This window comes from Psychrobacter sp. 78a-MNA-CIBAN-0178, assembly GCF_040309625.1.
In the GTDB taxonomy this organism is placed as follows: domain Bacteria; phylum Pseudomonadota; class Gammaproteobacteria; order Pseudomonadales; family Moraxellaceae; genus Psychrobacter; species Psychrobacter okhotskensis.
The window spans coordinates 1-57,671 of record NZ_JBEOOZ010000014.1 but is presented as its reverse complement, the minus strand read 5'-3'; the positions used below and the strand labels follow the sequence as shown (position 1 = coordinate 57,671).

At 44.5% G+C, this 57,671-nt stretch carries 48 protein-coding genes (1 of these 48 running past the window's edge); 31 read left to right on the top strand and 17 right to left on the bottom strand.

What is annotated here, in order from left to right; genetic code table 11:
* From gspD to AAEY80_RS09350, 5 genes are all read left to right on the top strand, one after another.
* On the top strand, nucleotides 1–998 hold the end of the coding sequence (gene gspD, locus AAEY80_RS09370) for a type II secretion system secretin GspD (RefSeq protein WP_350588234.1). 1,273 nt of this gene lie to the left of the window's left edge; the window shows 998 of its 2,271 coding nt (coding positions 1,274–2,271); its start codon lies beyond the left edge, outside the window; the stop codon is at nucleotides 996–998.
* A gap of 193 nt (nucleotides 999–1,191) precedes the next feature.
* Complete coding sequence (locus AAEY80_RS09365; protein ID WP_201566190.1) at nucleotides 1,192–1,347, top strand: hypothetical protein; 156 nt, start codon at nucleotides 1,192–1,194, stop codon at nucleotides 1,345–1,347.
* A gap of 76 nt (nucleotides 1,348–1,423) precedes the next feature.
* Nucleotides 1,424–2,464 carry a TatD family hydrolase gene (locus tag AAEY80_RS09360; RefSeq protein ID WP_350588233.1) on the top strand — a complete coding sequence of 347 codons (1,041 nt, stop codon included), beginning with the start codon at nucleotides 1,424–1,426 and terminating at the stop codon, nucleotides 2,462–2,464.
* Nucleotides 2,465–2,582: 118 nt separating this feature from the next.
* Nucleotides 2,583–3,452 (top strand): tRNA threonylcarbamoyladenosine dehydratase, encoded by an 870-nt coding sequence (locus AAEY80_RS09355; RefSeq protein ID WP_101212473.1) that lies wholly within the window; start codon nucleotides 2,583–2,585, stop codon nucleotides 3,450–3,452.
* A gap of 21 nt (nucleotides 3,453–3,473) precedes the next feature.
* Nucleotides 3,474–5,291, top strand: coding sequence for an ATP-binding protein (locus AAEY80_RS09350; RefSeq protein WP_350588232.1), 1,818 nt, complete (start codon nucleotides 3,474–3,476; stop codon nucleotides 5,289–5,291).
* 285 nt (nucleotides 5,292–5,576) lie between these two features.
* Here the strand turns inward: AAEY80_RS09350 and efp are convergent, their stop codons facing one another.
* Nucleotides 5,577–6,149, bottom strand: coding sequence for an elongation factor P (gene efp, locus AAEY80_RS09345; RefSeq protein WP_025650782.1), 573 nt, complete (start codon nucleotides 6,147–6,149; stop codon nucleotides 5,577–5,579).
* Nucleotides 6,150–6,314: 165 nt separating this feature from the next.
* On the opposite strand from efp, the gene epmB reads away from it, so the two are divergent.
* The 8 genes from epmB (at nucleotide 6,315) to AAEY80_RS09305 (ending at nucleotide 17,419) form a co-directional block, all read left to right on the top strand.
* A complete protein-coding gene (epmB, locus tag AAEY80_RS09340; protein ID WP_025650781.1) occupies nucleotides 6,315–7,322 on the top strand; it encodes an EF-P beta-lysylation protein EpmB in 1,008 nt (335 codons plus the stop codon).
* 154 nt (nucleotides 7,323–7,476) lie between these two features.
* Nucleotides 7,477–9,294, top strand: a complete 1,818-nt coding sequence (locus AAEY80_RS09335; RefSeq protein WP_350588231.1) for a cyclic-di-GMP receptor FimW-related protein — start codon at nucleotides 7,477–7,479, stop codon at nucleotides 9,292–9,294.
* Nucleotides 9,295–9,648: 354 nt separating this feature from the next.
* Nucleotides 9,649–11,742 (top strand): EAL domain-containing protein, encoded by a 2,094-nt coding sequence (locus AAEY80_RS09330; RefSeq protein WP_025650779.1) that lies wholly within the window; start codon nucleotides 9,649–9,651, stop codon nucleotides 11,740–11,742.
* Nucleotides 11,743–12,119: 377 nt separating this feature from the next.
* Nucleotides 12,120–12,581 (top strand): c-type cytochrome, encoded by a 462-nt coding sequence (locus tag AAEY80_RS09325; RefSeq protein ID WP_173238876.1) that lies wholly within the window; start codon nucleotides 12,120–12,122, stop codon nucleotides 12,579–12,581.
* Nucleotides 12,582–12,627: 46 nt separating this feature from the next.
* On the top strand, nucleotides 12,628–13,656 hold the full coding sequence (locus AAEY80_RS09320) for an AAA family ATPase (RefSeq protein WP_037025906.1): 1,029 nt from the start codon (nucleotides 12,628–12,630) through the stop codon (nucleotides 13,654–13,656).
* Between the two features lie 84 nt (nucleotides 13,657–13,740).
* A complete protein-coding gene (locus tag AAEY80_RS09315) occupies nucleotides 13,741–14,790 on the top strand; it encodes a hypothetical protein (protein ID WP_350588230.1) in 1,050 nt (349 codons plus the stop codon).
* Nucleotides 14,787–17,063, top strand: a complete 2,277-nt coding sequence (locus AAEY80_RS09310) for a transglutaminase TgpA family protein (protein ID WP_350588229.1) — start codon at nucleotides 14,787–14,789, stop codon at nucleotides 17,061–17,063. Before AAEY80_RS09315 ends, AAEY80_RS09310 begins: the two co-directional genes overlap by 4 nt.
* A gap of 68 nt (nucleotides 17,064–17,131) precedes the next feature.
* A complete protein-coding gene (locus AAEY80_RS09305) occupies nucleotides 17,132–17,419 on the top strand; it encodes a DUF4031 domain-containing protein (RefSeq protein WP_025650774.1) in 288 nt (95 codons plus the stop codon).
* Between the two features lie 83 nt (nucleotides 17,420–17,502).
* Here AAEY80_RS09305 and AAEY80_RS09300 read toward each other — a convergent pair whose 3' ends face one another.
* The gene (locus AAEY80_RS09300; protein ID WP_350588228.1) at nucleotides 17,503–18,021 is read right to left on the bottom strand and encodes a DUF302 domain-containing protein; all 519 of its coding nucleotides are present in this window, start codon (nucleotides 18,019–18,021) and stop codon (nucleotides 17,503–17,505) included.
* 186 nt (nucleotides 18,022–18,207) lie between these two features.
* Nucleotides 18,208–19,116 (bottom strand): LysR family transcriptional regulator, encoded by a 909-nt coding sequence (locus AAEY80_RS09295; protein WP_350588227.1) that lies wholly within the window; start codon nucleotides 19,114–19,116, stop codon nucleotides 18,208–18,210.
* A gap of 211 nt (nucleotides 19,117–19,327) precedes the next feature.
* Here AAEY80_RS09295 and AAEY80_RS09290 point away from each other — a divergent pair, with 211 nt between their 5' ends.
* Complete coding sequence (locus tag AAEY80_RS09290; RefSeq protein WP_436880328.1) at nucleotides 19,328–20,437, top strand: S-(hydroxymethyl)glutathione dehydrogenase/class III alcohol dehydrogenase; 1,110 nt, start codon at nucleotides 19,328–19,330, stop codon at nucleotides 20,435–20,437.
* Between the two features lie 177 nt (nucleotides 20,438–20,614).
* Here AAEY80_RS09290 and AAEY80_RS09285 read toward each other — a convergent pair whose 3' ends face one another.
* Nucleotides 20,615–21,310 (bottom strand): haloacid dehalogenase type II, encoded by a 696-nt coding sequence (locus AAEY80_RS09285; protein WP_025650770.1) that lies wholly within the window; start codon nucleotides 21,308–21,310, stop codon nucleotides 20,615–20,617.
* A gap of 70 nt (nucleotides 21,311–21,380) precedes the next feature.
* Nucleotides 21,381–22,034, bottom strand: coding sequence for a DsbA family oxidoreductase (locus AAEY80_RS09280; protein WP_101212498.1), 654 nt, complete (start codon nucleotides 22,032–22,034; stop codon nucleotides 21,381–21,383).
* Between the two features lie 396 nt (nucleotides 22,035–22,430).
* Here AAEY80_RS09280 and nfsB point away from each other — a divergent pair, with 396 nt between their 5' ends.
* The 7 genes from nfsB to AAEY80_RS09245 all read left to right on the top strand — a co-directional run bounded on the left by nfsB (nucleotide 22,431) and on the right by AAEY80_RS09245 (nucleotide 30,460).
* Nucleotides 22,431–23,087 carry an oxygen-insensitive NAD(P)H nitroreductase gene (gene nfsB / locus AAEY80_RS09275; protein ID WP_101212500.1) on the top strand — a complete coding sequence of 219 codons (657 nt, stop codon included), beginning with the start codon at nucleotides 22,431–22,433 and terminating at the stop codon, nucleotides 23,085–23,087.
* A gap of 571 nt (nucleotides 23,088–23,658) precedes the next feature.
* Entirely contained in the window at nucleotides 23,659–24,315 is a 657-nt protein-coding gene (locus AAEY80_RS09270) for a 2Fe-2S iron-sulfur cluster-binding protein (protein WP_025650766.1), read from the top strand.
* A complete protein-coding gene (locus tag AAEY80_RS09265; RefSeq protein ID WP_201571084.1) occupies nucleotides 24,312–25,304 on the top strand; it encodes an FAD binding domain-containing protein in 993 nt (330 codons plus the stop codon). Before AAEY80_RS09270 ends, AAEY80_RS09265 begins: the two co-directional genes overlap by 4 nt.
* 2 nt (nucleotides 25,305–25,306) lie before the next feature.
* On the top strand, nucleotides 25,307–27,730 hold the full coding sequence (locus tag AAEY80_RS09260) for a molybdopterin cofactor-binding domain-containing protein (RefSeq protein WP_350588224.1): 2,424 nt from the start codon (nucleotides 25,307–25,309) through the stop codon (nucleotides 27,728–27,730).
* Nucleotides 27,731–27,854: 124 nt separating this feature from the next.
* Nucleotides 27,855–29,183, top strand: coding sequence for an XdhC family protein (locus AAEY80_RS09255; protein WP_201615891.1), 1,329 nt, complete (start codon nucleotides 27,855–27,857; stop codon nucleotides 29,181–29,183).
* Entirely contained in the window at nucleotides 29,180–29,869 is a 690-nt protein-coding gene (locus AAEY80_RS09250) for an NTP transferase domain-containing protein (protein ID WP_350588223.1), read from the top strand. The genes AAEY80_RS09255 and AAEY80_RS09250 overlap by 4 nt, the downstream gene beginning before the upstream one ends.
* Nucleotides 29,870–29,887: 18 nt before the next feature.
* Nucleotides 29,888–30,460: a GNAT family N-acetyltransferase gene (locus AAEY80_RS09245; RefSeq protein ID WP_101212510.1), complete on the top strand. Its 573-nt coding sequence runs from the start codon at nucleotides 29,888–29,890 to the stop codon at nucleotides 30,458–30,460.
* Between the two features lie 28 nt (nucleotides 30,461–30,488).
* Here AAEY80_RS09245 and AAEY80_RS09240 read toward each other — a convergent pair whose 3' ends face one another.
* The 6 genes from AAEY80_RS09240 to AAEY80_RS09215 form a co-directional block, all read right to left on the bottom strand.
* Nucleotides 30,489–31,160 (bottom strand): class I SAM-dependent methyltransferase, encoded by a 672-nt coding sequence (locus AAEY80_RS09240; RefSeq protein ID WP_101212512.1) that lies wholly within the window; start codon nucleotides 31,158–31,160, stop codon nucleotides 30,489–30,491.
* A gap of 557 nt (nucleotides 31,161–31,717) precedes the next feature.
* A complete protein-coding gene (locus AAEY80_RS09235; RefSeq protein ID WP_025650759.1) occupies nucleotides 31,718–32,332 on the bottom strand; it encodes a hypothetical protein in 615 nt (204 codons plus the stop codon).
* A 40-nt stretch (nucleotides 32,333–32,372) separates the two neighbouring features.
* Nucleotides 32,373–33,002 carry a hypothetical protein gene (locus tag AAEY80_RS09230; protein WP_025650758.1) on the bottom strand — a complete coding sequence of 210 codons (630 nt, stop codon included), beginning with the start codon at nucleotides 33,000–33,002 and terminating at the stop codon, nucleotides 32,373–32,375.
* Nucleotides 33,003–33,286: 284 nt separating this feature from the next.
* A complete protein-coding gene (locus AAEY80_RS09225) occupies nucleotides 33,287–34,042 on the bottom strand; it encodes a phosphate/phosphite/phosphonate ABC transporter substrate-binding protein (protein WP_025650757.1) in 756 nt (251 codons plus the stop codon).
* 3 nt (nucleotides 34,043–34,045) lie between these two features.
* Nucleotides 34,046–34,540: a PAS domain-containing protein gene (locus tag AAEY80_RS09220; RefSeq protein ID WP_025650756.1), complete on the bottom strand. Its 495-nt coding sequence runs from the start codon at nucleotides 34,538–34,540 to the stop codon at nucleotides 34,046–34,048.
* Nucleotides 34,541–34,835: 295 nt separating this feature from the next.
* The gene (locus AAEY80_RS09215) at nucleotides 34,836–35,198 is read right to left on the bottom strand and encodes a roadblock/LC7 domain-containing protein (protein WP_010201036.1); all 363 of its coding nucleotides are present in this window, start codon (nucleotides 35,196–35,198) and stop codon (nucleotides 34,836–34,838) included.
* 665 nt (nucleotides 35,199–35,863) lie between these two features.
* On the opposite strand from AAEY80_RS09215, the gene gdhA reads away from it, so the two are divergent.
* The 5 genes from gdhA (at nucleotide 35,864) to AAEY80_RS09190 (ending at nucleotide 43,148) form a co-directional block, all read left to right on the top strand.
* On the top strand, nucleotides 35,864–37,210 hold the full coding sequence (gdhA, locus tag AAEY80_RS09210; protein ID WP_025650755.1) for an NADP-specific glutamate dehydrogenase: 1,347 nt from the start codon (nucleotides 35,864–35,866) through the stop codon (nucleotides 37,208–37,210).
* Nucleotides 37,211–37,695: 485 nt separating this feature from the next.
* Nucleotides 37,696–39,438 (top strand): glycosyltransferase family 2 protein, encoded by a 1,743-nt coding sequence (locus AAEY80_RS09205; RefSeq protein WP_198015405.1) that lies wholly within the window; start codon nucleotides 37,696–37,698, stop codon nucleotides 39,436–39,438.
* Nucleotides 39,439–39,540: 102 nt separating this feature from the next.
* Complete coding sequence (locus AAEY80_RS09200; protein ID WP_025650753.1) at nucleotides 39,541–40,752, top strand: glycosyltransferase; 1,212 nt, start codon at nucleotides 39,541–39,543, stop codon at nucleotides 40,750–40,752.
* Between the two features lie 113 nt (nucleotides 40,753–40,865).
* Nucleotides 40,866–42,122, top strand: coding sequence for a hypothetical protein (locus AAEY80_RS09195; protein ID WP_025650752.1), 1,257 nt, complete (start codon nucleotides 40,866–40,868; stop codon nucleotides 42,120–42,122).
* 48 nt (nucleotides 42,123–42,170) lie between these two features.
* Nucleotides 42,171–43,148 (top strand): glycosyltransferase family 2 protein, encoded by a 978-nt coding sequence (locus AAEY80_RS09190; protein WP_051395141.1) that lies wholly within the window; start codon nucleotides 42,171–42,173, stop codon nucleotides 43,146–43,148.
* A 177-nt stretch (nucleotides 43,149–43,325) separates the two neighbouring features.
* On the opposite strand, the gene AAEY80_RS09185 is transcribed toward AAEY80_RS09190, so the two are convergent.
* Nucleotides 43,326–44,120: a hypothetical protein gene (locus AAEY80_RS09185; RefSeq protein WP_201583428.1), complete on the bottom strand. Its 795-nt coding sequence runs from the start codon at nucleotides 44,118–44,120 to the stop codon at nucleotides 43,326–43,328.
* A gap of 233 nt (nucleotides 44,121–44,353) precedes the next feature.
* On the opposite strand from AAEY80_RS09185, the gene AAEY80_RS09180 reads away from it, so the two are divergent.
* On the top strand, nucleotides 44,354–44,935 hold the full coding sequence (locus AAEY80_RS09180; RefSeq protein ID WP_025650749.1) for a PepSY domain-containing protein: 582 nt from the start codon (nucleotides 44,354–44,356) through the stop codon (nucleotides 44,933–44,935).
* 163 nt (nucleotides 44,936–45,098) lie between these two features.
* Here AAEY80_RS09180 and hutI read toward each other — a convergent pair whose 3' ends face one another.
* From hutI to hutU, 5 genes are all read right to left on the bottom strand, one after another.
* Entirely contained in the window at nucleotides 45,099–46,427 is a 1,329-nt protein-coding gene (gene hutI, locus AAEY80_RS09175) for an imidazolonepropionase (protein ID WP_201566176.1), read from the bottom strand.
* Between the two features lie 290 nt (nucleotides 46,428–46,717).
* Nucleotides 46,718–47,854, bottom strand: a complete 1,137-nt coding sequence (locus AAEY80_RS09170) for a formimidoylglutamase (protein ID WP_413786708.1) — start codon at nucleotides 47,852–47,854, stop codon at nucleotides 46,718–46,720.
* 48 nt (nucleotides 47,855–47,902) lie between these two features.
* Nucleotides 47,903–49,465, bottom strand: a complete 1,563-nt coding sequence (gene hutH, locus AAEY80_RS09165) for a histidine ammonia-lyase (protein WP_201566175.1) — start codon at nucleotides 49,463–49,465, stop codon at nucleotides 47,903–47,905.
* 140 nt (nucleotides 49,466–49,605) lie between these two features.
* Nucleotides 49,606–50,997, bottom strand: coding sequence for a YjiH family protein (locus tag AAEY80_RS09160; RefSeq protein WP_025650745.1), 1,392 nt, complete (start codon nucleotides 50,995–50,997; stop codon nucleotides 49,606–49,608).
* A 67-nt stretch (nucleotides 50,998–51,064) separates the two neighbouring features.
* Entirely contained in the window at nucleotides 51,065–52,774 is a 1,710-nt protein-coding gene (gene hutU, locus AAEY80_RS09155; RefSeq protein ID WP_350588222.1) for a urocanate hydratase, read from the bottom strand.
* A gap of 304 nt (nucleotides 52,775–53,078) precedes the next feature.
* On the opposite strand from hutU, the gene AAEY80_RS09150 reads away from it, so the two are divergent.
* From AAEY80_RS09150 to AAEY80_RS09135, 4 genes are all read left to right on the top strand, one after another.
* Nucleotides 53,079–53,843: a UTRA domain-containing protein gene (locus AAEY80_RS09150; protein WP_201566173.1), complete on the top strand. Its 765-nt coding sequence runs from the start codon at nucleotides 53,079–53,081 to the stop codon at nucleotides 53,841–53,843.
* A 361-nt stretch (nucleotides 53,844–54,204) separates the two neighbouring features.
* Nucleotides 54,205–55,041 (top strand): amino acid ABC transporter substrate-binding protein, encoded by an 837-nt coding sequence (locus AAEY80_RS09145; protein ID WP_025650742.1) that lies wholly within the window; start codon nucleotides 54,205–54,207, stop codon nucleotides 55,039–55,041.
* Nucleotides 55,041–55,778: an amino acid ABC transporter permease gene (locus AAEY80_RS09140; protein WP_272487621.1), complete on the top strand. Its 738-nt coding sequence runs from the start codon at nucleotides 55,041–55,043 to the stop codon at nucleotides 55,776–55,778. The genes AAEY80_RS09145 and AAEY80_RS09140 overlap by 1 nt, the downstream gene beginning before the upstream one ends.
* A gap of 69 nt (nucleotides 55,779–55,847) precedes the next feature.
* A complete protein-coding gene (locus tag AAEY80_RS09135) occupies nucleotides 55,848–56,591 on the top strand; it encodes an amino acid ABC transporter ATP-binding protein (protein WP_201566172.1) in 744 nt (247 codons plus the stop codon).
* Nucleotides 56,592–57,671: the final 1,080 nt, after the last annotated feature.

Sequence of the window (57,671 nt, the reverse complement as noted above, 5' to 3'; positions counted from 1 at the left end):
CCCAACTGGGGGTGCAGTGGGCACTCGGTAACGCCAACAGTGGCTACGGGGTTGTCAACTTTAATAACGTTGGTGCTAGTGCAGCGTCGCTTGCGGCAGCTGCTTTGTCAGGGGGCGGTGCTGCTAGTATTAGCGCGGCTGCAGGCTCAATTGCTGGTGCGTTGATTGGAATTGGCGATAGCAGTAAGGACAGTCAAGGCAATACCCAGTTTTATGGCGCTATCTTGCAAGCGCTTGATTCGTCTACCAGTGCTAATCTGCTGTCTATGCCATCGATTTTGACACTAGACAATGAAAAAGCCAGTATTTTAGTCGGTCAAAACGTGCCCTTTGTTACCGGCTCTTACACCACCAGTGGCAACTCCTCAACCAATCCATTTCAGACTATCGACCGCCAAGATATTGGTATTAATCTGAACGTCATTCCACACATTGGTGACAATGGCACGGTGCGTTTAGAGGTGTCGCAGGAAGTGTCTTCAGTCGTGCCCGGTAGCACGGGAAATGCCAGTGGTTTGATTACCAATAAGAGCCTTATTAATACCACTATTTTAGCAGACGACCAACAGACCATCGCTCTGGGCGGTTTGATGCGGGATAACACCACCACACGTCAACAAAAAGTGCCGGGCTTGGGCAATGTGCCGGTTATCGGTCGCCTGTTTCGCTCGGACAATGACAACACGCAAAAAAGCAACTTAATCATCTTCCTACAGCCGACTATTCTACGCGATGGCGGTGCAGTGGCGAGTGTGACCGAGCGTAAATATAACCAAATGCGCGTCTTACAGCTGGTCATCGACAAGAATGGAACGATTAAGCAATTGCCATTGAGTGGTACGGAAGGCTGGAATGGGGATGTCAGTGCAGATTACGAGCTGATGCCACTGAATCCGCTCGTACCTAAGCGCGATCAAACGCCAAAAGCTACCTCGCAAGGATTTACTAAAGTAGAGAGTCCTAACAGCGGTATCACGACTTATCCTCTCAAGCATTAAACGCTAACTCACGCATATTATCCTTTCGTACGGTGTCATCAAAAACATGACACCGTACATTAGCTTGCGTATTCATAACACAGATAAACACAGCCACTACGATATCCCAGTATACTAGGAAACTTAAATATACCTTAGTACAAAGTATTCAAAGGCAATTTAGCAAATAAGTAAATAGTAAAGGGGAGTAGTAATGGCACAGCGTATAAACAAAAAAAGATGGCTTATGTTGGGCGCTGTTGCTACCGCTTTATTATTGATACCGCGACGTAGTAGTCAACGAGCAGACAGTAGCCTACAGAACGACACTAAGAATAAGACGAATAACAATTCAAATGCTAAAGATTAACTGCTCTCACTATTTATTTTATAATAAATATTTTCGTTAAAAAATCACTAATAATAATAAAATTTGGAATTTGTTAATGACTGCTCTTGATTCACCGTATATCGCTCCTCATTGTTCGTCTGCTGCTTTGCCACTGATTGACACGCATACACATTTTGACGCGCCAGTATTTGATAGCGATAGAGCGGTACAAGTAGAAAAAGCCTGTGAGCAAGGCGTGCGCCACCTTATGCTGGTGGGTTATTTATATGAGCATTTTGAACGTCTGTATGATATTAAACGCCTGATTAACGAGCAAGTTCAGGTCAATGAGAACAGTCAGGCAATTGCGACGCCAGCAGTTGCAACGGAGGCTGGCAATCAAAACCACTCGTCTCCTGAGGCTCATATCGCTCTAGGTCTACACCCTTTTTATATCACGCAGCATACAGAAGCTCATCTACAGAGTATGGCAAAGATGCTGACTGAGCAGTGCCCATTGGCAATCGGTGAGATTGGTTTGGATACTTTTACCGACGAGATGAAGCAGCCGCATATGCTGGCCAAACAAGAGCAGTTTTTTAAGGCGCAACTGGATATGGCAGTGGCGCATCAGCTACCCGTCATGCTGCATATTCGTAAAGCCCATGCTGAAGCCTTAGCGATATTAAAAGCGCACGATTATGATGCGCACAAGTTGGGCGGTGTCGCTCACAGTTTTAGTGGTGGTGAGCAAGAGGCAAAGGCCTTTGTAAAACTCGGCTTTAAGCTCGGGGTCACTGGACAAGTCACCAATCCGAATGCCAAAAAACTGCGTCGGGCGATTCAAGCAGCAGTTGATACTTATGGTCTTGAATGTTTGGTGATTGAGACGGATTGTCCGGATATGACTCCCATCATGTGCCAGCACTCAGATAGCAATCCGTCAACCAATAATCAGTCAGCGCTTGGACAAAGTCCTGATAATGAATGGGGTGATGCGCCCGCTCATAATAGGAATGTTCCTGCCAATTTGCCATGGGTGCTGCTCAGTCTCAGTGAGTTACTTGATGTGCCACCAGCTCGTCTTGCTGAGCAACTATGGCAAAACAGTTGCGATGCCTTGCGCACGCAATGGTCGTATCCTATGCAGTCATAAAAACTGCTGTTGTTCAAAGTAAAATGATATTGCCAAAAGTAAAATAGTACAGAATAAAATAAGAGCAACATAAGTTATCGTTGATTATATACCCCCTCAAAAGAGCGTTTAATCTGTTATGAGTGAAGCAAAATTATTTGACCAGTCGTTTGTAGAGCCTAATGCCGTTGAGCATTCTGTCGCTCATGACGACAGTGGTAGTGCAAGTGAGCAATACGAGCGACGTTTCCAAGGGACGAAAACTCTCTACGGTGGCTCAGCCGTTGACACCTTTGCGGCAGCGCATGTGTATGTGATTGGTATCGGAGGTGTTGGCTCTTGGGCAGCTGAAGCGCTGGCTCGTACTGCGGTTGGTACTATTACGTTGATTGATTTAGACGTATTGGTGGCTTCTAATGTCAATCGGCAATTGCCAGCGCTGGACAGCACCTTTGGTCAAAGCAAAATTGCAGCGATGGCGCAGCGCATTGCTGAGATTAACCCCAAGGTCACGGTCAATTTAATTGATGATTTTCTCACCACTGATAATGTCACTGCACTGCTGCCGAGCCGTGACGAAGCCAAGGCTGCCATTGCTCAAGGTCATCCTATTGCCGTGCTAGATTGTGTCGATGATATGAATGCCAAACTTGCTATTGCCCTGCATTGCCGTTTTAATAAACTAAAATTGGTTTGCGCAGGCGGTGCGGGTGGTAAGATAGACCCAAGCAAAATTACGGTGAGTGACTTGCGTGATAGCTATCAAGATCCATTACTCGCCAAGCTCCGCAATAAGCTGCGTCATGAAAAAGGCATTAACAGTGCTTTAAAAGAAAAATTTGGAATCAAATGCGTTTATTCCACAGAACCACCACGCGTCGATAAAAGCTGTCAAACGGGCGGTTTACACTGTGGCGGTTACGGTTCAGCGGTCGTAGTGACATCGGTTGTGGCTATGCTGATGGTGAGCGAAGCGTTACAATTATTGATAAAGCAGACAGGCGTCTGATTTTAATGAATGGAGTCCACTTTGACGATACCTAACTCACCTAAGCGCCGCTACCCGGTCGCCGCAGATGAAGTAGAGCGCATTAATAAGCTCAAAAAACATCAGGTGCTCAACAACAATGATGAGCCTGCCTTTGCGCGTCTGACTGAACTTGCCAAGTTGTTTTTTGATATGCCGGTCGTCACCATTACCTTTATGGATGAAGAAACCCAGTATCTAAAATCTGTGCACGGGCTTGGCGGGGTATGTACGACGACGCGCCAAGTGGCTATTTGCAACTATACCGTGCTGTCTGACGAGGTATTTGTGGTTGCGGATTTGACAAAAGATAGCCGCTTTAGTCAAAATCCATTGGTGACAGAATCTCCGTACCTGCGCTTTTATGCCGGGGCGCCCATTATTATGTATGAAGACAATAAGACGTACCGTTTAGGCTCTTTTTGTCTGATGGATATGAAACCCCATGATGATTTTGATAATAAGCAAGCGCAATTATTGGCGCAGTTCGCGATGATGGCAGCCGATGCGCTACAACTACAAGACAAACAACGGGTCGCCAAACATGCCAACGAGATGAAGTCGGACTTTTTGGCCAATATGAGCCATGAAATACGCACACCGATGAATGGTATTATCGGCATGGTAGAGATGCTTAGCGAGACTGATCTTAGTCACGAACAACAAGAGTATGTGGACAATATCAAAGTCTCCAATGAGCATTTGCTAGCGATTATCAACGGTATCTTGGACTTATCGAAAGTTGAGTCTGGTAAAATGACCATTGATACCATTCCGATGAATCTGTCCACCTTATGCAATGAAGTAGTCAGTCTTTTTGCGATCAAAGCTCGCCAGCGCGGCTTGATTTTAGACTACCATTATACTGAGTCGTTATCACCTTATGTGCAAGGCGATCCGGTACGTCTTAAACAAATCATGGTCAACCTTGTCAATAATGCCATCAAGTTCACCCGTGAAGGTGGGCAAGTCAGTATCGATGTCAAGCACGTGCCCAATTGCCATTGTATCGATGACAATGCTGAGAAACATGAAAGCAATGGCGGGTTTGCTGATGGGATTATTGGTGAAGAGAATATTACTAAAGAGAACATTACCAAAGAGAGTATTGCTTACGAAAACATGACTCTATGTATTGAGGTCACCGATACGGGTGTCGGTATTAAGCCTGAATCATTGGACGCGATATTCGATGCCTATGATCAAGCCAATAAATCAACCCATCGTCTTTATGGTGGTACGGGTCTGGGGCTGTCTGTATGTAAGTCTCTGGTGGATTTAATGGGTGGGCGTATCGACGTCGATAGTGTGGTCGGTGAGGGTACAACCTTCACCGTATTGTTGCCGCTCGCTACTATCGATGAGGAACAGTATGAAAATTGGCAAGTTGCCAACGACTTTACCATGACCGCCCCGAGTCAGGAGCGTTCTGGTCACATACTGTTGGTTGAAGACGATAGTGTCAATGCGACAATTGCCAAAAAAGCCTTGAGTAATAGCGGCCATACGGTCACCCACGTCACCGATGGACAGCAAGCGATTGAGGCTTTTGCTTTGTACCCTGAGCGTTATGATCTCATTTTGATGGATCATCATATGCCGATTATGGATGGCGTACAGGCGACCATTAAGTTGCATGAGCTGTATGACCCTCAAGTATTGCCACCCATTATCGCCTTGACTGCCAATGCGATGGATGGCGAGCGCCAAAAATACCTTGATGTGGGCATGCAGGACTATTGCACCAAGCCTTTTAAGCAAGAACAGTTAAATGCCTTGGTGCAATATTGGCTAATGCATAAGCAATCGTCAGCTGATTGAGTGAATAAGACAGACGTAAGGGTTGTGAATTTCCCTCGCTAGACTTGCCATCGGCTACATAGGCTTTTTCTTTCTATATCGACAGTTAAAGCAACTTGACTCATTTATCCTAAATTTTTTACGATATAGTCAAAATATCCTAAAAACGCGACGCTATTGCTCATATCAATTTTTTGTGGCCACCGCCCGTGCCACATTTGAATGTTTAACAGACCCTAATAAAAAAGCTTAACCATTTAATAATGGTTAAGCTTTTTTTATGTATTACTCAAGCAATTTGAACGATTAGCTCACGCGGGTTTGGTAGTCACCAGTACGGGTATCTACACGCACGACTTCACCTTGCTGGACGAATAATGGCACACGTACCACCGCACCCGTCTCTAACGTGGCAGGTTTGCCACCGCCACCTGATGTATCGCCGCGTACGCCGGGATCGGTTTCGGTAATTTGCAACTCAACGAAGTTAGGCGGGGTGATTGATAACGGCACGCCATTGAATAAGGTAATGGTACAAAGCGCATTGCTGTTCTCTTTGAGCCATTTTTGCGCGTCGCCGATGGCTGTTTTGTCCGCTTGTAGCTGCTCAAAGCTTTCTGGATGCATAAAGTGCCAAAACTCACCATCGTTATACAGATAGTTCATTTCAGTATCTATAACATCTGCCGCCTCTAAGCTATCACCTGACTTAAACGTTTGCTCTAGCGTTCTGCCACTGCGTAGATTGCGCAATTTAACGCGGTTAAACGCTTGTCCTTTACCAGGTTTGACGAACTCATTTTCGAGAATGGCACAGGGATTGCCATCGAGCATGACTTTGAGACCGGCTTTAAATTCATTAGTAGAAAAACTTGCCACAAGAAACTCCTAAGGGTTACGAATATATGATCGGTATTTGGGTGTGGAGCTGACTGTGCTAAGCGCTGTCGTCATACCAAGTATTGATGGTTGACGGGTATGCTTTGATAGGGTACTCACTAAGGGCGTATAATGACGCCTTTTAGGCACAGGTACTAGGTTGTCATGATAAACCATTTAATCACACAAAAAAACTGGCAAACGCAATTATCCGAAGGCATTACTAGCATCGATGAATTGCTTAGTATCCTAAAGCTTGAATCGCGACGCGCAGAGGTTTATGTGCCTGAGCATTTCGAGCTACGCGTGCCACGTGCTTTTGTCGCAAAAATGACCGTCGGCGATAGCGATGATCCCTTATTAAAGCAAGTGCTACCCGACCGACAAGAGCAAATCGCAGTGACTGGCTATGTGGCAGATCCTTTAGCGGAAAATGCTCATAACCCAACCAAAGGCTTATTGCATAAATACCAATCCAGAGTGCTGCTGACGATTACGGGTGCTTGTGCGATTCACTGTCGTTACTGCTTTCGCCAGCATTTTGACTACAGTGCCAATATGCCCACTGCCGATGCCAAACAAAGCATCATCGATTATATTACCGCCCATCCCGACATTAATGAGGTGATTTTAAGTGGCGGCGATCCTTTAAACGTGACCAACAGACGACTGTTTGCTTGGCTTGATACTTTAGAGGCCATTCCGCAATTGACCACCATTCGGCTCCATACTCGGTTGCCAATTGTGATTCCAGCGCGTTTAGATGCGCCATTATTAGAGCGGCTAGCACAAAGTCGCTGTCATATCGTCATGGTCATTCACTGTAACCATGCCAATGAAATCGATACGCTCACAGCAGAATATTTGCAGCGGGCGCGGGCGGCTGGCGTGACGCTATTGAATCAAGCTGTGCTTTTAAAAGGTATCAATGACAGCGTGGCTGCTCAAACTGCCTTAAGTCAACGTTTATTCTCTGCTGGGGTATTGCCTTATTATCTACACGTATTGGATAAAGTAGCAGGCGCGGCACATTTCGATAGCGACGAGCGGTCAGCAATAGCGCTTTACTGGTCACTATTGGCAGCATTACCCGGCTATCTAGTACCTAAGCTGGTTAGAGAGTTGCCAGATAGACCGTTTAAGGTGCCGATTGACATTTACAATGAAGTCTAAAAGTTGCATTATGATAAAGTAGCGCTATTAGCAGACAAATAATGACTAATAAGTGCGTAAGCAGCCGTTATTATATCCAGTCGATAGCTAAAGCTTACCTACCTGCTTGCTACTAACTTGTACAGCCGTTACTGTGCAATGACTAAGGATAGTAATGATAACTTTATCAGTTTTTCAACAGCAGTTGGCGTCGATTGCAGCGTTACCTGCAGCATCTGGTAAATCGACCGACGGCCAAGAGCAGCACCTACGCAACTGGGTAGCGCTGATGCCATCGCAAACAGAAGCGCAGCAAACGGAGCAATTGGAAAAAGTACTCATGGAATTGAGGGTGGCTGATGTAGATGATCAGCAACGCTTTACCTTAATAACTATCGTCCTTGAAGCGGCTGATCGGCTGATCGCCGCTTTACGTCAGTATTATATTTATGAAGCAGGAGCGCTAAGTGACGCGCAGTTGGCTCATGTTGCTCAAGTAAAATCCTTATACTATCTCATTGTTTTAACTTATGACGGGGTGATACGCCGCGAAATAGCATTGCTAGATCAGCAAAAACCCCCAGCAAGTAGTGGCTGGCAGCGCCACTTCACGGGCGAAAAGTCTTCTCCCGTTAGGTTAGCTATTGCCATTTATCAAACACTGTTTATATACCAAAAGCTATTGACTGAAGAAGCACTTTGTTATCAAAAGCCACCGTCGTATGTATGGGCTGCAATCAATCGATTGTATTATCTTGCCCATCAGCGCCATGCTACTACTCTTGATCTGAGTATCCATGTCGTCACCAACCGTGCCGACACGATACATCGCTTGTACTGTCAAATATGTCTGCACAGTTTACTCAATGTGCGTGGCATGCGCCGCCCTAATATGCTGCTGGTTCAGCGCTTGCTACCTGAGTGGGCTGAGCCAATCGTTGCGACCATAGAGCCGCAAACTGAGACGCGGGTCTTCGTTAACTTGCATAGTGACAGTCCACCTACTTATTTGACCGCGCATTCTGATATCAATCCTTACGAAAACCAGTACGACTGTCTCTTTATTGAGCTAGCACCAGTGGTCGCCTATCTAAAAGCACGCCGGCAAGCGTTAATGAATGAGGGTAGCGAAGGCGTTGAGTGTTGTTTGCTCGATAGGATGGCCATGGCGCTAACCTATCGTTATATTCAGCCGCAATTGACCGTACCGACCAAGTATAGTCCTAAGCAAAACGCCACAATGGTGACCGGATTTAATGACATTCACTATCATGCTAGCCATGCGCAAGGTCTAATAAGTTTGATTGGCACTAAAGAGCTGCCGGATGCGCAGCGACCTCGCTATGATACCGTGCCAAAAAAACAAACGACCAATGGCTTATTATCCGTTGAGACTTTCGACAGTAAGGACGCCCTGTCGCATTTTCGCACGCTGCGCTTGATTATCAATCCTGAAGATATATCTGCTGTTACCGAAGACAAGGTTGTAACCCCAAGCACCGCCACGATAACGACAATGAGCAAAGTCGGTAGCCAAGCGAGTAGTATGGTAGCAGTGATGGACAGCAATACTACTAATGCTGATATTCATCCTGGCGATACTGCACCGCCACCGTTGCAAATGATGAGTCTCTTTTTATTATGCCGTTCTGAGACGAAGACCGCAGCTGATTGGTCGATGGGAGTGGTGCGTTGGCTCAATCTTAATACGCGAAACCCAGAAGTAGAATGGCAAGTGCTCGGTCACAAGCTCATCTCTTGTGGGCTGCGCCTAGAGGACAGAGACTCACGCAGTCAGCATTTTGTGCCAGCTTTTATGATTGCTGGTGATGAGCAGCTACAGACGACTTGTAGCTTAGTCGTGCCGACCTCTCATTTTCAAACCAGTGATAGAGTGATAATGCGCCTAAATAATAAACAGAAATCCTTACGCTTATTAAATCCTTTACTGGTTACCGATGAGTTTAGCCAATATGAAGTAGTACAATTGTAATCTGCTCAATTAGGGCGTGTCCTAAATACCAGCATGGATATAAGTGTAGATGGTTACATGGCGAAGGTGCAGGTATAACCACTTTATCTGACGGTATGAGTAATAAGTTAAGCTGCAGTCGGTCAAATTATTGTCTATAATGACGCATACCATGACTTAAGTTTGATAGATAAGATATGTCTACTAAGCCAGTCAGCCTAGATCATATCAATAAACCAGTATTGTCAGTACCGCCCGAACCGAACCCGAATAGTGCTTATCTATTTGCCGCGCTATCTAAATATTGATAAAAGGGCGAGGTATCGAAGTTAAGCGATAAAAATAAATACGATCATAAGATTCAAAAGGCCTCCTATGCGTACTCAGTCCGTCTTAAATCTATTAGTTATCGATGACGATCAGCTCTATGCTGAGCGCCTAGTGGATTTGCTAGATTCTTATTATGACAGCGTCAACCTAGGCTTTTTGGATGACAAGGAAGAACTGCTCAAATCGCTACGCCAGCCGTGGGATGTCTTAGTCTTTGGGCAAGCCTATGATATGGGCTTTACCGACGTTGTGGGTATCGTACAAGAGCAAAGCATTGACTTGCCGATGATATGCTTGATGAGTGCGGAGATGGCTGCGACTGCCCATAACGAGGAAGGTTTGCCTGCGGTCATGAATAGCACGATGGTTAAGGCGCTTAGGGCAGACCAAGAGACAGCGGTAGTGATGGCCATCTGTTTACAGCATGGTAATTTGCGGAGTCGTCATCAGCTTAAAGCCTTGCGTCACGTGTTATCTGAGGCAGAGCAGCGCGCTAATATCTTGATTAAAAACTCTAAAAGTGCGGTTGCCTACCTTGATCAAGGGATTCATATCTTTGCCAATGACCCTTATCTTCAGCTATTCGGTTTTGACTCAATGAACGATATCATTGGCGTACCGGTTATTGACTTGATCGCAGGCGGTGATAACATCAAAGCCTTTAAGCAGTTTTTGCGGCAGTTTGATAAAGGGAGCCGTGACGAAGTCGAGTTCAAGTTTGAGAGTCTGCGTACGGATGGCAGTACCTTTGAGGCAAAATTACAGCTGGCAGCAGCTACCTTGGATAGTGAGCCGGTTACCCAGATTATTATTCAACAAAATAACAGTAATAGTGCTGAGGTTGCTAAGCGCTTGGCAGAAGCTGAGCGTAAGGACAGCTTGACAGGCATCAATAACCGTCGTGGTTTTGAAGAGCAGTTGGCGATATTACACCAGCAAGCGTTGGCTGGTACTCTGACTGCTGGGCTGTTGTATGTTCAGCTCGATAACATTGGTAAGATCAGAAGTAGCTTGGGTTTGCAAGGTGTCGATACGACAGTCAGACAGGTCGCTTATGCTTTAGATGAGCTGGTGCCAGAAGGCTATGTGAGCCGCTTTAGTGACACAGCATTTACGATACTAGTAGAAAACCAGACCACCGACGATCTCGAAAAGCTTGCGGAGCATATTGGCCTACGGATTAGTGGCATGCTTATTGAAGTCGATAAGCGCACGACCAGCACGACGGCGAGTATTGGTATTGTCAAAATCGAAAGAAATACTGCTGAGCCTAAAATAGTACTCGAGCGAGCGATGGATGCCATCGCCCAGATTATGACCGAGACCTCCAATAACGGTGGTACTTATCATCTATATGATCCAAGCGAACATGCCAATAGTGATGACCATGCGCTGGCGGAGTCTTTAGTCGATGCCATTGCCAATAATCGCTTTGAGCTATCATTCCAAGCGATATATGACATCAATCATGATCGTAGTGACTTTTTTGAAGTCTATCTGCGTTTGCCATTGGCAGATGCTGACAATACAGTATTGACCCCTGATCAATTTATGGCGGTTGCAAAGACGCATCAACTGTTAGAAAAAATAGATCGCTGGGTGCTGATCAATGCCTGCAAAAAAATAAACGATGTACGTAAAACCCATCCTGAGGCGCGACTACTGGTACAATTGACCAGTGCTTCGCTGGTGGATAAAAAGCTGCCCAATGTCGCCAGTCAGCTGATTAATGCGGTTGGCGGTGCGGCAGGAGTGTTAACGCTACAGTTCAACGAAAAAGATATTGCCGATCATTTAACAGTCGCCAAATCTCAGTTTGAGGCCCTTAATAAAGTGAGCTGTCAGCTTGGCGTCAATAACTTCGGCTCATCTACTAAGTCTATTGAGATTGCCAGCTTTGTGCAGCCAGATGTGGTGCGTTTGGCCCGCAGTTATGTACAAGATATCGACTCTGCAGATAATTTAGAAGCCGTTAAATCACTAATCGTACGTACCAATACGGTTAATATTGATGTGTTGATGCCTTACATTGAAGAGGCGGCAACCATGTCTGTCGCTTGGAGTGTGGGTGCGCGTTACCTGCAAGGGTATTATTTGGAAGAGCCAAGCAGTACAATGAAAGTTGCTAGTGGCACATAAGAGAACCTAGGGCGTGTCCTCAATTCAAGCGCTTGTATCTAACTGGGCTAAAAATGACTAAATTTTGCCAAATATCGTCAAATAGCTGAATAATATCCCGATATTATTTGCGCTATTTTTCTCATTTGACGGCAATTTATCTCATTTTTACGACCATTTTTAAAATGAGGACACGCCCTAATCTCATGTGTGATTATAAAGTTATAATCCTAGACGTTTCTTAAGCGTGATTTATTGGTTTAGCTGCCGATAAATTGCGCTCTATTTTTAAACAGCTATCTATGTGTGCCGCCTGATGTTGCTTTCTACATGGTTTTTCAATGCACTATGCCTGTTGTCTCACATAGCTGGCGCTCCTCAACTAAAGATTGCCAAAAATGTCTATCATCAATACATCAATATTGAGCGGTATTTTTTCCGCTGTTCTGCTACTCACCGCCTGCGGGGAAAGTATCCCACCTGATCATCGCGCGCCTGTCACGCTGCCAATATATACTGAAGGTGATGCCGATAATGGTGCTCTAATTTATCAAGACGCTTGTGGCCAATGCCATCAGAGGAATGCTGGACTCAATAAAAAAGGCCCGCAGTTGATGAATATATATGGCGCGCCCGCTGCAGAGTTAGCAGATTATACCTATAGTGACGGGCTAAAAAACTCAGGTTGGGTATGGGATGCAGCAACGCTCGACCCTTATATTGCAGATGCGGAAAAAGCCATACCAAACTCAAAGATGCTATCAGACCCGATGCCAGATGCACAAGAGCGTGCGGATGTGATTGCTTATCTGTCAACGCTGCGCGCCGCCGCGCCGATAGTTGCAGATGAGTCAAAGTAATCTCTGATTTATACTTACTATTCAAAAAACGAGCCAATAATTGACTATGACCCACGCAGCCATCAATAGTGCCATTACAACACCACGTCAAGCAGCAGCAGAGGTGACTGATAAGCCGACCTTTAGCACTGCCGACTATCGTCGCAATCAGCAAAAAATTGCCCAGCTTATGGCGCAATTAAATCAAATTGTGTTAGATAAGCCGCAAGCCGTTAAGCTTGCGCTCAGCGGTATATTGGCAGGTGGTCATCTATTGTTGCAAGATATACCGGGTATGGGCAAGACCACTTTGGCACAAGGCTTGGCGCAGTTGCTTGGTCTGAGCTTTAGCCGTGTGCAATTTACCAATGATATGCTGCCAGCAGATATCCTAGGGATGAGCATTTATGACCAAAGTAAACAGCAATTTGAGTTTCGCTCAGGGCCTATCTTTACTCAACTGTTACTCGCTGATGAGATTAATCGCTCTAGCCCTAAGACCCAAAGTGCGCTACTAGAGGCGATGGAAGAGCGGCAAGTGACCCAAGATGGACAAAGCTATCCATTGCCGCAACCGTTCTTTGTGATTGCAACTCAAAACCCTTTGCAGCAAGCAGGCGTCTATCCACTCCCTGAATCGCAGCTAGATCGATTCTTGCTATGCTTGTCGCTTGGCTATCCATCACCTGCCGCAGAGCGTGAGCTTTTAAAAGGTCAGGATCGCCGTGAGTTACTAAAAGAGTTGTCTGCGGTACTTGATACCGAGGCGGTCTTGTTAGCGCAGCAAGGCGTCAAGCAAGTATATGTCGCGGATGTGGTCTTGGACTATCTACAAAGACTGGTGGCAAAAACACGATCAAGCCAAGAGTATCATGGCTTATCACCACGTGGCGTGCTGTCGCTACAGCGTGCCGCACAAGCCTATGCCTATGTATCGGGGCATATGGAGATGACGCCTGAAGACATTCAAGCGGTGTTTGCCGCCGTCACTGATCACCGTCTCGGTCAGCGTTTTGTACCCGCGCATGTGACGGGAGGACAAGCGACGCAGACCATCGCCCAACGCATTTTGGCAGACGTAGCGGTTGTTGTTTAAGAGTCCGTTATTTAATCGCATGCTTATTTTTCAAACGATCATTCAGTTATCGATGAGAGTATCCATTTTATGGTAAGGGTAGTCATGAGCTTTTTGCCAAAAGCCTTAACCGTACCAGCTACTTCAGCATTAAGCCGTTGGTTTGCTTCGCGTGCGCCCAAAAGTGATAGTGCCACCCTCAATTTGCGTAACGTCTATATCTTTTTTAGTTGTGAAGGGATGCTATTTGCTGTCTTACTGGTCATTACCTTTATCGCTGGTATCAACTATGGCAATAACTTGGTATTGGGCTTATGTTTTTATCTAATCAGTGTCTGGCTGATCAGCTTTCATGTGACCTTTGCTCATATCTCAGGTCTAAAGGTACAGCTAATAGAGGTGACCATGGCAGAAGCGGGTGCGCCTGTCTGGGTGACCCTGCAACTGCGTAGTGAGAGTCGCCAGCCAAGACGCCAGCTGCTATTTAGCTTTGCGCAGACTGATAAAGAGATGGATAAAAAATCTGGTAAGAAAATCAAACATCACGTGGATAGTCAACATTCTGTACTTGTTACACGGTTACAAGATGAGCAAATTATTCGTTTGCCGGTGCAGACGCATAATCGTGGCGCGTTTGAGTTGCCACGATTAACCATCAAAACCGTTTATCCATTAGGGATCATGCGTGCATGGTCTTATGTCTATTTTGCCCGTAGCGCTTGGGTCTATCCAAAACCTGAAGCCTTTGACTGGCAGACGCAGTATTCGGTCGCAAGTTTAGAGGACTTGCCAACAGGCGGGCAATATCGTCAAGGTCAAGATGACTTTGAGCGGCTCGATAATTATATCGAAGGTGAGTCGCTGGCTCGGGTTTCTTGGGGTCACGTGGCGCGCGGTCAAGGCATGTTTACCAAGCATTTCGCTGATCCAGTCGGTGATGAGCAAACATTGGATTATGCCGATATGCCAGCAGCCCATCATGAACAGAGGCTGGCACAACTGGCGTACGGGGCGATGACATTAGGTGAACTTGGCGTACCATTTAACATGCGCTTACCGAATGACATGCGCTTTGATCAATCCTCTAGTGCAACAATGGGTGAAGGCGATAGCTTTGCACGAGCATGCTTGTTAAGGCTGGCGAAAGCACCATGATCAATTTTAAAAATTCCTCTACAAATGAGACAGAGATCAATCCTGCAAGCTTTGAGCAATTGGCTTTGGGTCAACATATCACTTCTCACACTGAGCAGGCTAGCGATGCTAAATGGACTCGCAAGCTACTCGCCTTGCCAGCCTATTATTGGGTCTTAATTGCCCAAATCATCGTCATTTTACCGCATGCAGCACATCTGCCTTTATGGTTGATTGGCTTTGCTGTGGTCAGTATTGTGGCTCAGTTGCCACGCGTAAAAGCGCGATTTAAAAAATTAGCGCATTTAAAGCGTGTTTATCAAAGCATGCAAATGCTCGGCTTTTTATTGGGGCTGGCAGGTCTGTGGCTGACTTATAATACAGCGTTTGGTCTCGATATGGGCGTGGCGTTTTTAGTGCTCTGTCTTATCAGCAAGCTATGGGAGTTGTATAAGCGCCGTGATGCTTATGTGGTATTGAATTTATCGCTATTTGTACTGGCTGCGCTATTTTTGATGGATCAAGGTCTCGTGACGACGTTAGAAGTAATCGTCGGTGCGGTCATCATATTATTGGCATTTATTGCGCTCAATGACGATGGCAATACTCGTGGTGATGGTCGTCTGCGTACTTTGGGCGTATTAGGTCTTGGGGCACTACCGTTATTGGTCGTGCTATTTTTGTTTTTTCCGCGCTTGCCACCGCTATGGTCAGTGCAGCTCTCAGGTCAGCAAGCAACCACGGGTGTCTCTGATAGTATGTCGCCCGGTGATTTTGCCAATTTGGGACAATCGACTGAGCTGGCGTTTCGGGTAGAGTTTGCAGATAAGCGCCCACCACAGCAGCAGCTATATTGGCGCGGCTTGGTATTTAGCGACTTTGACGGGGTGACGTGGCGTCCTAGCCCTCAGCAACGACAGTGGCAGCCGACGCAGCGAATACCTGCTTGGATTGAGAATGCCTTTGCTACTATCCCTGATGAGGTGAAAGCTGCGCCGACCAGCTATGAGATTATTCTAGAGCCCACGCAACAAAACTGGCTATTTGGCCTTGATTATCCTTTTGCTCAGCGTCAAGACATTAGTATTACTTCAAACTTTACTTTATTAAAAGACCAGCCGGTTACCCAACAGCTGCGCTACGAGGTATTACAGTTTGCCCCGATGGGTATCGATACGATTCTCTCTGATGAGTCACGCCGTCTGAATCTTGCCCTGCCAGCTGACGGCAATCCCAAAGCAAAAGCACTGGCGCAGCAGCTGTTTGTTCAATCAGACTCAGACCCAGTACGCTACATGCAAGCACTTGAGCGCTGGATCAACCAAACGGACTTTCGTTATACGTTGTCGCCGCCACGATTGCATAAGAACCGTATTGATGAGTTTTTATTTGACACCAAAGCGGGGTTTTGTGAGCACTATTCTTCCAGCTTCACCTTTATGATGCGCGCTGCTGGCATTCCAGCACGCGTCGTGGCGGGCTATCAAGGTGGTGAGCTGAGCCGCGGTGGTAATGTTTGGGAAGTACGGCAAAAGGATGCGCACGCTTGGACGGAGGTTTGGCTTGACGGTCAAGGTTGGGTACGTGTCGATCCGACGGCTTTTGTAGCGCCTGAGCGTGTCGAGCAAGGTATGGATGCACTGACGCAGGCACAAGGGGCAGCAATGTTCGGTGATGGGGCTAGTGCGCAAATCAGCTATCAGCAGTATCAAATGCTACAAACCTTACGCCGCCTCTCAGATCAAGCCAGCTACTATTGGCAAAAAGACGTCGTTGGTTACGATCAGGATAAGCAAGCTGACTCATTACTCAAGTGGTTTAACATCCGCTCAATCATGCAGCAAATTATTTGGCTAGCGGTGAGTGCTATTACCGTCATGGTAATTTTGGTTTTTATCATTTGGCAACGTCGCCGCAAACGTTGGCATCCAGCCGATCTACCACTTGCACAATTATCAAAGCGCATTGGCAAAGCGGATAAATCGCTCGCTCGCGATAACAACGAAGGGCAATTGGCTTGGCTTGAGCGTTTGGCAGCGGCGGTTAATAACCGAGGCAATGATATAAATAGTGACATGGATAGCCGTAACAATACTGTAAGTAGCGGTGCGGGTGGTAAAGTTAGTAAGCTAACAGATAGCGGTCACTCAGAGATTGTACAAGCAAAAATAATACAGATGAAGCAGGACTATCGTCAACTGCGTTATGGACGCCTAAGCAGCCTTGAAACCAATGATAGCGAATACCAAGTCGTACTGAAACAGCTTAAGAAAGATGCACGTGAATTGTTCTAATGGCTGTTTTGTGAAAGCGTTGTTTAGCATATGATAAAATAGCTAATGATAATAAAGGAGGCGACTCTATGGCGATATACGTTGATTTTATGCAGATAGAATTTAAAGGCTATAAATGGTGCCATATGCTGGCTGATACCCTGCAAGAGTTGCATGACTTTGCGGCATTGATTGAAGTGGATAAGCGTTTATTCCACCGTCATGCCAGTTATCCGCACTATGATGTGACGGTGCAAATGCGAGAGACAGCAATTGAGTACGGCGCTATTCCTGCCGGTCGAAAGAAAATTATTGAATGTGCAAAGAAGTTGAAAGTAGAGTTACATGAGCAAATAGCACAATCTGAGAATCGCTAATAATTTAATTTTCTAAAACATGAGAAAGGTGGGTTATGCTTTTGTATCCCACCTTTTTATTTGTTTAGACTTTCATTTATAGGTTATTTTGCAATAGCTGCTTTACTAACACCATCAAGGGCTTTTGCAATATTCGTGAGCTGGGTATCACAACCTTTTATATTATGGCGGTCTTTAAGATATTCAGGATTGTTGTACGACAACCAAACTTTTTTATCAGCATCTTCACTGATGAGGATTTTTTGCGGCAAATCGATAGCGACGCTTTGCTCGCAATTCATCAATGGCGTACCCGCTTTCGGATTACCAAACATAATCACTTGCGTCGGTCTCAATGTTAAATCGACACCTTGCGCATTTTTTTGATGATCGACGCGCGCAAATACTTTCATGCCTTTGCTTTCAATAATTGCCGCTAGCTTATCAGTGGTATCTTGAACGGAGTGATTACTTTGCATCGTCACCAAACCCTTTTCAGCATTGATAGCAGTCATCGTTTCTGGCGTCGACTGCCCCTTGTCTGGCGCGTTTAAAATATTTTCAACGCTGGCGCAAGAGGATACGGCCAAAGCTAGAGCAGCGATAGAGATAATCTTAAGCATAAAAAGTCCTTTTTTATTGTGGTTGTTTATTCAGTGAGTGATGGTTGGTAATATCAAATATTCATTGTGAATCATAACATTGTGCTTCATAACATTGTACTTCATAGCATTGTGCGTAATAAACTGCGCATAGTAAAGGGTCGTATTACAACACCTCTTAAAGAATGACTAAGCCAAAACTATCATCTAAGCCAAACGCTCTGCTAGATAATCTACCAGCAACCGAATCTTTGGCGATAAATGACGGTTGTGCGGATAGACGGCCCAGATACTTTCTTCAGGCTCTCTATAGTTATCCAGTAAGCTGACCAACGCACCTGATGCTAAGTGTTTTTGCACATAATAATCAGGTAGCTGCACGATACCCAGACCTTTTAAGGCAGCATCGACTAGGCTGTGACCACTGTTGTATTGCACAGTGCCAGACACTCGCAGGTTTTTTTCTTTATCAGCGTCTTTTCCAGAACCTGTTTTTTTAGAATCTGTTTTTTTAAAATCTATAAAGTGCCAATAGTCGCGAGTGCCAAGTAAGCAGTTATGTTGGCTTAGCTCGGACAAAGCATGAGGCGTGCCGTATTTTTCAAGATAAGCGGGTGCGGCACAGACGAAGTTGGTACGACGGCTGAGTTTTTTTGCCATCATGGTTGAGTCGCTTAATTTGCCAATACGAATTGCCAAGTCATAGCCGCCATCAACCAAGTCAATTTTTTGATTACTCAAAAATGCCGTCACTTCGATATCACTATATTGCACCATGAAATCATTGACCAGTGGCAATAATTGCTGCTCGCCATAAGTGACAGGGGCGGTCAGTTTAATCCTGCCTTGGGGTTTTGATTGTAAGTTACTCACCGCTTGCTCAGCGGCATCCAAGCCATCGAGTACACTGCGGCAATGCTGATAAAACACGCGGCCTTCTTCAGTCAGTGTTACCTTACGAGTTGTACGATATAGCAATTTAATATTGAGACGTTTCTCTAAAGCGCTTATCTGCCGACTGACTTGCGCGGTTGAGATGCCCAATTCTTTGGCAGCACGTGTGAAGCTCTCATACTCCGCCACATAGACGAACTCGCTAATACCATCCCAGCGCATGATTATTACCACTGTGTAAAAGATATTTGTAAATATAGCACATTGTTATCATGGCAGAAACGACTATAATGGTCAGTATAAAGTTTAATGCTTCACAGACTGGTACAACTGTCGCTTGCCTCTACTAAGTCAGCACTATAAGATGAATAGGTCTGTGCTCAATAATCGATAAAACTAATTAAAAAGAGAGACAACTATGTCAGATAAATTTATTAAATCGAAAGCCGCCATTGCTTGGGGCCCGAACCAACCACTATCTGTTGAAGAAGTGGATGTCATGCTGCCGCGCAAGGGCGAAGTATTGGTAAAAATCATCGCCAGTGGCGTCTGCCACACTGATGCGTTTACTTTATCTGGTGAAGATCCAGAAGGCGTATTCCCAGCTATCTTAGGTCATGAAGGCGGCGGTATCGTTGAGCAAATCGGCGAAGGCGTGACCAGCGTTCAAGTCGGCGATCACGTTATTCCTTTATATACCGCAGAGTGTGGCGTTTGTAAATTCTGTACTTCAGGTAAAACCAACCTATGCTCAGCCGTACGCGAGACTCAAGGTAAAGGCTTAATGCCAGACGGCACCACGCGTTTTTATAAAGACGGTGAGCCAATTTATCATTACATGGGTTGCTCAACTTTCTCTGAATATACCGTCTTGCCAGAGATTTCGTTGGCCAAAGTGGACAAAGACGCCCCATTAGAAAAAGTTTGTTTGCTAGGTTGTGGCGTGACCACCGGCATGGGCGCGGTTATGAATACCGCTAAGGTTGAAGAAGGTTCTACCGTTGCTGTTTTCGGTCTTGGTGGTATTGGCCTTGCCGCCATCATTGGTGCAAAAATGGCAAAAGCCAGTCGTATTATCGGTATTGATATTAACGAAGATAAATTTGAGTTGGCTAAGAAGCTTGGCGCGACTGATTGCATCAATTCTAAAGACTATGACAAGCCTATTCAGGAGGTCATCGTTGAGATGACTGATGGCGGCGTAGACTATTCTTTTGAATGTATTGGTAATGTCGATGTGATGCGTTCAGCGCTTGAGTGCTGCCATAAAGGTTGGGGCGAGTCGGTCATCATCGGTGTCGCTGGTGCAGGCAAAGAAATCTCAACCCGTCCATTCCAGCTAGTGACGGGCCGCGTCTGGAAAGGCTCAGCATTTGGCGGGGTCAAAGGTCGCAGCGAATTGCCAGGCTACGTCGATCGTTATATGCAAGGTGACATCCCATTAAATGACTTTATCACTCATACGATGCCATTAGAAGATATCAACGAAGCCTTTGATCTGATGCATAAAGGTGAGAGTATTCGTACGGTGATTCATTTTTAAGAGATAATCTTGAAGACACGCCCTAGTTTTATAAGATAGAAAAACCAAAAATGCCGTCCCTATATAAGGGCGGCATTTTTTTAGCATTAAAAATATAGTCAGTGAAAAGTAATATCGATATATCAGCAACATCGTAGCATTTTTAGGATATGTTGACGATAGGCTTATAAATAACGGTTAGCCTTGAGTATCAAGAATGATCTGCTCAGCAAGTGTGACAAGATCTGAGGCCACAAAGTCCGGTGTTGGCACATTGGAGGCGGGCAACATAGCGTTATAAGGACGTTTAAGAAACGCTCCTTGACAGCCAGCCGCTTGCGCGCCAATCGTATCCCAAAGATGACAAGCGACAAGGCACAAATCTGACATTTCAACAGCCAGCTCTTTAGTGATCATTTGATAAGTCTCAGGCGCAGGCTTGAATTTTGCAACCTTCTCAACGCTAAAAGACTGCTCAAAAAACTCACTCAACCCTGCCTTTTCAAGTGGCGTAGGGGACGGGCTGCTCGCTGAGTTGGTTAACGTTACCAGTCGAAACCCTGCGTCACGTAGTTTGGTTAATGCCGGTATTGCATCAGGATGAGCAGGCATTTCGCTCATGCGTTCTTTTAACTCATCGATATCGTCACCTGTTAGCGTGATTTCATGGATATCAGCGGTCATCTGCAACGCACCGACGCCAAGCCCACCAAAAGGCGTATAGAGTCCTGATAAAGTCATGGTTTGTGAGTAAAGCACCAATTGGGCAAACCACTCTCTGAGTATCTGCTTATCACCGAACAGTCGGGCAAACAATGGCTCAAGAGTGGCGATGTCGAGTAGCGTCTCATTGACATCAAACACGATAATCGAGGCTGATTTATTAGAGGACATAAAAGATCCTTTTATGAGTAGCGAACGAAATTTTGTTAACAAAGCTAGTCAGGAAATACTATCAACAAAGCTAGTCTGGCATGTCAGCTAATTGCTGCAAAATATTCGTGAAATTCTCTACACCTTGCGCACCGCTAACCAAATGACGTTCATTAAAAATTACCGCCGGCACGCTTTGAATGCCTTGCTGCTGCCAATGTTGCTCAGCCTCTCTTACTGCTTTAGCAAAACGCTGGTCGTCTAACACGGCTAGTGCTTCATTACGATCCAAGCCGGTCTCTGCAGCGATATCGGCGAGCACGGCATTGTCAGAAATATTGCGACCATGGGTAAAGTGTGCGGCGAACAACGCTTGCTTTAAGTCGTGCATACAGCCTTGCTGATCTGCCCAGTGCAAGAGCTGATGCAGATTAAAGGTATTATGCATACGTGTGTCATCGTTAAAGTTAAATTCAAAGCCGACCTCACGACCAGCTTCTATTAATCGAGCACGGCTAGCATCAGATTCTTGCTTACTCGAACCATACTTTTCCATAATATGTTCACGCATATTTTGTCCTTCGCTGGGCATATTTGGATTAAGCTCAAACGGATGCCAGCGAATCTCATGTTCGGTGTTGGTTTGCTTGAGCGCTTCTGCCAGCTGGCGGTAACCAATGACGCACCAAGGGCATACAACGTCTGAGACGATGTCTATTCGGAGTGGTTTTTCTGATGTGCTCATATATCCTCGCAAGCATTATTGTTTATTTTTTATGACGGTATTTTATAGCTAGACATATCAGCCAAAGCGACTTGGTTGAATCAGCTTTGGATAATATCACTCAGTCAATATTAAGAGAATGAGGGAGCGATTACAATGTAGTCTGCACAGTCTGCGTTATCACTTAGGTAGCTCAATTGTAACTATTATCAGTAGGATAGCCGAAATTTTTGCAAAAACGGTCTAACAACTGACGCACTGATAACAAAACCCATGACTACTTAACCAATCTGCCGTGGTCACAAAACAGGTTTTTATTTAAAGTTGCTCCATTGAAATTAGCGATGATTATTTATAAATAACGCTAATAATAATTCAATAAACAATAAAAACTTAACACTCACTATGGTGTCATATATGAAAAATATCACTGAAGCAATGAAATGGCGTTACAGCACCAAAGAGTTTGATACCAACAAAAAAATATCAGCAGAAGACTTTCAGAGTCTAAAAGATATCTTACGTCTCAGTCCGTCGAGCACCAATATTCAGCCTTGGCATTTTGTGATTGCTGATGACGAAGCGGGTAAAGCTCGAATTGCAAAAGGCACTGAGGGCATGTATGAATTCAATGATGCCAAAGTAAAAGATGCCTCGCATGTCATCGTATTCTGTAGCCGTGTCTATGCCGATGACGAGTTTTTAGAAGGCTTGCTCGATAAAGAAGATGCTGATGGTCGCTTTGCAGAACCAAAACTCAAAGAGCAAATGCATCAAACGCGTAAAATGTTCTTGGACATTCGTCGTTATGAGCAAAAAGACGAGCCGCATTGGTTGATAGAGCAGTTGTATCTCAATATGGGTGCATTACTACTAGGCGCTGCTACTTTGGGTATTGATGCTGTGCCGATGGAAGGCGCAGATTTAAAAGCGCTTGATGAAGAGTTTGATTTACGTAGTAAGGGCTATACAGCGGTCGCAATGGTTTCTCTTGGCTATCGTAGTGAAGATGATTTTAATGCTGATCTGCCTAAGTCTCGATTTGACGAAGAAACAATCATCACTAAAGCCTAGTTTTAGGTGTTTGATTTGAAATGATCATTCTAAAGTAGCCTCATAATAGTCCTATAAACTTTCGTTTGTGGGGCTTTTCTTTATTGAAGTCTATTTAATATACTACCTTTTTCTAAAAAATAGATTGCCCACTTCACATAATATAGTCAATCCTAAATAAAACAGATACATTATATATCAAGGTGGAACTGGTCTAAATTTTCCTTGTGTGCTGTACCTACGCAGACAGAGGCTGCGAAAAATTTATCCCAGTCCCACTGTATCGTTTTTATACTGAATTCACTATATATTGCTAAATCATATGGCCTGAATTTGAGTGCTGATAAATTAAAACCAATTAATACTAGCTAGCAGCAGATGGTTAGGCTGATTGAGGTAAATGATTATCAGTTAGCTTACAGCGATTGGTAGTACACACTTTTAGGTACTGCCTCGGATTAAAAACTATACTGCAACAACTACAAAATAAAAACAAAACAAGTTTTTTGGTACGCCATAATGGATTTATTGCCGCCGTAGCTATAAGGCGCTTTTTTCACCCATTATATTCATCTGCCAGCGAGAAGCCAGCATGTCTACCTTGACGTTAACAATCAATAAGCAGGATTATCAGCTCGAGAATCTTGACGCCCGTACGACACTGCTCGACGTCTGTCGTCAACATTTACAAATTACTGGACCCAAAAAAGGCTGCGACCACGGCCAATGCGGCGCTTGTACCATGCTCATCAATGGTCGCCGAGTCAACTCTTGTCTCACACTTGCTATCATGCATGATGGTGATGAGATTACGACCATCGAAGGCATCGGTATGCCGGATTCACTATCGGCGCTGCAACAAGCCTTTAAAGATAACGATGCCTTTCAGTGCGGATATTGCACCCCAGGTCAAATTTGTTCAGCGACTGCCTTAATAGAAGAAGTAAAACAAAATTGGCCAAGCCATGTGAGCACAGACTTACAACATCCTGATAGCCTTCTGGTACAAGAAATCGCTGAGCGCATGAGTGGTAATGTCTGTCGCTGCTCCGCTTATCCCAATATCATCAAAGCCATCTCACAAGTACTTGAAAATGAGATGTCAGAGTCTGCTGCCCAGACCAATGACACCTCTACACAAAATTCAAGCGTAACAGGTATTTGGTCACCGCCGTCAAGCGAGGCTCAGTTCCATAAAGCCTCAGCGAATAACAAAACAATAACAGGCAAGGCAGGAGACCACTCATGAAACGTTTTGAATATAGCCGCGCTGATGCACCTAAGCAAGCCGCAACCTCTGCTAGCGGCAAAGACGCTTCTTTTATCGCAGGTGGTACCAACTTATTAGATCTCATGAAACTAGAGATCGAAACCCCAATCAAACTGGTCGATATCACTCGTTTAGAATTAGAGCAAGTAGAAACGACTGCCGATGGTGGTTTACGTATTGGTACGCTTGTGACCAATAGCGATTTGGCCGCGCATCCTGAGGTGATTGCAAACTATCCAGTATTGTCCCGAGCTATCTTGGCAGGAGCGACTGGTCAGCTACGTAACAGAGCGACAACGGGCGGCAACTTTTTACAGCGTACTCGTTGCTATTATTTTTATCAAACAGACAGCGCTTGTAATAAACGTGAACCGGGCACAGGATGTCCTGCTATCAACGGGGAGAACCGTACCCTAGCTGTCTTAGGTACCAGTGATTCATGTATTGCTCAGCACCCATCCGATATGGCAGTGGCAATGCGCTTACTGGATGCCACGATAGAGACAGTTAAAGCAGATGGCTCGACTCGCGCTATCGATGTCAAAGATTTTTATTGTTTGCCAAAAGACACGCCGCATATCGAAAATGTGCTAGAAGCAGGCGAGCTGATTACTCATGTTGTATTACCTGCCCCTATTAAGGGCATGCATACCTATGACAAAGTGCGTGATCGCGCTTCTTACGCCTTTGCACTGGTATCTTGTGCCGCAGTCATCGATGCTGACGACAATGGCAACCTAAAGACAGTACGATTGGCGTTCGGCGGCATCGGTACCAAGCCATGGCGTAATGAAGAGGTTGAGGCACTATTAACGGATACCGATGGCAATAGCGACGTTATCACGCAGGCCGCTGATCTATTATTGCATGATGCCAAAGGTAATGGTCAGAACGACTTTAAAATACCGTTGACGCGTCGCCTACTAAAACAAGTTATTCAGCGCGCATTAGCGGGCGAGGGAGCATAATCATGGCACTATTAGAATCAATCACACAGTCAGAACCAACCAAAAAACTGACCATGGATGAGCCTGTTGAAACGCTATTTAGTACAACGGCAAGCAAGCTAGTTGGTAAGCCAATCAACCGTGTTGATGGCTCATTAAAGGTCAGTGGTCAAGCGCCTTATTCAGCAGAGATTCATCTAGAAAACCAAGTCTATGGCGTCTTGGTTGGGGCAACTATTGCCAAGGGCAAAGTAGATAGTATCGACAGTAGCTCTGTAGATGATATTCCCGGTATCATCAAAGTGGTGACCGATCCTGAGCACTTCTTACGTAATTCGCAACAGGGCGGGGCAACAAAAGCACCAACTCAAGGTGTGAGTGAAGTGTTTTATCATGGTCAGCCCATAGCTGTTGTAATCGCCGAAACTTTTGAGGCCGCAACAGAAGGCGCTAAAGCGCTGAAAGTGACTTATAAGGATGAGACTGACCAAGCGGCATTAAACTTTACTCAAGAGCTCTCTAACGCACATGCGGTAGATGAAGAAAAAGGCTCTGATAAAAATAATGTCCAAGGCGATCCAGACCAAGGCTTAGCTGATGCGGCAGTGACCGTTGATCGCTTTTATCATACCCCAAGTCAAAGCAACTCTCCGATGGAGCCCCATACAACGTTGGCTCATTGGGAAGGCGATAAGCTCGTTTTGTATACTTCCAATCAGATGATCGCTTCTTGCAAACAGCAAGTCATGGATGCTCTGGACCTAAATAAAGATCAAGTACAACTGATCGCACACTATGTGGGTGGTGGGTTCGGTAGTAAGCTCGGTATTGCTCCTGAATCTATTGCAGCGGCGATTGCTGCGAAAGATCTGGGTCGTCCTGTGCTAATCACTATGACGCGTTCACAAGTGATGGAAGCAACGGTCAGACGCTCAAACACGCGTCAGCGTATCGCTATTGGTTGTAATAAAGAAGGTATTATCAACACATTTATTCATGATACTACGACCAGTAATTTGCCAGGAGAAGCTTTTTTTGAGCCGACGGCATTATCTACCCATTATCTATACCGTGGTGAAAACCGCCGTGTACATTATCAGATGGTAGATATGAATCAAGTATTATCAGGCTCGATGCGTGCGCCGGGTGAGGCGGTGGGTTTGATTGCGGTTGAATGTGCCATGGACGAGCTAGCCTCACAGCTGGACATTGATCCAATCGAGCTGCGCCGCCGTAATGAGCCTGAAGAGGACCCTACCGAAGAGATTCCTTTCTCCACCCGTCAGCTAGTCGCTTGTATGGAGAAGGGCGCTGAACAGTTTGGTTGGGATAAGCATAATCCCAAGCCTGCCAGTCAATTAGAAGGTGACTGGTGGATAGGTACAGGCATGGCGGCGGCTGCCCGTGGTAACCAATTACAGCCATCTGAAGCACGTGCAACCCTACAGGTAGATGAGTCAAAAGCACTTGGTATCAAAGCAGTTATCGAGACAGACATGACAGACATCGGTACAGGGTCTTATACGGTGTTTTCTCAGGTAGCGGCAGACCTGTTAGGACTGCCTATCGACCATGTTGAGATGAAACTAGGTGACAGTGCATTGCCACCAGCATCAGGCTCAGGTGGCAGTTGGGGTGCTGCGAGTGCGGGTAGTGGTGTCTATCTTGCTTGTGAGCAGCTGCGTGAAATGCTAGCAGAAAAAGTTGGTCTGTATCCTGACAACATTCAGTTAGACAATGGTCAAATCAAGAAAACAGGCGAGCATGCTTTAACGGCAATGGAGGCTGCCAAAAAGAGCGGCCAATCATTTGCTGACAGCACTATTGATAAGCTATCGCAAACCACAGGGCTTTCGCTATCAGGACAGTCAGCATCACAAGAGTATGATTTTGATAATACAGAGTCTTATGCGCTTGCGGATGTGGTCGCTGACTATGATGAGCAAAAAATCACTGCTAAAGGCCAGATAAAACCGGGTAAGAACGGTAAGAGCCATCGCCAAGCCTCTTTTGGCGCGAACTTCGCTGAAGTGGCGGTTCATAAAGTCACTGGTGAGATTCGGGTGAAACGTATGACAGGTGCATTTGCCGCTGGTCGTATTCTGAACCACAAAACTGCAACGTCGCAATGCTATGGCGGTATGGTGTTCGGTATTGGCTCAGCGTTGATGGAAGAAGTGATTCATGACAAACGTGACGGTCGTCTCTGTAACCATGACCTTGCCGAGTATCATGTGCCAGTTAATGCGGACGTACCGCAGTTAGATGTCATATTGGTAGAAGAAGATGATCCTTATACCAATCCAATGCACATCAAAGGTATCGGTGAGACGGCTATTGCAGGTGCTGCTGCCGCGATTGCCAATGCTATCTATAATGCGGTCGGTGTGCGTGTTTATGACTTCCCGATTACCCTCGACAAGCTGCTTTATGAGATGCCAGAGTAGTTTTATCAGCTTATGTATGACAAGAACCCGCTTACTGAGCGGGTTTTTGTAACTGAGTCGGTAGTATATTTTATTACTAGCAAAAAATTCACTAACAAAAAACAATTATTAAATAAGAGGCATTATGAATCAAGTCGCTGACATTCTGAAGCTGGCAAGCGAGGCTCAGCAGCAAGGTGTTGATGCTGTATTGGCTACTGTCGTTCATACAGAAGGCTCAGCGTACCGTCGTGCTGGCGCGATGATGCTTATATGCGCAGATGGACGCTCGGTCGGAATGATAAGTGGTGGCTGCCTTGAGCCGCATATTATCAAACGTGCCTTTTGGCTTACTCGTAATGGCGCAAGCGTACAAGTTTATCAAACGGGCGATGATATTGAATACACCAAAAATGGCGAAGCGAAAGCAGCTGCTAAAGAAGAGACGTCCGAAAATGATTTTTTAAATGTTGATTTCTATGATGAACCAGACCTTGATTTAGACGAGTTGAATTTTGGCTTAGGATGTAATGGACGGGTACATGTTTTGTTTGAGCGCTTAACGACAGCGACGGCGCTTTTGAATGTTATTGGTCAAGTTCGAGGTACGCAGCAACCCGTCACGATAGCCACATTAATTCGCTCTGCTAGTCGCCAAAACTCAAATCCTGAACTGCAAATCGGTATGCGCATTAATTTGGATAATTATACCGAGTCAGAACAAATTACGACTATAGGCGCTAATGGTATTGGCACTAGTAACAGCTTAAATCAAGCCGGGTTTGATGTTTCAAATACTCTTTTCAATACGGTCGAAAACCTAGCTCAACATGAGCTTGGTAATAAAAAGACCGAATACGTTGTTGTGAAAGATGATGACCATTATGACAACGTTAATTTAACAACAGAGTGGCTGGTACAAAGATTAGAGCCACAAATCCGTCTGCTGATTTGCGGTGCAGGCAATGATGTCATGCCGCTGGTCACCATGGCAAAATTGCAAGATTGGCATGTCACCGTCGTAGACAGTCGCGCGCAATACGCCACACGTATACGTTTCCCGCAAGCAGATGAAGTGCTGCCGTTATCGTTGGAAGATACGGATACTTTGCTAAAGCTCAGTCATAACGCTGCTGTGGCACTGATGTCACATAGCCTCAGTCAAGACCGTGCTCGCCTTGCGGTACTATTGACACGTGCCAATCACTATAAGTACCTCGGACAATTAGGCCCGCGCTATCGTACCGAGCGTCTGATAGATGAGATTAAGGCTACTAAATCTGATCCTAATATTTTAAACAACGGTATCAATAAGCTACAGTATCCTATCGGCTATAAGTTAGGTGGCGATGGGCCCGAAGCTTTGGCGCTGGGTATCATGGCGCAAATAAACGCGGTTATGCATGGACAAACGCCACCAGCTAAATGTGTAGATTTAGATAATAGTGACTTAACTATGATGAGCCACGCATGATGACTCAAAATCATGCGGTTATCATTTTGGCAAGTGGTCTTAGTCAGCGTTTGGGCCAAGCAAAACAGCTGCTAAAAAAAGAGGGCGAACCCTCAATTTGCTATATGACTAAGCTGGTCTTAGTGACCCAGCCGCAAGCTATTATGATTGTTATTCCTGAAGATAATCCATCAATAGCCAGTGCAATTACCGAGTTAGCTACTCAGCATGCCAATGTTCACACGGTAATGAATCCAATACCCAAAATGGGTATGGCGCATAGTTTATATTTAGGTATTGAGGCGTTAGTTAATCTTGACGACAGTCTTATTAAGCGTGTTTTGATAATGGGGATTGACCAAGTACTGCTAGATGAAGAGCATTTGCTAACCTTGCTAGCAGGCACACAGATGGTGGTTGCAAGTGGCTATAGTAGTTTGAGACATTGGAGTAATGGGCAGGATTTAGATAAAACAGCCGATACTGAAACCTTTAAAAAAGATATCATCGGATTGCCTTTAGCGATTGATTACGAGTTGCTAAAACAATGGCAAGCATCGTTAACAGGAGATAAAGGGCTGCGTTACTTAATTAGAGGACTGTCTTCTAGCCAAATAAGTACCGTGAATGAGCATCAGCTCAGCTATGATATTGACACGCCTGAGCAACTGACTTATGCCAAGCAACAAGGCTGGCTTGATACATAATCACAGATAGAGGCTTCAATGACAAAGGTGATAGAAACTAAACGTCTTTATTTGAGACAGTGGCAGCCAGCTGACTTTGGGGTATTTGCTGAAATGAATGCCGATCCAGAAGTCATGCGTTATTTCCCCAAGCTATTGTCGCCAAAATTGAGCGATGTAATAGCCAATAAATGCCAGCAGCTGATTGCAGATAATGGCTGGGGGTTTTGGGCAGTGAGTGAAAAAGACGGCCCAAAAGCGGACAATAGCTTTATTGGCATGGTGGGTTTAAATGCAGCTCATGCGGATATGTCATTTGCGCCTTGTGTGGAGATTGCTTGGCGGCTGCATAAAGACTATTGGGGACAGGGTTACGCCACTGAAGCCGCGCGTGCAGCGCTGAAATTTGCTTTTGAAGTTCTAGCGCTTAACGAGGTCGTCGCTTTCACCGCAGTCATTAATAGACACTCGCAGCTTATCATGCAGCGCCTTGGCATGGCGGATACACAGGAAGATTTTTATCACCCTATGCTTGATGCTAGACACCCACTTGCCAAGCATGTGTTATACAAAATAACGCGGCAGCAATGGCAAAACACTATCGAAAATTGACTGTATTTATAATTACCATTTATAGGATTTACTTACTATTATCCCGCGAAAACGTCAAAATGTGCCCTTTAAATGGCAAGTCAAGATAAGTGGTATTCTCGGGCTTGACGTGTTGACTGCTAAAACCATATTCAAGCATTTTATTGGTCAGCTTGTTTTTGCGCCCACGCCCAGGGTCTACGACGATGACCTCACATTTTGGTAACGCATGACGTTCGATAAATTCAGCCAAAATATCAATATGTTGGTCTTCATAGAGTAAATCACTACCGATAATGATATCGAACTTGCCAAGGTGGCTATTGTCTTCTGCCCAATCTAAACGCTCAAAGTTAATCTCTTTATTGTTATTCAAGGTGGTATTGCGATCAAGGAAGTACTCAACTGTCGGATGATAGTCGGTCGCCGTAATGTCTGCATGCCGATGATTGAGCAGCAGGCTCGATAATGCCATGCCGCAGCCAACCTCCAAGATACGCTTGCCCGCAATATCATAATCGAGCATGTGATTGGCCAATACCAAGCTTGACGGCCAAATCACGCCAAACATCGGCCAAGAAGCCGAGCAAATACCTAGGTTAAGCGCCTCATCGTCAGGGTCGCTAAATTGTTGGTTGTCACGTAAGGTGCAAATATGGATATCGGTGTTGCCAATTTCAATCGTTTGATAACGCACGCGCACAGTGGTCAGCGAAGTCATAAACTGTCCTAAAAAATAAGCAAGAATGCAAGCTTTGGCAGAGGGTGCCACTTTCAATGAGGGGAAAAGCTGTTGGGTAGGGTTTGCAGCGTTTAAATCTTGGAGAGGTGATAAGCGTCAAGTAAAAGAATAGGTAGAAAAAATATTCTCATTTGGACGATGATAGTATGACCTAACATTTGACAAGTTGTTGTTAATTCTGAGGAGGTTATTCTTACTAATTACCGATTAGCTAACTAATTATCAAATATTTAGTAGCAATTAGCTATAGTCAAAATATTCTAAAACGCGACGGTATTGCTGATATCAATTTTTTGTAGCCTCTGTCTGCGCAGGTACAGCAAGCAAGAAAAGTTGATATCAGCAGTGCATGATGGTTCGATATTACTTTTCACTCACTATATGACACGTTGAACATGGCGCAAACGTAGAAAAATAGCTTATATAAAAAGTGAATAGTGCTTATTACTTATTACTTATCCTAAGGCGCAGCAATAGAGGCGAGGTATCCAGCCTAATACGTTAGATTGTGACCCGCTTAAAGTCAGGCAGTCACTTTAATTCAAAAATCTTAGTCCAGACGTTTTTAATGCCCAGACCAACTCCACAAAGGCACGACTATTGGTCAGAGGCTCACCATCGATGATGAGTACATAACCTGAACCATCAATCCATAAGAATACAAAGCTGGTCTCAGGAATCAACAAGTCTACTTGCTGAAAGAACGAAATCGCTTGGCTTTCTACTGCCCAGCCGCGTTGCTTTTGGCGTAGCATAAAGCCTGAGAAGTCAGCGGCCGCCACACTCAGCATATCCGCTTCTTCTTGACTATAGCCAATCCGAGCAAGACAAAACCCTTCATCAGAGCCAATGGCTGCTCGGCGCTTACCAGATAAGCTCGCTACCACGTAGGGTAGAAATTGATCCAAGGGCAGATTGGGCGCGGGTAAAAACAGAGACAGCTTTTCAATCCAACCTTGTTCAATAAAGCTTTGTAACCACCCGTCAGAGTAGCGTGCTAGCCAGTCAGCAGCCAGTAGTGTCTGCTCATAGGATAATAAATCCTGTAAAGACAGCTGCGCATCGGTCGGCTCGTTTTGTGAAAATGCCTCAAAAATACCGGCTGGGGTTAAGGTCAGATAGGTTTTATCAGCGTTTAAGTAAGAAGACATAGCGGCTACCGTTGTTGGGAAGTTTTAAATAGGCGATAAGTTAAGTTTTGATATTCTGGCCGTTAGTTTGGTCAAGGCGTTGCTGGCAATGGTTCCAACGTTCATCAAACTGCCAATCGCTTTTGCCTAAGCGAAACCAAACTAATGAGAAGGCAAGGCGATCATGGCGCGCGATACAGTGGGCAAAGAACTCATTTTCGATTTGCTCAATCGTGCCCCAGTCTTGATTATTGCGTGCTTGCATCAGCTCAGTGGTGATGTCTTTTGCAATCTCTTTGGCATCATCGCTACTGATACGCAAACGCTTTGTCTGCTCGTTCAGCGATGGCGACACCAGCACGCTCCAACGGGTCGCCAGCATACTATTGCGCTGAATATAGCTTTTTTTATTAATACAGTCGCGAAAACCCTGCTCAACCTGCGGATACAGGCGGTCTTGAATACGAGTAAATAAATTGGTCACATCATAAGGAATGTCATACCAGCAGCCATAAAAAAAGTCCGCCACAGCACCTTGTAGCGGTTCTTTCTCGTTTAATAACAGTGCTGCATTGATACGTTGTTCGTGAAAATACCGATTATTGGGCGCCAAGAATACCTTGCGCGAGTAAAAACGAAACACCTTGCGCGCGGCCATCTCACTTTCTTTAATAAGGTCTACATCAGACATAATGGTGTCCTTTAGGTCATCGCTCGCACTCGAGTGCCATAGGCGATAACCTAACTAAGCAAAATAAAACCAAGGTGAAGCAGAATGCTAAGCAAAACGCTAGATAACATACTAGGGCGTGTCTTCAACTCATTCGATAGTCATCTAAATGGGTTAAAAATGGCTAAATCTTGCCAAACATCGTCAAATAGCTGGTTAATATCCCGATATTATCTGCGCTATTTTTTCTTGTTTGACGGCAATTTATCTCATTTTTATCACCATTTTTGAAATGAAGACATGCCCTAGTCAAGCAAGGTCTGCATCAAATCTATCATAAACTCAGCGTCTTCTTCACTCATAGGCTCAAATCCTTCAGGCATACCCAGTTCAGCCAGTGCTTCTTGACCATCGTCATCCTTATTAAAATTCAGGACAGCATCGGTGATCGCTGCGGCATCGGCAACATCGTCTTTGATTAATAAAACGTGACTGATATCTGCCAAATCACTTTCGATAAGTACCGATAGCTGGGTTTTGGTCAGACGTGAAAAGCCATGGAAAATCTCTGCCAAAAAGAACGCCGCTTGGACCTCCCCTTTAATGACTTTGCGCGCGGCGGCTTGGTAGGTTTCGGTGACATCCCAATTGAGATCCGAATCTTCTATATCAACCGCTTCGAGTAAACGTAAGCCAATCAGCTTAACATCACGGTTGTCCGCCATCGCTACTGTCGCGCCAGCACGGATATCTTCTAAACGATTGATATCGCTATTTGCCGCTGCCGCAATGACCATTTCATCCGATTTGCCGATAGGGCGGGCAATAGCACGGTAGCCTTGCTCGCGTATCAGCGCCGCTGCATCAAAGGGATTGGCGTAAATGACATGGACGTTGCCTGCTTTGATAAGGGCTTCTTGTTCAGCATACGACGTCGGTGTGTTGAGATGCATATGAATACCCGCACGCTTTTGCATAAGGGTGTTAAACATATGCCAACCGGCAAAGCGCTCAGGAGAAAAATCAGGGGCGATTAATAAGTTATACGTGGGTTCACTCATGATTTAGCCTTCCTCATTTTGTTTCATTTCAGCATACTGAGCCATTGCTGCATCAATCTTGCTGCGTGATGGCTTACGGCGGACCGAGGTATAACCCACCGTTTCGCCGTGACGAATATTAGGCACGACCGTGGCATATACCCAATAATGGCTGCCGTCTTTGCATAAGTTTTTGACGTAACCGTGCCATTTCTGCCCAGACTCAGCGGTATCCCACAAGTCTTTATAAGCCGCTTTAGGCATGTCAGGATGACGCAAAATATAGTGCTGTTTGCCGATTAACTCGTCGACATTGTAGCCACTAATCTCGACAAAGGCGTCGTTAACGTGCGTTAAAATGCCGTCCAAATCTGTACGCGAGACGATAAGCTTGCCGTCTGGGTAGGGGCGTTCAATACCAGTATCATAGACAGTACGCGATGTACCATCGTGATAAGTCAGCATGATTTGTTCTGCAGGTAACTCAGGTTTTTGTGCATCAGGGAGTGGAGAACCCATCGTAATCTCCTTCATTTAACGTTGTATTCATAAGGGTTAAAAAGCGGATTTGGTGTGTTAGCGGTCGATAATAGAATGAATGATAAGCCAGATATTTTTTATTGTTCTAATAAGTTCATCGCTCATCTCTTCTCTCATCATTGAAGCCTTTCATATAAACAGTGTGCACTACCTTAAATAGTTTTTATAAGACATAGCACCAATTTTAATTTAGAGTAGGACGGATAACTTGCTATCTCTTGTTATCTATAGCGATAACCATAACGCGGCATCGACAGTGCTTTATGCTCACCAATTAGATGAGTTTGGCTAGGGCTTCTGAGGCGCGCTTGATATCCAAGAATATCAAACCAAGCTTGGCATTGGGTTTTGCCATAATGGTCAGCACTGCCTCATCTCCTGATGACGTCATAATCACGTAGCCTTTTTCACCTTGAATCATAATGCGATCGATACTGCCGCGTGCGAGCTCACGACCTGCGCGGTCACCCAAGGATAAAAGCGCGGCTGACATGGCGCCAACGCGATCTTCATCAACGCCCGTTGGTAAGGCTGAAGCAATCATCAGACCATCGTTAGAAATAAGGGCAGATGCTTCTACATCGGCTGATGAGCTGTTTAGGTCTTCCAAAATCTGCTGGAATGAATCTGTACGCATATCGCTTTCTCTGTACTGGTGGTTGGTATGTATTTGTGAACGAGTGGCGGTAGCCAAAATATCCTTGCTTTAAGAAGGGCATTATAATTCCTTACTAATAATATTGATATACGATTATGCCAATAAAAGAGGTATTTTCTAGATATTTTACTGCTTAGTGGTCGATTTCTACTTTTTATCACTATTTCTGATATAGATTTTAATAAAATATTGAATAGTTATTTATTTTTATACCTCATTACCACTAATTTAACGTTTTTTAACAAGTGAATTGTGCGATAGATTCTTTTCGTTAAAAAGGTTTAGTGATAAGCGAATAATTGCTGCTCATCGTTTGACTATGGAGTACAAACAAAAACCTGCCGCATCAACTATACTGAAAAAAGTCACATCATTTTTCATGATGGTGATATTTACTAGACTTATAGACCCTAAAAATGATATATAGATATGAGATAAAAATAGTTGTTACTTATTAGCTATGCATTTAACCGATTATTTATAGAAGACAAACAGTTGGCGTTCAATCCCATTAGTTTTTATACCGACCTGTGTATAGGAGCGTTTTAATCCCACATCGGCGTTTATAATCCTATCGTTTGCTAGCAAATGATAAGACGTGGATGTATATCAACAGATCACAATTTTTACCTTAAGGAAGCTATATGAGTATCAGTCAGGCCATCGAAAAAATCGAAGAACGTTATGCCCATCAACCTGAATTCGTGCAAGCGGTAAAAGAAGTTGCGCTTACCATCGCACCTCTGTATGACGCTCATCCAGAATATGAACATTTAAAGATATTTGAGCGTTTGGTTGAGCCTGATCGTATTATTTGCTTCCGTATTAACTGGGAAAATGATCAAGGCGAAGTGCAGGTCAATCGCGGCTGGCGTGTTCAGTTTAGTAATGCCTTAGGCCCGTACAAAGGTGGCGTTCGCTTCCATCCTACCGTCAACCAATCCGTATTGAAGTTTTTGGGCTTTGAGCAAATCTTTAAAAACGCTTTAACAGGTCTACCAATGGGCGGCGGTAAAGGTGGTGCTGACTTTGATCCTAAAGGTAAATCGGACAGCGAAATCCGCCGTTTTTGTTATGCCTTTATGCGCGAGTTGCATCAGTACGTCAGCAAGGACATTGACGTACCAGCAGGCGATATCGGTGTGGGTGGACGTGAAGTCAGCTATATGTTTGCCATGTATAAAAACTTGACTCGCGAGCACGGCGGTGTCTTGACTGGTAAAGGCGTTGGTTTTGGTGGTAGCTTAATGCGCACAGAAGCGACAGGCTACGGCGCGGTTTATTTCTTAGAAAATATGATGGCTGCGCAAAACGAAAACATCAAAGGCAAAAAAGTGCTGATCTCAGGGGCGGGTAACGTCTCACTGCACGCCGCCGAAAAAGCGAATATGCTAGGCGCAACCGTACTGACAGTATCTGACTCACAAGGTACGTTGTATGATGAAAAAGGCATGGATCAAGAAAAAATTGATTGGCTAAAAAATCAAAAAGCACAAAGCAAGCCACTGTGTGATTATGTTGATGTTTATGGTGGTGAGTGGTTTGCTAAGCAAAAACCATGGCACATCAAAGGTGATATCGCTATCCCATCAGCGACACAGAACGAAGTCAACGAAGATGATGCTAAATTAATGGTTGAAAACGGCATCAAATATATCGCTGAAGGCGCTAACATGCCATTGACTGCCGAAGCTGTTGATTATATTCGTCTGCACCGTGTCCACTATGCACCAGGCAAAGCGGCTAACGCTGGCGGTGTGGCAGTATCTGGTCTTGAGATGTCACAAAACTCAGTGCGCCAATATAAAACCTTTGAAGAAATCGATGAGCGCCTAAAGCGTATTATGAAAAATATTCATGATTGTGCCGCTGAAGCATCAGAAAACTATGGTCAGACTGATGATGGCTATATCGACTATATGGCTGGCGCCAATATCGTGGGCTTCAAGCGCGTGGCTGATGCGTTATGTGCCTATGGTATCTTGAACTAACTTTTGGTATCTCGAACCAACTTTTAGTATTTTGAGCTAAAAGGACAGTTTGTCTTAGTTCGCTTATTGAAATTTTAAATACCGCTTTTATTTCTAATAAGGGCGGTATTTTTTTGTTTGAAATTTTTTTGCCTTTTTCGACAGGACGCTCACTAAAGTTTTTTGGCTTATAAGTACCTAATTTATAAATGTTTTTACATGTTTTACTTGAAGTTACATTAATCTATTTTATTAGACAGATTATAAGTAATCATTATTAGTCCTTTTGACTATTATCAATTCTCTAGGTTCATTTTAGTTTACCCAAAGTTTTTACCTATAGCTTTGATACATTCATCAAGGGATCAACCATGACCGTCCACAAGGGAGTCTATACTGACAAAAACTCAATTTTTTTGAGTTCGATTCCTATGATAGGAAATCGATTTAGCGATTATTTATTTAGCGATTATCTATTTAGTGATTATAAAAGCAATTTTCATGCTTTGAGAAGTCACTTACTAAAACGCACCGCCCCAAAAATTGGATTATATAAAGACCGTACATTAAAAGGCAGTCGTGCTTTAAACGATTATAGTGATATTGTTGGCTATGCTGGTATTGAAGACCAGCTTGGAGAGGCTGTAAGTATCCATAAGTTTTATGGTCATACTTCAAAAAGCTCTATCCGCTTAAGCTTTCAGTTAATGACCCGTGCTGAACCGGCAGCGATGGTGATTGAGACGATTAAGTCGTTGTTGGCGATTAAAGCAGATGACGATGAGATTTTAATTGTCGATAATAATAATACTCAAACAACGCTCTACAAGCCATTGGCTCAGTTCTGTGCCAGTCTGGATGCGCGTCACAATGTACATTTTTATCATATCGATTCAGTAGCAGGCTTTAAAGCTGGCGCACTTAATTTAGCGTTGGGGCTTATGGACCCCAATTGCAGCCATATAGTGGTAGTTGATAGTGACTATCAGGCGTTACCGCAAGCGCGAGTATCGATTGCCAATGCTATCGAGTGTTATCCGACCCATGCGCTATTGCAGTTTCCTCAGTTTTATCGTGACGCCGGACGAGTCGATATTCATAGCGAGCTAAATCACTATTTCAATCACCATTTATACCGTCCGTTTAATCGCACACGTGCGCTATCGACTGGGACTTATGCAGTCATTCGCCGCCGTGCGCTATTAGATTTAGGCGGCTGGTCAGGCGCATCAATTACCGAAGATGCGCAGATGGGTGTGCTGATGCATAGTCGCGGCTTGCGCAGTCAGTTTGTCCCTGAGGTTATCGCGACAGGACTGCTACCCACTACCTTGCACGACTTGATGAGCCAGCGGCGACGCTGGATCTATGGCAATATGCAAGTGCTTAATACTTACTTTTCAGCGTCATCAAACTTGCCTTCAACAAGTTTATCCATCATAGATTCACTCGTCACAGACTCATCCGCTACAAAAAAGAAACTCAGTGAGCGTCTAGCGTACATGGGTGCACACTTATCTCAGCTTAGTGCTTGGGTCAATTTTACCGGTATCTTTATCGTATTGCAGCTATTGACGCTACTTATTATTACGAGTGCGCTACTATTCAGCACCAGTTTAAATATTTATGCTTTGCTTGCTCCTTTATATATCGTGTATGCGAGTTACGCCATATTTTTGGGTAGGCGTTTATGGGCATATATGCAGGATAGGGCATCGCTCAATCAGCAAACTAGCAATGGAGCTGCGCCAAGCTTAAGTAATCGTTTGCGGGCTTGGGCTGTGCATCTGAATTTTTGGGAGTTGGGCGCTTTATCATGGTGGCCAGTACTATGGGGACAAAAGAAGCCGTTTATCTGTACGCCGAAGCAAGAGTTGATACGTACGCGAAAATCAGTTTATGTTGCCAATTTAATGGCGATGCCTAAAGTATTGCTAATGTTAAATATAACCACAGCCATAATTGTATCGCCATTTTCCCTTTTATATTCACCGCTACTATTTGGCTGCGCCGTGATGGTTTGTATTCTAAAAGTATGGGCTGCCAAGGTGATGCTGGATAATTACAGCTATGAAGAATATCAGGTTGCAAATAAAAAGGTAGCTGCTGAGACCTTAATTACTAAAAACCTCAGTGCTAAAAGCTTCGTTACTAAAAACTTGTCTCAGCCGCACATGATTAGTATTGCTAAATCAAAAGACAAACCTTTGACGTCTTCATTTAAAGACGACAATGCTGTTAATTTTTAACAACATTAATTTTAATCTCTACAATTTTTATCTGTACCTAATGACTGTCATTCAACTCATATTTAGTTAATTTATACTTAATAAATTCATATTGGACTTGTTATGCTATCTAGCCCTACTGTCGATATATCAAGTATTACTGCTTACCGTGATGCTAGCGTAATAGATACTCCTGTATTGCGCATTGCCATTATTGCGCATTCTCTATATCCAATCGCGCAGCCATATGCTGGCGGTCTTGAGATGATTACCGAGCTTATATGTGATGAATTGGTCGCTCAAGGACATGAAGTGTTGCTCTATGCGCATGCTGATAGTCAGACTAATGCGACACTCGTGCCCTTTATGACGCGCACGCAGTTTGATGCGTTGGTCTATGACAATGAGCATGATTCGGTAGGTATGAGTCGCGAAGAGTTGTATCAGTATTTGGTCTATCAGCAAGCCATGCGCGATATCATCAGTCGTGATGAGCAGGGCATGATCGATGTGGTGCACAATCACAGCTTGCACCATATACCGATGATGATGGGACAGGCATTTGGCGCGCGTTTTTTTACCACCTTTCATACGCCGATTTTCCCGCAGCTGCGCTTAGCATTATTGACACTACGTCAAGGCACGCAAACCCAGTTCACCGCGATTAGTGGTCATCAGCAGCAGTTATTTGCTGAGTTCGTGCCTTCTCATGTGGTCTATAACGGTATTGATGTACAGTCATTTGATGCCAATACAAACCCAATTGAAGACGAGATTTACTTTTGGTATGGGCGCATTTGTGTGGAAAAAGGCACCCATTTAGCGATGGAGTATTGCAAAGCGGCCGGCAAGCGCCTCATTATTGCAGGGCCAAAAAGTAATGAGGAATATTTTGATGAGTACGTTGCACCGTTACTAGAAGAAGATAAAAACGCTGGGTCTTTATTCGATTACGTCGGTCATCTGAGTAAAGATCAAATCAATGAACGCTTAAGCCAAGTGACTGCTATGCTATTTACCAGTACATGGGACGAGCCTTATGGCTTAACGCTGGCTGAGAGTTTGGCTTGCGGTACGCCAGTGATTGGATTTGATGTCGGTGCGAGCGCTGAGATTGTCACGTCATCGACTGGTATCATTGTACCTAAGATGGACAAAGACGCTTTCATTCAAGCTTTTGCTGATATCAAACATATTTCCCGCGCGGCATGTCGTCTGCGTGCTGAGCAGTTTTGTTCCGTCGCTACGATGGTGGATGGTTATCTGCGGCTATACGAGCAGGCTTTGGAAAGTGGTGATAGTAATAGTGCTCAGATTCAGGCCTTGTCTTTCTAGATGATACTTATGATTCAAGTTCTAGCCTACTAAAAATTTTCTAAATAAACAGACTAACTTTACTAGCTATTTAAGCGTCAGTTTTTAAACAGTAAATTTTGGGAAATCTCCTTATGCGTATTGGCTATTATGCCCATCATCATGGTTCAGGTCACTGTCGCCAAGCAGATAAATTGGCTGCTCTATTGCCGCCTAAATTACGCTCGCAGATGACAGTGTTTACCAGTTTGCCTAATGATGGTTATCACTTTAGCGCGATAACTGATGAGCAAATCGTACGTTTAAGCGCTGAGGATCAGCTACCAGAAGATGTACTACTAGGGCGAGCTGGAAAATATTGGCAGCCAAGTAGTTTGCATTATTCACCAGTAGGTAATCGCAATGTGCAGATGCGCAGCTGGCAGTTACTCGATGAGATTCGTCAGCGTCAGATTGACCTAATGATTATTGATGTCAGCGCCGAAGTTGCTATGCTGTGTCGCGTGGCTAGTATTCCTTACTTATACGTAAGGCTGGCAGGTGAGCGCGATGATATACCGCACTTGAACGCCTTTGCTGGCGCGCTGGGATTATTAACCCCTTACCCAAAGGCACTTGAAGCGTCAGCAACGCTGGACTGGGTACGCCAAAAAACGCTATATCTTGATTTCATGCCCAATAAGACGGATGAGCTGTTAACGTTTACCGCCTTTATAAATAAGCTCATGACGCTCACTACTAGTAGTATTAGTATCCATGAGCGGCTTTCATCTTCGGATAATAAACAAAAAATAGCTGATACTACAATCATAACGGTTATCAAAGGTTACGGTGGGCACGACGCTATTGATGCCAAGCTGCCCGAGCTACGCCGTGCATTACCGAATGCATTGATTATATCGCTTGGACCTATTAACGACGAGGCACGACATTGTGTTGATATTGCTGCTCACGTAAATGATGTGACGCCATTTATTGCCTATAGTGACCTGCTGTTGATGGCGTGTGGTTTGAACGGTATTGCGCAAGCTTATGACTATGCGACGCCGCTCGTGGTGTTGCCAGATGAGCGTCCGCATCGTGAGCAGGAAGTCATGGCAGAGGCGCTGATTGAGCAAGGTCGTGCTCTAAGTTGGGCACAGTTCATGGCTCAAAATTCAAGTTTGGGTAGTCAGGATATACCGTCTTTTTTATCAGTTAACGATAAGTCAATTAGCAATGAATCGATTAGCAATGAGTCAATCAACACTGATAAGACTGCTCTAACGGATAATCAAGATAATACGCCAGCGCAAAAATTTATGGATAGCATTGTTGACTATACTTCCGTCAAAGCTTGGTTTGAAGAATGGTTATTGCCACAATTGGGCCTAAAACCTGATAAACAATAAGAAACCTTAAAAACAAAAGGTTCTACAATAAGAGCAAAGAAGATCTCTATGACAACGACAACCAAAGCGCAAGAGGCCACTCATGCCACTACTCCCGTTAGCGTGCCTTTAAGCGTCATTACTACCTGCTACGGACGCAATCGCCATCTCTACAATCTACTCGGTAGCTTGGAGCAGGGTAGTGTCAAACCAGCAGAAGTTATTATCGTTAATGATGACGCTGAGCCTGAACGTCTGGCAGCATACGATTTAAATATCATTAAGATAGCAACGACTACAGCGACTGAGAATGGACTAGCAATTAGCGCATCATTTGATATCGGTCGTAACCGTAACCTTGGAGCGGCGCGCGCCACGTATGATGCCATGATTTTCTTGGATGTAGACTGTATCGTCGCGCCAACCTTTATTGAGCAGCTATATAGTAAACTTCAAGCACGTCCCAACGCCTTACTGATGGGTCAACCGCGTTATCTGACGCGTCCTTTGACGGATAATGAGGGTAGACAGCTACAACAAGGTAAATTGGCAGCCGACTTTTTAGACAAGCTGTCTGTATTTAACCCTTATCGGGATAACTTTGATTTACAACATCAGGGTACGTCTATTAAACAGACGCAAGACTATGGTGCGTTTTGGAGTCTTTGCTTTGCTATTATGCACAGTCAGTTTGAGCAAATTGGTGGCTTTGATACGGATTATGTCGGCTATGGCGCTGAAGATACGGATTTTGCTTTTATGGCGCGCGCGTTAAATATCGATTTTTATTTAACTGATGATGTGATTTACCATCAACAGCATAGTGTCTATAGACCGCCGCTTAATCATTTGGATAGTATCGTTATCAATGCCAATCGCTTTTATGAAAAATGGCAACATTGGCCGATGTCAGGATGGTTAGCGGAATTTTCGCAATTACAACTGATTAACTGGCGAGACGAGCAGACAGTACCGATTGCTATTAATCGACAGCCAAGTGAAGTCGAGATTAGAGCGGCTCATTATCCGGATGCGCCTTATGTGTAGATATATAGTCGATACTAAATAAAATAGATACATTGCATTAATACGCTAGACTGGTACAAATTTCTTTTGCGTGCTGTGCCTGCGCAGACAGAGGCTGCAAGAAATTTATCCCAGTCTCGCTATATCAGTTTTAAAGTGAATCAACTATAAGTGTTTAATCTTATTAGTAGTGTTCTATTAGTACTGACGAATAATCTCGACACTATTAGGCGGCGTCGCAAGCTCTTGTCTCTCAAACGCCCAATTATGCCCATCCCAAAAGTGCGCTGTTTTGTCATCATTATTAAAGCCCAACATGACTATCGATAGCGGAGTCGCAGCGTTCTGTCGCTGCTGCACATGTAAGCGCGCCGCCAATAATAGCCGATATAACAGAAACCCTGAGGTCGGCGCTGATGAATGGATATCAGCAAAAATAGGATAATCTGCCACCACGCTATCCTGCTCTGATAACACGCGACAATGCTCATCGCTATGCAATAATTCATTTAGCAGTTCTGGAATCTCTAATACTCGGCTGGCTGTTATCGGATCATCATTAGGGCTGGGGTCATCAGCTAGTAATGGAAACTGGTAGTCAGTATTGCCAAACAAGATGCCAAGTGGTGCATGCTTTGCCATATCGAGCATCGCCGTCAAATTATTACTACGAGGCGGCATGCCAAAATGCAACAGACTGTCGCCAATTTTTCTAAAGAATAATAGTTTTGGTAGATCTTTAACACTAGGATGATGCGCAAAAAAATCAGCATGAATAAAATCATTAAACAAAACCAGCATATCTGTCGGCTGCAACAGCGCCTCTAAGCTCGCTGTATCTATTGAAGGATTATTGGCTATCAATACGATACGCTGCTGTTGTAATAGCGCTTTCTGTATGATAATTGGCAAAGTGTCAAAAGCGGCGGTTGAAGGGTCTGATTGATCATAATTACTGTTGTAAAGTAAGTTTTGTAGCGTGTTTCGCATCATTAATTATGGTCTCAATATTTGGAAATTCAGAGAAGGAAATGGCAGACATATTATAGCGCTTACTCGCTCAAATTAATATATAAACCAAAGAGTTATCTCGTGTTCTTTCCACATGTGCTTGCTTTAGAAGCATAAACAGGAAAGCTACATTACGCTACCTTTTTATCTGCTATTCATCCCTATATATCCGTATCATAAAAGCAATTCCATAATGGCTATAAGGATAAAGAGATATGAGTAATATTATCAAAAAACTTCAACTGACTACATTGGGTGCTTGTCTAACTTTAGCATTGAGCGCAGGTGTAGTTAGTACAGCTGTTAGTGCTGCCAATCATACTGACGAAGTGAGTGCTGCTCAAGCAGCGAAAATTAGCCTAAAGCAGGCGATTACTACGGCGAGCAAAGAAGCTTCCGGTACTTTAATCAGCGCAGAGTTTGATGACGATGATAGCGATGCTGAGGGTGATGGCGGTGTCTATGAGCTGGAATTTAGTACTAATACCACTGGTTATGAAATCAAAGTTGATGCTATAACTGGCAAAATCGTAAAGACTGAAACCGAACGTCTGGATAAGGACGATTTGGCTGACTATAAGGCTCAGCAGCAAGCAAAAATCAAGGTGATGGATGCGATGAGTATCGCTGAGAAGCAAACGGGTGGTCGCATTCTCGAAATTGAGTTTAAGAATGATCGCGATTATGCTAATCATGCGTCCTACTACGAAACCCAACTTCTCAAAGGCAATAGTCTGCTTTGGCTAAATATCGATGCCGATACGGGGAGTACATTTAAAAACAAGTTTAAAAAATAACTGAGCGACATAAATAAATATCAGCAGTGCATGATGTATCGACATTATTTTTTACTGACTATAGAGTAGCAGTGTCTTAACTTCTATCGATAGCCAATAAAAAAACCCCAATCATTTAATGGTTGGGGCTTCTTTAATTATGCTAAATGTTTATATAAATTCGCTATACCGTCTCGCGCCATTTGCCTTGAACCATAATACCCGCAATAGGATTTAGCCCCATTTGATAAGCAAGGTCAGCAGGGCGCGCGATATCCCATAATGCCAAATCAGCATCGTAACCCACTTCTATTTTACCTTTGTTGGCGAGACCTAACGCTTGTGCCGCGTGAACAGTTGCGCCTGCCAATACTTCTTCAGGAGTGAGATAAAATAAGGTACAGCCCATATTCATCGCTAATAACAGCGACGTTAGTGGTGAAGTGCCGGGGTTGCAATCTGTCGATATGGCAATGTTGACCTGATGTTTGCGCAGTGCTTCTATCGGTGGCAACTTAGTATCACGTAGCGTATAAAAAGCACCTGGCAATAGTACGGCTACCGTGTTGCTTACGGCCATTTTTTCAATATCTTCTTCTGCTAAGTGCTCTAAATGGTCGCTTGATAGTCCTTGGTATTCTGCTACCAAAGCACTAGCACCTATGTTTGAGAGCTGCTCAGAATGTAACTTAACTGGTAAGTCTAATGAGCGGGCAACGTCAAAGACGCGCTTAATTTGCTCGCTACTAAAAGCGATGTTTTCACAGAAACCATCGACCGCATCGACCAAGCCCTCGCTATGCAAGATTGGTAACCACTGGCAAACTTGCTCGATATAGTCATCGGCATTGTCTTTATACTCTGGCGGTAGCGCATGGGCGGCCAAATAAGTGGTGCTAACATGAATGTTGTGTTTGTCACCGAGTGCGCGGGCGACTTTTAGTATTTTTCGCTCAGTTTCTAAGTCCAGCCCATAGCCAGATTTGATTTCGACACTGGTCACGCCTTCTTTTATGAGCGCGAGCAGACGTTTTTCACTTTGCGCAAACAACTCTTCCTCATTCGCTGCGCGGGTGGCGCTAACGGTTGAGACAATGCCGCCACCTTGTGCCGCGATATCTTGATAACTAACGCCTTGCAATCGCGCTTCGAACTCGTTGCTACGGTTACCGCCATAAACGATATGGGTATGACAATCGATGAGTCCAGGCGTTACCCAGTTGCCGTCAACGTCTTTGATTTGATCGCTCTTATAATGGGTAAGGTGCGGTTTTATTTGTTCATGCGTGCCAACCCATGCAATTTTGCCGTCTTTGATACCGATAGCGGCGTTTATTAATTGACCATAAGGGGTACTTTTTTTCTGGTTGTTGCTTTGATTGTTGTTATAAATATCAAACCCGTATTGTGCTGAAAAAGTGGCGAGATTGGCATTGATAATGATGTAGTCAAACGATGTCAGAGTGGAATCGTTTATAGGCATTTGATCTGTAGAGTTTATTGTATGAGTCATAATGTGCTCCTGCTTATTAGTATAGATTTAGTGCAGCCATCCATAGTCCATTTACTTTAAAACAGACATTGTGTCGTTGGTAAAAACGTTTCTTGCTGTGGTGCTGCTGACAGAGGATGTGCAAAACTTACTTCAGTAGCCTTGTATGGTTGGTTTATTTTAAAAATATTATAGCGTGACTGGTACAAATTTTACTCGCTTGTTGTGCGCAAGCGAGACAAAGGTGTCGCAAAATTCATCCTAGTCACTTGTATAAATATTCATAACACTTTTATTCTGTATCAATTTATTTATACTAAAAGTAAATGCTGCTCGATAATAGTTGCTAATAGTCTTGCCGCAACTTTACAGCTGCGTCCATCAATATCAAAGGTCGGGTTAATCTCGGCAATATCAGCCATCTTTACTTTATTCGACGCCATGATACGTTTGACCGCGCGCTCAACGAAGCTCAGCTCAATACCATAAGCTGCTGGTGCACTGACACCAGGAACGACGCTCGATGGCAAGCAGTCCATATCAATGGTTAAGTAGACCACATCAACGTCATTGATAAATTCTTCTATTTGAGCTGCAATTTTTTTCCATTTCTTATTGGTGCAGTCTTCGTCACTGATAATGTGGACGCCTAACTGCTCAGCACGGTCGAAGAGCGCGGCAGTGTTGGAAAACCGACTGACACCGATACAGCAATAGTGAAATGGCTGACCTTGTGCTTCAAGGTGCTCGGCTATTTGGCGAAATGGTGTACCAGACGTGGCGACATCAGATTGGCGAATGTCCAAATGCGCATCAAAGTTAATCACCCCGATAGTATGCATTGTGCTTGCATGGCTTTTAACATGGCTTTCAAGATTGCTTTCGACATCATTTTCAACATTACTTTCGATATTGTTAACGTCATTAGTGGGCTGATCGGTTTCTGATGACAGCGCCTGCCATAATCCTAAAAAACTGCCGTAAGCGATGGCATGACCACCACCAAGTCCAATGGGCAGCCCGCCTCGCTGAATAATATCACTTATCTTATCGGCATATTTTACTTGGGCTTTTTCAAGAGTGCGCTCGGCAAAATCATCATTATCATGACAATGGATATCACCAGCATCACCTAGTAGAGTTGGCAGTTGACCCTCATAGCGTTGTTGTAACTCAGCGATGACTGGCAGCGCCGCAAGTGCTTGGCGAATCAAGGGCGGCGCAGCTCGTGCACCCACGCGTCCTTGATTACGTCTGACACCTTGGTCACAAGCGAACCCGACCAGTCCAATGCGCTGACTGGTGCTATCAAAGGCATAAGGCTGCGCTATTTGATACCAGTAGCGGGCGCGCGCAGACTCAAACGGCTCTGCACGTCCTGTCCACCGACTCATATCAGCTGCGGTGTGGCTTACGGTTGTGCCAGTCCCAGACTTTGACATGCTCATTGCCCACCTCCTTTAATACAATAAAGCGTTTATTTAGAGTGATACCTTTTACTTAGACTCATACCAAGCGCTGCGCAGTGACTGCCAATATTCGGTGAGCGTACCATCTAATACTAGTTGCTTTGCAGCTTCAATATCAGGCGCTAGGTAGCGATCTTTGTCATAAAAAGTCACTTGCTCACGTAGCTTTTGATGCGCTGTCTGTAACGCTTCTGAGGTATCTAGTCCACGATGGAAGTCGATACCTTGACCAGCAGCCAATAGCTCAATGCCGATAATGGTGGCGGTATTTTGCGCCATCTCATATAGGCGGCGCGCACAATAGGTTGCCATCGATACGTGGTCTTCTTGGTTGGCAGAAGTTGGAATGCTATCAACGCTGCCAGGATGGGCGATAGACTTGTTCTCTGAAGCTAGCGCCGCTGCGGTCACGTGGGCAATCATAAAGCCAGAGTTCACCCCAGCATTGTCAACTAAGAATGGCGGTAAGCCGCCTGACAAGGTTGCATCAATTAATAAAGCCACACGGCGCTCAGACATAGAACCAATCTCAGCAATCGCCAAGGCTAAAATGTCTGCAGCAAAAGCAACTGGCTCAGCATGGAAGTTACCACCCGAGATAGCCACTGGGCCATCATCGTTAGTGAAAATCAGCGGATTATCGGTTACCGCATTAGATTCAATTAATAAGGTTTTTCCTGCTTGGTTGATGATATCAAGGCAAGCACCCATGACTTGTGGCTGGCAGCGTAAGCAATAAGGGTCTTGTACTCTATCGTCTTGCTCACCATCATGGGAGGCGCGAATAGCACTGCCTTTAATCAGCTGACGATGCGCTTTGGCAATTTCAATTTGACCATGATGGCCACGCACTTCATGTATACGCGCATCAAATGGGGCATCCGAGCCTTTGGCTGCATCAATAGACATGGAGCCGACGATGGTGGCTGTCTCAAGCAAGTCACGCGCTAAGAAATAGCCACGTAATGCCAGTGCCGTTGAGACCTGCGTACCGTTAATAAGAGCAAGACCTTCCTTTGCCGCAAGGGTAATTGGCTCAAGACCATGCTGCGCTAATGCCTCAGCAGCGGGTACTTTTTTGCCGCCAACATAGACGTCGCCTTCGCCCATCATGGCCAGCGTCATATGCGATAAAGGTGCTAAGTCACCAGAGGCGCCAACTGAACCTTTGGCCGGAATATTTGGCGTAATTTGATTATTAATTAAACCAAGTAAGCTATCGACCACAGCGCGTCGGACGCCAGAGACGCCTTGCGCTAAACTGGCAACTTTCATGACCATAATCAATCGAACCACACTGTCTGGCAATGCTTCACCAGTACCCACTGAGTGAGAAACGATAAGGTTACGCTGCAGTAGCTCAAGTTGATCATCACTAATACGAGTTTTTGCTAACAGGCCAAAACCCGTATTGATGCCATAAGCGCTCTTATCACGCGCAATAATGGTACGTACATCTTCATGCGAGGCATCTATCGCCTCATAAGCACTGTCAGGTAACGTCAATATGACAGGTTGCTCATAAATATCGCGCAACATCTCAAAGCTTAATTGGCGTGGGTGTAGTGTTAGTTTTTTGATATCAGTCATGCGAGTTATCCTAATTTTATGAGCTATATTAATTGTATTTTTTGTTGTCTATACATTTTAGTTTATGCGTTGTTGTTTATAAACCGTTAAAAGCTATGTTGTCTAAATTTCTTTAACTAATCCCGCTTGTTTCAGTCGGTCTAACTGATCCAGCCCAAATATATCGCTAAATGTCCAAAAGGTGCAGCGATTAGAATGCTAAGCACCACTCGCTCAAACCAGATAATGACCATCTTAGGTACTGACAGCGGAATCTCAGTCGCCAATACACAAGGAATCATCGCTGAAAAGAACAGCACACTACTAATCGAAACTACGCCTGCTACATAGCGGGTTAAGACCTCAGCTTCCGTTAGCAATAGGGCAGGCAAGAACATCTCAGCCAATCCTGCTGACATGCCTTTGGCAGCAACTAATGGCTCAGGCATACCAGTTACCCAAGTGAATGGATACAAGAGCAAACCTAACGCATCAAAGACTGGCGTATATTTGGCTAGTAATAAACCAGTTAACCCTACCGCGATAATAGAAGGCACAATCGCAGCTGCCATCGTCAGTCCATCGCGAAAGTTCGACCACATAATTTGTTTGAGGTCAGTTGCACGGCGTGAAGTAGCCAGTCCTAAATGATACGCTGCTGCTAAGCGATTGCCTTGTTGGTGGTCTAAGTTTGGACGCTCGACGCTATCATCAAAACCTCGAATAGGTGGAATACGTGCGGTAATGGCGGTGACAATAAAAGTAATAATCAGTGTCGACCAAAAAAACAGATTCCAAAACTCCATTAGACCAAGGGTCTTAGCAACGATCACCATAAAGGCTGCCGATACCGTAGAAAACCCAGTAGCAATGATGATGGCTTCACGGACCGAATATTGATTTTGCAAAAAGACCCGATTGGTAATGAGCAGCCCAATAGAATAACTACCAACAAAGGACGCAACGGCATCAATCGCCGATGAGCCGGGCGTTTTCCAAATTGGCTTCATAATAGGCTGCATGAGTACCCCAAACATCTCCAGCAAGCCAAAACCGAGCAAAAAAGCGAGGATTAATGCGCCAATAGGGACAATCATACCGACTGGTAATGCCAGTTTTTCAAACAAAAACGGCAACATGTCCTTTTCCATGATGATAGCAGGCGCCATATCAGTGATATACATGATGGCGAGTACTAGCCCGATAATCTTGAAGGCGGTTAATATCATATTGGTGATATTTTTACGCCATGAACCATCATAAATGGGTTTGCCAACACCATAAATCATCAGTAGAAACAGCAAAAACACAGCAAGGGTGTGCTGCTGAGTGACTAGATAAGTTGCCCCATGATCAAATAAAATGGTGCTCTTTTCACCAATAGTAAAAGGCACAAAGAACATCACCAAGCCAATAGCACTAAATACGATTAGCTGTATCAGTGCGACAGGTTTGGACAGCAGCTTTTCAGGCGGCGGGCTAGCAGGTGCTGGACTGTCTAGAGGCGTTCTAGGCACGGAGCTGCCTGGGGGCAAAATATCACGTTCAGACATATTATCGTCCTTGATAAAGTGTTGATGATGTCCTTATATCATTTGGGCATATAAGGACAAGGGCAAGCTATTTAATCATCGGTAGATTTAAGCCATATTCTTTGGCTGTTTTGATGGCCAGCTCATAGCCCGCATCCGCATGACGCATCACACCTGAGCCGCAATCATTGACCAGTACTCGCGCCAAGCGCTTGGCAGCGGCATCTGTGCCATCAGCGACGATGACCATGCCAGAGTGCTGCGAGTAACCCATACCCACGCCGCCGCCATGATGTAATGACACCCAAGTGGCGCCGCCTGCGACATTGAGCATGCCGTTTAATAACGCCCAGTCAGACACCGCATCTGAACCATCTTTCATACTTTCTGTTTCGCGGTTGGGGCTGGCAACAGAGCCAGTATCCAAATGGTCACGACCGATAACGATAGGACCTTTTAACTCACCACTTTTAACCATTTCGTTAAATGCCAAGCCTGCTTTATCACGTTCACCAAGACCTAACCAGCAGATACGTGCTGGCAAGCCTTGAAATTGAATGCGTTCTTTCGCCATGTCTAGCCAGCGATGAATATGCTGATTTTCAGGGAACAGCTCTTTAATTTTTTGATCGGTTTTGTAGATATCTTCTGGATCACCTGATAATGCGACCCAGCGGAATGGACCTTTACCTTGGCAAAACAGCGGACGAATATAAGCAGGGACAAAACCCGGGAAATTAAAGGCATTTTTTACCCCTTCATCAAAGGCAACTTGACGAATGTTATTACCATAATCAGTCGTTGGGATACCCATTTCTTGTAGATCTAGCATGGCCTGCACGTGTACGGCACAAGATGCAGCAGCATCTTTGGTTAAGGCGGCATGTTGGTCTGGATTTTCTTGTGCTGCTTTCCATTCTTCAACTGTCCAGCCACTTGGCAAGTAGCCATTGATTAAGTCGTGAGCGGAGGTTTGGTCAGTGACCAAATCAGGTTTTATCTCGCCTGCATTGGCACGCTTGACCATCTCAGGCAAGATATCAGCCGCATTGCCAAGTAGCGCGATAGAGACGGCTTCACCTGCGGCAGTATGCTGCTTAATCAGCTCATAAGCATGGTCAAGATTGTCGGCTTGCTTATCGACGTAACCAGTACGCAAACGGAAATCAATACTAGACTGTTGGCATTCGATGTTTAAAGAAGTCGCGCCGGCAAAGGTCGCGGCTAAAGGCTGTGCGCCGCCCATACCGCCAAGACCAGCGGTCAAAATCCAACGTCCTGCCCAGCTGCCATCATAATGCTGGCGACCGGCTTCGACAAAGGTTTCATATGTGCCTTGGACAATACCTTGAGTGCCGATATAAATCCAGCTACCGGCAGTCATTTGACCATACATAAATAGGTCTTTGCGATCGAGCTCGTTGAAATGCTCCCACGTCGCCCAGCGGGGCACAAGGTTGGAGTTGGCAATCAATACACGCGGCGCATTTTCGTGAGTCTGAAAGACGCCAACCGGTTTGCCTGATTGCACCAATAAGGTCTCATCGTCTTCTAATTCTTTGAGTGATTCTAGGATTTGATCATAGCTTTCCCAGTTACGGGCTGCACGTCCGATACCGCCATACACAACCAAGCTTTTTGGGTTTTCGGCCACATCAGGGTGTAGGTTGTTTTGCAGCATGCGATAAGGCGCTTCGGTCAGCCAGCTTTTGCAATTTAATGTGCTACCAGTCGGCGCGGCGATTTCGCGGCTCTCATCACGGCGGGTAGGTTTGTTGCTATCGGTATCAGTAGTCATGGTCAAATCCTTATGAAATCTTTTTAGACAATAAAGTAATCAAGGTAAGCGTTTTACAGTCAGTCTATAAATTCGGCGAAATATCGATTAGATGACGCAGATTTTTAGCACTACTGTAAAGTTGTATATACAAATTATCAAAGATTATTTTCACACGCAAGTACTTTTTTATAAATGACTCAATTATTTTTGTGAGTGTTTTGGCAGATAGACAGAGGTGAAGGGGTTTTGCTGAGGTTCATGAAGTTATCTCGTGATATTATGGCCTCATTATTATTGATGAAACTAACGGTTAAAGACGAATATGACAAAGACGATTCCAGCCTATCAGCGGATTAAAAATGCCATATTGGACAATATCCATTCCGGAAAATGGCAGGCGGGCAATGCAATCTCTACCGAAATGGCCTTGGCAGAAGAGTTTGGGGTATCGCGTATGACGGTCAATCGTGCCTTGAAAGAGTTGAGTGAAGAGCGGGTATTGGAGCGCCGCCAAGGGTCGGGGACATTCGTCGCCCAGCAGCAGTTCAATCATACCTTTGTAGAAGTGCGTAATATTGCTCAAGACTTAAAATCAGCCAATCGTGACTATCAGGCACAAGTGCTGAGCAAACGCGCTATTACCGCGAGCATGTTAGATGATGAAATGCGCCGTAAATTTAGTATTGATGAAGCAGTCTTGCATTCTGAGGCAAATGAAGCTGATAGCACTACTAATAGCACCGAGGCGGCTATTTTATACGAAGTAAAAATCATTCATTTCGCGGATGGCCAGCCGATACAATTTGAAGAGCGTTGGGTCGATGCGACAAAAGTACCAGCATTCATTGAGCAAGATTTTAGCGTGGTGAATACTAGCGACTACTTGATTGCTGAAAGTCCACTCGAGCGCGGTAACTATACCATTCGCGCCTTAGCAGCACCTGATGAGATTGCTGAGGCGCTACAGATTGCACCGCAGTCACCGACGTTAGTGCTACGTCGTCAGACTTATTCGGCAGGGAAAGTATTGACCTTTGTAAAGATGTGGCATGCTGGCGATCGTTATCAATTCTCAGGTGCACTCTAACAATCTTACGCATGCTCACTGTTTTTGTACGGTTATTCTTACCCAATTACGATAGTATATAACTTAGCTACGATTTGATTTTTAAGTTTGCTAGGTAGCTGGCAACAGCCATTAGCGCTGACTAGCCATTGTGATTAAAGGTAAACGTTACTGTAAAATGCTTAAAAATTATATCTAATACCTAAAAGTAGTATTGAAAAACAGACTTACTATCCTCAAATTGAGCAACCAAAGACACAGATAATAGCGTACAGGTTTTATTGCTATCTCTGTATGTCATCATTTAGCCGTTTTTATTTGGCTTATATATTTTGCTCTACTTATATTTTTGCATTATTCATTTATCCTATAAGGACGCCTTATGAAACGTCGTAACCTTTTAGCCCTTGCCGCCAGTACTGTATTGCTTGCCGCTTGTGGTCAGTCTAGCACCAATGAAGCCGACACCAATGCGACAGATAGTGCTGCGACTGGTGGTTCAGATTTGCTACAACGTATCAATAATGGCGGCACGATTAACGTCGGTACCGAAGGCACCTATCCGCCATTCACGTATCATAATGAGAGCGGTCAGTTGACGGGTTATGACGTCGAAGTGACGCGTGCAGTCGCTGATAAACTAGGCGTTGATGTTGAGTTTAAAGAAACTCAGTGGGATGCGATGCTGGCAGGTCTAGACTCAAAACGTTTTGATATGGTCGCCAACCAAGTTAGCTTGACCACGCCTGAACGTCTAGCCAAATATGACAAAGCCACCGCTTATAGCTGGTCAGGTGCTGTGGTGTTAGCGCCAACTGATGACAATCGTTATAGCTCATGGGAAGCGTTAAAAGGTTTGCGTTCAGCACAGTCACTGAGCAGTAATTATGGTGAGCTGGCAGAACGCTATGAAGCCGAAGTTGTCCCTGTCGATGGTATGGCGCAAGCGATTCAATTGGTCAAACAAGACCGTGCTGACTTTACAATGAATGACAATCTTGCCATATTGGATTATCTCAAGAAATTCCCCGACAGTGCGCTTGAAATCAAATTGGTCGCTCCTGTCAGTGAGCAGACGGGCTCGGGCTTAGTATTGCTAAAAGGTGATGATGCTGTGGTCGCCAAACTAGACGAAGCCATGGCCGCATTAAAAGCGGATGGTACATTGACCAAGCTGAGCGAAGAATTCTTTGGTGCTGATATAAGTCAACAAAAATAATGCTAGCGTCTATAACCTCATTGCTGGCTGAATTACTGGCATTGTTGCCATTCATGGACCCTGCTCGGGCGCAAATTGTCATCAATTCGTTTTGGCCAATGCTCAAAGGCGGTATCTATTATTCGATACCGCTGGCATTGATATCCTTTGCGATTGGTATGGCAATTGCGCTGTCGGTAGCGCTCATTCGTATCGTCCCACGCGCTGGCTGGTTCCATGAGATTGTTTACCGGCTTGCGCGTATTTATGTGTCTGCTATTCGCGGTACACCCATGCTCGTGCAGCTGTTTATTATCTTCTATGGATTACCCAGTGTTGGTGTTAAGCTCGATCCGTTTCCTTCAGCGATTATTGCCTTTTCATTGAATATCGGTGCTTACGCCTCGGAGACGGTACGTGCCTCGATTTTATCTATTCCAAAAGGTCAGTGGGAAGCAGGCTCAACGGTCGGGTTAACCTACCTACAAACCTTCCGCCATGTAATTTTGCCACAAGCGCTTAGGGTATCGGTACCACCGTTATCTAATACTTTTATTAGCTTGGTAAAAGACACCTCATTAGCCTCATTGGTGCTGGTCACGGAGCTGTTTAAACAGGCTCAGATTATCACCGCACGTAACTATGAGTTTATGTTGGTTTACACCGAAGCGGCAGTGATTTATTGGGGTATTTGTTTATTCCTAACCTTTATTCAAGGTAAGCTTGAGACCAGACTTGATCGCTACGTGGCGAAATAGCTAAGTACGAAATAGCTTTTTGACTGATTGCAGAACAGCTTTAGTATCATCCGCACAACAGGAACCTTTATGATCAAAGTCACCAACATTCACAAAGCCTTTGGCAGCAATCAAGTGCTCAAAGGCATTGATTTGACCATTGAAAAAGGCAAAGTCGTGGTGATATTAGGGCCATCAGGGTCTGGTAAAACCACTTTTTTACGATGCTTAAATGCGCTAGAAATTCCAGATCAAGGCGTTATTGCCTTTGACGACGGCAGCTTGACGGTAGATTTTGCCACTAAGCCTAAGAAAAAAACCTTGTTGGCGCTGCAACGTAAGTCGGGCATGGTGTTTCAGTCTTATAATTTATTCCCGCACAAATCCGCGCTTGAAAACTTAATGCTTGGCCCGACAGTCGTACAAGGACAAAGTAAAGCGCATGCTCGTGAGCAGGCTTTAGTATTATTGGAAAAAGTTGGTCTGTCGGACAAAGCGGATCTTTATCCGTTTCAGCTGTCTGGTGGTCAGCAGCAGCGTATTGGTATTGCCCGTGCGCTTGCGATTGAGCCGTCATTATTGTTGTTCGATGAACCAACGTCCGCGCTTGACCCTGAGTTGGTACAAGATGTCCTTGAGACGATGAAAAAATTGGCCTCAGAAGGTTGGACAATGGTGGTAGTCACGCATGAGATTAATTTTGCTCGTGATGTCGCTGACCATGTAGTTTTAATTGAAGATGGTGTTGTTGTCGAAGAGGGCAGTGCCAAGCAGCTCTTTGAGGATTCAGAGCATCCAAGGACGCAAGCATTTTTGCAGCGTATTCAACTATAAGCTACTTATCTAATTGTAATGTACTAAGCTATAAAAAAATCATCAGTCGCTTGGCTGATGGTCCTTTAAAGTGATTGACCGTTCATCTATCCGATGAAGTGATCTTGATTCATCATATTGAAAACAATAAAATAGTCTGTAATATTTGAATGAATGTAGAGATAACCTGAAAATGATGGATAGATTTATACTGAAATCTCTAGCAGTTTGTTTTTTGATTATCGGCTTGACAGCTATTCTTGTGACTAAATTTAATATGATGCAGTTGATAGCGATATAGTAGGAACACCTGTTAGAACCAAAGCCCCTTTAGGGCTTTTTTTATGTCTATAATTTGAATTTGATTTCTAGGGTGGGAAATAACTTGATAGTCATAACCATTGATATTTATAAATTTGCATTTTTCTAACCTGCTTTATACCAACAAATAGTTTTTATTTTGGGTATCATAAAATAGTTTGTCACAATATTTCTTATGGTAGTAAGTATGGTTCCCTAGTGAGGACTTGAAAGTTGGGCGGTAAGTTAATGATGTCAGTATCTTGAGATATTTAGGTAGTCACGGTTTACTTGGTAATGTACACGAAGCGAGCTTTCTGAGTGAAAGTCGGGGTGCTTTCGCTTTAAAAATTCACTTTTTTTAAATTAGTTTTAATTAAAGTAGATAATTGTTAATATACATACCAATTTACCTAAGAAAAAAGATCAAAACCCTAATGCAGGCATCTTCCGATAACGAATCTATCCAAGAATGGATGACATCAGACCGTCTTTATGAAGAGTATCTCTTCTTTTATTTACTCATATGCCTATTTTGGTTTTTCGTTGGTTTGTTTTCTATTGGTATACGCATACCAGTATTCAACGATATTCAGAACTTAATCCTCAACTCTGCATGGTTCTTGCTTTTGTGCGTCGCCTTAAGTATTCCTAAGTTCTGGTATCGGCTGATAAAAGGCAAAAATGCGTACCTGTTTCAAGCCACTGCCAAAGTGTATGAAACACCCCACTCTCAACTTGAAATAAGCAAATCAAACTGAAGAGGCGGATTACCAAGTTTTTTGTTGAGTACAAAGCACA

Coding starts and splice junctions, on each gene's coding strand:
- AAEY80_RS09365 (WP_201566190.1), top strand. CDS start 1,192: ATGGCACAGCGTATAAACAAAAAAAGATGGCTTATGTTGGGCGCTGTT.
- AAEY80_RS09360 (WP_350588233.1), top strand. CDS start 1,424: ATGACTGCTCTTGATTCACCGTATATCGCTCCTCATTGTTCGTCTGCT.
- AAEY80_RS09355 (WP_101212473.1), top strand. CDS start 2,583: ATGAGTGAAGCAAAATTATTTGACCAGTCGTTTGTAGAGCCTAATGCC.
- epmB (WP_025650781.1), top strand. CDS start 6,315: ATGATAAACCATTTAATCACACAAAAAAACTGGCAAACGCAATTATCC.
- AAEY80_RS09335 (WP_350588231.1), top strand. CDS start 7,477: ATGATAACTTTATCAGTTTTTCAACAGCAGTTGGCGTCGATTGCAGCG.
- AAEY80_RS09330 (WP_025650779.1), top strand. CDS start 9,649: ATGCGTACTCAGTCCGTCTTAAATCTATTAGTTATCGATGACGATCAG.
- AAEY80_RS09325 (WP_173238876.1), top strand. CDS start 12,120: ATGTCTATCATCAATACATCAATATTGAGCGGTATTTTTTCCGCTGTT.
- AAEY80_RS09320 (WP_037025906.1), top strand. CDS start 12,628: ATGACCCACGCAGCCATCAATAGTGCCATTACAACACCACGTCAAGCA.
- AAEY80_RS09315 (WP_350588230.1), top strand. CDS start 13,741: ATGAGCTTTTTGCCAAAAGCCTTAACCGTACCAGCTACTTCAGCATTA.
- AAEY80_RS09310 (WP_350588229.1), top strand. CDS start 14,787: ATGATCAATTTTAAAAATTCCTCTACAAATGAGACAGAGATCAATCCT.
- AAEY80_RS09305 (WP_025650774.1), top strand. CDS start 17,132: ATGGCGATATACGTTGATTTTATGCAGATAGAATTTAAAGGCTATAAA.
- AAEY80_RS09300 (WP_350588228.1), bottom strand. CDS start 18,021: ATGCTTAAGATTATCTCTATCGCTGCTCTAGCTTTGGCCGTATCCTCT.
- AAEY80_RS09295 (WP_350588227.1), bottom strand. CDS start 19,116: ATGCGCTGGGATGGTATTAGCGAGTTCGTCTATGTGGCGGAGTATGAG.
- AAEY80_RS09285 (WP_025650770.1), bottom strand. CDS start 21,310: ATGTCCTCTAATAAATCAGCCTCGATTATCGTGTTTGATGTCAATGAG.
- AAEY80_RS09280 (WP_101212498.1), bottom strand. CDS start 22,034: ATGAGCACATCAGAAAAACCACTCCGAATAGACATCGTCTCAGACGTT.
- nfsB (WP_101212500.1), top strand. CDS start 22,431: ATGAAAAATATCACTGAAGCAATGAAATGGCGTTACAGCACCAAAGAG.
- AAEY80_RS09270 (WP_025650766.1), top strand. CDS start 23,659: ATGTCTACCTTGACGTTAACAATCAATAAGCAGGATTATCAGCTCGAG.
- AAEY80_RS09265 (WP_201571084.1), top strand. CDS start 24,312: ATGAAACGTTTTGAATATAGCCGCGCTGATGCACCTAAGCAAGCCGCA.
- AAEY80_RS09260 (WP_350588224.1), top strand. CDS start 25,307: ATGGCACTATTAGAATCAATCACACAGTCAGAACCAACCAAAAAACTG.
- AAEY80_RS09255 (WP_201615891.1), top strand. CDS start 27,855: ATGAATCAAGTCGCTGACATTCTGAAGCTGGCAAGCGAGGCTCAGCAG.
- AAEY80_RS09250 (WP_350588223.1), top strand. CDS start 29,180: ATGATGACTCAAAATCATGCGGTTATCATTTTGGCAAGTGGTCTTAGT.
- AAEY80_RS09245 (WP_101212510.1), top strand. CDS start 29,888: ATGACAAAGGTGATAGAAACTAAACGTCTTTATTTGAGACAGTGGCAG.
- AAEY80_RS09240 (WP_101212512.1), bottom strand. CDS start 31,160: ATGACTTCGCTGACCACTGTGCGCGTGCGTTATCAAACGATTGAAATT.
- AAEY80_RS09235 (WP_025650759.1), bottom strand. CDS start 32,332: ATGTCTTCTTACTTAAACGCTGATAAAACCTATCTGACCTTAACCCCA.
- AAEY80_RS09230 (WP_025650758.1), bottom strand. CDS start 33,002: ATGTCTGATGTAGACCTTATTAAAGAAAGTGAGATGGCCGCGCGCAAG.
- AAEY80_RS09225 (WP_025650757.1), bottom strand. CDS start 34,042: ATGAGTGAACCCACGTATAACTTATTAATCGCCCCTGATTTTTCTCCT.
- AAEY80_RS09220 (WP_025650756.1), bottom strand. CDS start 34,540: ATGGGTTCTCCACTCCCTGATGCACAAAAACCTGAGTTACCTGCAGAA.
- AAEY80_RS09215 (WP_010201036.1), bottom strand. CDS start 35,198: ATGCGTACAGATTCATTCCAGCAGATTTTGGAAGACCTAAACAGCTCA.
- gdhA (WP_025650755.1), top strand. CDS start 35,864: ATGAGTATCAGTCAGGCCATCGAAAAAATCGAAGAACGTTATGCCCAT.
- AAEY80_RS09200 (WP_025650753.1), top strand. CDS start 39,541: ATGCTATCTAGCCCTACTGTCGATATATCAAGTATTACTGCTTACCGT.
- AAEY80_RS09195 (WP_025650752.1), top strand. CDS start 40,866: ATGCGTATTGGCTATTATGCCCATCATCATGGTTCAGGTCACTGTCGC.
- AAEY80_RS09190 (WP_051395141.1), top strand. CDS start 42,171: ATGACAACGACAACCAAAGCGCAAGAGGCCACTCATGCCACTACTCCC.
- AAEY80_RS09185 (WP_201583428.1), bottom strand. CDS start 44,120: ATGATGCGAAACACGCTACAAAACTTACTTTACAACAGTAATTATGAT.
- AAEY80_RS09180 (WP_025650749.1), top strand. CDS start 44,354: ATGAGTAATATTATCAAAAAACTTCAACTGACTACATTGGGTGCTTGT.
- hutI (WP_201566176.1), bottom strand. CDS start 46,427: ATGACTCATACAATAAACTCTACAGATCAAATGCCTATAAACGATTCC.
- AAEY80_RS09170 (WP_413786708.1), bottom strand. CDS start 47,854: ATGAGCATGTCAAAGTCTGGGACTGGCACAACCGTAAGCCACACCGCA.
- hutH (WP_201566175.1), bottom strand. CDS start 49,465: ATGACTGATATCAAAAAACTAACACTACACCCACGCCAATTAAGCTTT.
- AAEY80_RS09160 (WP_025650745.1), bottom strand. CDS start 50,997: ATGTCTGAACGTGATATTTTGCCCCCAGGCAGCTCCGTGCCTAGAACG.
- hutU (WP_350588222.1), bottom strand. CDS start 52,774: ATGACTACTGATACCGATAGCAACAAACCTACCCGCCGTGATGAGAGC.
- AAEY80_RS09150 (WP_201566173.1), top strand. CDS start 53,079: ATGACAAAGACGATTCCAGCCTATCAGCGGATTAAAAATGCCATATTG.
- AAEY80_RS09145 (WP_025650742.1), top strand. CDS start 54,205: ATGAAACGTCGTAACCTTTTAGCCCTTGCCGCCAGTACTGTATTGCTT.
- AAEY80_RS09140 (WP_272487621.1), top strand. CDS start 55,041: ATGCTAGCGTCTATAACCTCATTGCTGGCTGAATTACTGGCATTGTTG.
- AAEY80_RS09135 (WP_201566172.1), top strand. CDS start 55,848: ATGATCAAAGTCACCAACATTCACAAAGCCTTTGGCAGCAATCAAGTG.